Genomic DNA, 55,219 nt, shown 5'->3' with positions numbered 1-55,219 from the left:
CGGCCGGCTCGGCATCAGCGGACATCCGGAAGCCTCGGCGTCAGATTCGTCGGCCACGCCGCTCCGGCCTGGACCTTGACGTAGGCGTTGCCGGTCATGCCGGCTTTGACGTAAGCGCGATAGGTCTCGATGAGCTTCGGATCGATGTGCAGCTTGACGCGGTACATCAGCTTCTCGCGCTCGTTCGCGGTCTCGACATATTTCGGCGTGAACTGCGCTTCCGAGGCAACGAAGGCGACTGTTGCGGGAACGACGTAGCCGGGCGTACCATCCAGCATGATACGGGCATCCGACCCGAGTTCGACGCTGCCGACCTGGCTCGTCGGCAGGAAGATCGTCATGTGGACGTCGGAAAGGTCGAGAAGGGTGAGTACCCGCCCGCCGACAGCTACGACCTCCCCGGCCTGTGCAAGACGATACTCGACGCGACCCGATACCGGCGCTTTCAGCGTCATGTCCGCAATTGCGGCTTCGATCTGGCTGACCTGGGCCTCAGCCGCCTCGACGGCCGCCTTAGCGTCCTCGATGGCGACTTTCGCGCTATCCAGCGAGGCCTTTGAAATATCCCTTTGCGCCGTGCGGCGATCAAGTTCCGCTTGCGTCGCCGTATTCGTGCGCATCAGTTCGACGATGCGCCGGAGCTCGACTTCGGCAAGCTTCAACTCTGCCGAGCGGAGAGCCACATTGGACTCGGCGATGGCCACACCCTGGTGGCTGCGGTGCACGGCAGCTCTGGCTGCCGCGAGTTGCGCAAGAATTTCGGTCGTGTCGATGCGGGCGAGGATGCCATCCTTCTGAACATCGGCGCCCTCGTTGACGCGCACTTCGGCGAGGCGGCCCGCGTACTTGGTAGCGATGTCGACGCGTTCGACTTCGATCCGGCCATTTGCCCGGGCCAGTCCCGCGGGGACGCGGGTCGCCTGTTGCCTCCACCAATAGGCATAGCCGGCAGCCCCGGCGGCCGCGAGGATGACGACGGCAATGATCGGAGCAATACGCACATTCTCATCCATGTTAGGCGAGTAGTCGGCGCCATCGTGGAAACGACTTCAGCCAACCCTGGGGAGAGCGGTTTCTGGATGCGCGATTGACCCCCTTCGGCGTATCGCAGCGATGCAATTCGAAATGCCGCCAAATGAGACAAGCGGAACACTGAGTCTGAAGGGGTCGTCAGCTCCGGGAGCGATGCGCGACCCAAGGATGCCGATCCTTAATCGAGATTAAAGATGGCTGACCGGGCCATCGCCTAAGTTTGAAAATCAGGAAATGAGAGTGCGGGTGCGGCATGGGGCGACAGCGCCCGCAATGGCGCCATCTATCGTCGTGCCCGCAAGCAGGAGTCACCGGAATGAGCACCACGTCTGCCGACCAGACCAAGACGACCTCCGAGCATTCGGTCCCAAATGCCTCTTCCTGCTGCGATGGCCATGCCGGCGCAGAGGCCGCGGAGAAAGCGAATGCTCATGGCTCCTGCGGCAATCACGAAAATGCTGCGGCGCCCGACACGGTCGCGCCCGCTGGCGAACTGGACAAGTCAGTCTCCAGTGCTGGTCATCACCCGAAGAAGACCGGCTCCTGCGGCGGCAGTTGACAGCGCGATCCGTGAAAAAGGCGGGTGGTTCGTGGTGGGCATCCGCTCCGATTTCGACAGGAGACGCCGGTTGTGACGACCACAACAATTGACGTGGAGCAATTCTTCGATGTGCTCGATCCGCTCGTGGTCGAGAAGCGCCTGCGTCGATTGCCCGGTGTCACCTCCGCCGCCGTCAACTTCGCGTCCGGCACGGCTACGGTCGGCTTCGACGAGACACGTACCAGCCTGGAGACCATCCAGGCCGAGGTGATCGCCTGCGGCTTCCATTGCCGCGGCGAGGTGGTTCCGAGGCACCAATGCGTGCCAAACGAGACGACCGTGCCGCCGGCGCATCCGGCGGCGCCGCATCGTCATGGCGCCGGTCACGCGGGCCACGGGGCGCATCCTGCCTCTGGGACGCCGGGTAAGGCGATGCCGATCTCGCACGATGCCATGGCCCATGAGATGGGTCATGGCGCGGGAATGGACATGCAGGGCATGGTCCGGGACATGCGCAACCGGTTCTGGGTCGCGTTGATTTTCTCCGTGCCGATATTTCTGCTGCAGCCGATGGGCATGGATTTCCTGCGCATCGATCCGCCATTCGGCCTCGATCGCGAGATCCTCCTTTTCGTTCTCGCGAGCGCCGCGATCCTCTATCCGAGTTGGCCCTTCGTCGTCGCGGCGATCCGCGCGCTGCGCAACGGCGTGCTCAACATGGCGGTATTGGTGCTGCTCAGTGTCGGCACGGGCTACCTGTTCAGCGTCGGCTCGACCTTTTTCTTCAAAGGCCAGCAGTTCTACGAGGCTGTTGCCGTTCTGTTGGTGTTCATTCTGCTCGGACACTGGCTTGAGATGCGGGCACGAGCTGGCGCGTCGGAGGCAATCCGTCAGCTCATGGACCTCGCGCCGCCCAAGGCCACGGTGCTCAGGAGCGGTGCCGAGATCGAGATCCCGACCGCCGAGGTCCTACTGGGCGATACGGTCATTCTGCGTCCCGGCAACAAAATCCCTGTGGACGGCGAGGTTTTCGAAGGTCGCTCCGACGTCGATGAATCGATGTTGACGGGCGAGTCGATGCCGGTCTCGAAGAAGCCGGGCGACATGGTCATCGGAGCCACCATCAACAAGAGTGGCAGCTTGCGCTACAAGGCGACGAAGGTGGGTGCCGACACGGCCCTCGCCCAAATCGTCAAGCTCGTCCAGGAAGCGCAGAATTCCAAGGCGCCGGCGCAGCTTCTCGCCGATCGGGCCTCGCAATGGCTTGTGCTCGCGGCGATCCTGATCGGTCTCGTCACCTTCGCGGTCTGGTATTTCTGGATCGGTCAGACCCTCCTCTTCGCGCTGACGCTGACCATCACCGTCTTTGTCATCGCCTGTCCCGATGCGCTGGGGCTCGCCACGCCGATGGCGGTGATGGTGGGAACCGGGCTCGGCGCGATGAACGGCATCCTGTTCAAGAACGCGTCCGCGCTGGAGGATGCGACCAAGCTCGACGTCATCGTTTTCGACAAGACCGGCACGCTGACCATGGGTCAGCCGCGCGTGGTCGACGTGATCGCGGCAGGCCAGGCGTCGCCCGATGAGGTGCTGCGCATCGCGGCCGCGGTCGAGCACGGTTCGGATCATCCGCTCGCGCTGGCGATCATCGAACGCGCTGAAGGGCTCACTGTGCCGGACGCGCAGTCCTTCCTCAATCTCGAGGGGAAAGGCGCCCGCGCCGAGATCGAGGGTCAGACGACGTTTCTCGGCAACCGTCGGCTCATGGACGAGGAAAAGATCGGCCTTGACGAACTCGCCGATGCGGCGGAGCAGTTGAAGGGCGCCGGCCGAACCGTGGTTCATGTCGCCCGTGGCGGCCGCCTTCTCGGCATCGTCGCGATCGCCGACGCACCGCGCCCGACCGCCCAGGCGACCGTAGCCAAGCTGCGCGAGCGTGGCGTCCAAGTCGCCATGCTGACCGGCGACAACGCCGGCACGGCGAAGCGAATCGCCGCAACTCTCGGCATTGATATGGTGCTGGCGGATGTACTGCCGGGCCAGAAGGCGGCGAAGATTCAGGAACTGCAGGCACAAGGCCACAAGGTCGGGATGGTCGGCGACGGCGTCAACGACGCTCCGGCACTCACCCAGGCCGATGTGGGGTTCGCCATCGGTGCGGGGACGGACGTCGCCATCGAGAGCGCCGACGTCGTGCTGATGAAGAGCGATCCGTACGACATCGTCGGCGCCATCGAGCTCTCCCGCGCAACCCTGCGCAAGATGCACCAGAACCTGTGGTGGGCCGTGGCCTACAATGTCATCGCCTTCCCGCTCGCAGCGGGCGTGCTCTACCCAATGCTGCTGAGCCCCGAAATCGCCGCTCTCGCCATGTCGGGCAGCTCGGCTCTGGTGGCGATCAACGCCCTGATGCTCAAGCGCACACGGCTGGCCGGCATCACGCGCGGCAGCAGAGTCCAAAGTGGTTCAACGGAAACCGCAGTCGAGGCGGCGGCGTGATCGCGGCAAGTTCTTTCCAACCATTGCGATGGTGGATGATGATCTCATTGCTTCTGGCAATGTTCACGATTACCGTGGGTTACGGGTTCCTTCTGCCGATACTTCCGCTTGCGATTCAACGGATAGCAGGAACGACGGATCCTACTGTCCTATCGCGGCATACCGGCATACTGACCGGAACCTACACCCTCGCGCTGTTTTTGTTCGCACCACTATGGGGCCGCCTTGCGGATCGGCATGGTAGCCGCCCCGTGCTGCTCGCGGGACTGATGGGGTTCTCCTTGACCCTGGCACTGTTTGCGCTCGCCGATGGCCTCCCTCTGCTCTATCTCGGCCGCTTCCTGAACGGGTTGTTCGCGGCTTCCATTGTGCCCGCAGCCTATGCCCTTGTCGGCGACTATGCTCGGACCAAGGAATGGCGCGCGCGCCGCTTTGCTCTGCTCAACATTGCCGGTGCCATCGGCTTCCTGGTCGGGCCGATGCTGGGAAGCTTCACCGTGGTTGTCGCCCGCGAACTCCTTCCAGGCTCGGGCGAGGCTGCAATTTCCCTTTCACCCTATTTAACGACATCGGGCTTTTCGCTTCTGGTGGCGCTGGCAGTATGGTTCTTTGTGCCTGACGCCATGGAGCGCGGCGTAAATCAGGAGGGAGTTGCAAGTGGGCCTGAGGGCCGTGCCGCCCTTCCACGCCTCCTTGTCATTTCGTTCGTAACCGCCGCGGCTGTGGGTGCCTTCGAAGTCGGCCTGTCGCTTCGCGGAATGCAAGTTCTCGACATGAGTACCTACCAGATCGGGCTCATGTTCAGTGTGTGCAGCCTCGTCATGTTGGTCGCTCAAACGATCGTCTTCTCGCCGCTCGTCAAGCCGGAGACCACACGCTGGTTCCTCGCGCCCGCCCTTGTTGTCTTGGCAGTGAGCGTCGCCGCCGTGCCATTCGCCGCAGCGACCGTGCCTACGGCCATCGTCGTAGCCGCGATCGCGGCCAGCGCTGGTATCCTCTCCCCCATCGCGACGTACTGGATTTCGCTCAGTGCGGGGGAAAGGCAAGGAGCGGAATTGGGTCGGCAGACTGCGGCCGCAAGTCTCGGCCAAGCGGCAGGATCGGCCGCTGGCGGTCTGCTGTTTGGGGTTTCCTTCGTGCCAAACGCGCCCTTCACGCTAACGGCCCTCGTGGTGCTGGGAGGCGTCGTCGCAAGTCTTGGTATCCCGGGCCTCCTGGCACGGGTTAACTCTCCCGCCGCTCTTGAAACGGCGCACTGATGGATTTCGGCGCCTTTAGATCGCGATTCAGCGAGAGAATGGGAGTTACGAATTGGCAAGCCGAAGATATCCGACTGAGTAGGATCGGCCCCCGGTGAACGCCTGTCTAGGTTGGCAGGCGGCTGCGCTTTCGTACCGTTGAATTGCAACCGACGATACTTCGGAATGCAACAAACTTCATGACAGGAATTCCAGATGGGCAAGAAAGAAAAACACGAAGCCACCAGACAAGCACTTCACGAACTCCAGGTGGAGCTGGCGGGCCTTCAGAAGCACCTCATCAAATCCAGCAAGAAGGTTCTCGTGATCTTCGAAGGACGGGACGCCTCCGGCAAGGATGGAACGATCAAGCGAATCGTTGAGCATCTCAGCCCGCGCGAGACGCGGGTGGTCGCACTGGGCAAACCGTCCGACCGAGACCAGAAGTCTTGGTATTTCCAACGTTGGGTGCCGCATCTGCCGGCAGGCGGGGAGATCGTGCTGTTCAACCGCAGTTGGTACAATCGCGCCGGGGTCGAGCGGGTAATGGGCTTCTGCAGCAACGAGGAATATGACGAGTTCCTCATGACGGCCCCGCTGTTCGAGCAGCTGCTCGCCCATTGTGGCGTCACCATCCTCAAATACTATTTGGATATCTCGCGAACCGAACAGAAGCGCCGGCTGAAGGATCGCCGCGACGATCCGCTCAAGCAGTGGAAGCTGAGCCCGATCGACGATACAGCGACAAAGCACTGGGACGATTATAGTGTAGCCCGGAACGAGATGCTGGCCCGTACGCACACGCCATTTGCGCCCTGGACCGTCGTGCGCGCGGACGACAAGTCAGAGGCACGGCTTAATGTCATCCGAGATTTCCTGACGCGCTTCGACTTCGACGGTAAGGACCGCGCTCGCGACCTCCCCGACCCCAATCTCGTATTCTTGTACGACAAGGCGGCGGTTACGAACGGCCTTATCTCGGAGTAATTAGTCCAGCATAGAACTTGCCATCTTACGATGAAATCGTCGCACGTTAGGTCGGCATGGGTGCTGAGACATGTCAATTGGTGGTGTTGACACGAGAAGTATCTGGCTTTGCGTGTTGCCGCGACGAGCCTGGACGGAGGGCTCGCCCCTTCGCAGATTCTTGTATCTCAGGTTGTGAATTCACGCAGCAAAAGTGCTAAGGACATTCTAATGATGGACCAACCCTATATGATGATTGGCTATTGGTCGGCTTGGCACTGGATCGCTTTCGTCTTGTTTGTCACGCTGCTGCTTTACCCCGTCGGACGCATTCTCGCTCGAATTGGATTCTCGCCACTTTGGTCGATCGTTGCGCTCGTGCCTCTGGCCAACTTGGTGGGTCTCTGGATTGTTGCGTTGCAGGAATGGCCGCGGGATAGGTCTGGATCGCGCTGACGCGCGACCCCTGTCGCTCAAAAGGCCTTGGGGGCCCGAATGCCGCTTGGCGGGAAGTCGAGTTCGGCACTCCGGCGTTTGCCAGGCAGTCCGGTCCTTCGAGTGACGATGTATTGGTTGAGGTAAGTGTGCCGCTGCGACGGAATTGACTGAGATCAAACGCCAGTCACATCGGTGTCGTAGCATGCAAGCCCTGCCGAGAGATTGGAGAGGACGGATGAAACAGTCGGTTCGGCCCTTCGTGGTTGAGATCAAGCGGAACCGGAAATTCTCCGCGAAAATTGAAGCTGGGCTCCACAACTCTTCGAACGGTAAGGGTGACCACCGATATCAGGGCGAAGATGGTGTCGTGTCACCCCGGGGATCGAAGGGTGAAGAACTGCTTTCCTCCCGAGACATCTTGAGGCTTCCGAATGTTTTAGAAAAGCGCTTGGTTAAGGACCAGTAGTTCGTCGCAGCAGTGTATCGGCAACGAGTGGCGCTTCAGGCGCTACGGAGTAATGGCAACCTTCAACACCCCGTCACGCTGATGGGAGAAGAGGTCATAGGCATTCTCGATGTCGTCGAGCTTGTAGCGGTGGGTGATCAGCGGCGTCAGATCGACCCTTCCGGAAGCGATCACGTCCATGAGCCGCCGCATCCGCTCCTTGCCACCCGGACACAGCGCCGTGACGATCTTGTGATCTCCTAGCCCAGCAACGAAGGCCCCAAGCGGGATCCGAAGGTCGGTCGAGTAGACGCCAAGGCTCGACAGCGTGCCGCCCGGCCGCAGCACGCGCAGCGCAGCCTCGAAGGTTGCCTGCGTCCCGAGGGCCTCGATCGCAACATCAACCCCGCGCCCGTCCGTGATCCTCATGATCTCCTCGACAGGGTCAGCTTTCTTGAAATCGATGATGAAGTCCGCGCCGAGCATGCGCGACACGGCCATTCGTTCGGCGATCGCATCGACGGCGATGATCATCGTGGCGCCTCTCAATTTGGCGCCGGCGGTGGCACAAAGGCCGATCGGCCCTTGAGCGAAAACCACGACGCTATCGCCGATGCGAATGTCTCCGTTCTCCGCGCCGACGAAGCCTGTAGACATGATGTCCGGGCACATCAGAACCTGTTCGTCGGTCAAGCCTTCGGGTACGAGACTCAAATTGACCATGGCATCAGGAACGCACACGAACTCGGCCTGACAGCCATCGATCGTGTTGCCGAATTTCCAACCGCCCGCCGGCTTCCACCCGTGCTTGGTGCCTGCCCCGTCCTGCGAGTGATAGCCGCAAAGACAAGCATTGCTATGACCGCTCGGCGTGATTGCGCCGGCGATGACGCGCTGCCCCTCGTGAAAACCGGAAACGGCGGAGCCGAGCTTCTCGATCACCCCGACCGGCTCGTGACCGATGGTCAGGCCTTTGGCCACCGGATACTCACCTTTGAGAATATGCACGTCGGTTCCACAAATCGTCGTGGTCGTAATCCGGATGAGCGCGTCAAGCGGACCAATGTCTGGAATCGGCTTTTCATCAAGGACGATGCGGCCAGGTTCGACAAAAACGGCTGCTCGCATCAATGCCATTGAAGATCTCCTTGTGTCGATCACGTATCGATAGTCTCTCGGCTCGACCGAAGCGAAACATTGCTCGGGGTTAAAGAGCAGTCGAGCGTTGTGAATGTCGCCTTCCGCTTTTGCTGGAACCCACGGTGCACCCGAGCCGTCGTCGCGGCCGCTCTCATCGGCGATCGATTGAAGCCATCATCGAATACCGATGTTTAACCCCAATCAAAGAATGCGCCCGCTCCGCGGGGTTCATTGGCATTCAACAGCCGTCGTCTGCGTGGGGCCCAAGGATGAGCATCCAATCCGATCCTTCGTCTGCTTCCACCGTTTCTGAGAGGCCCCAACCGATTGATAGCGAAGTGAGTCGATCAAGCCCAATTCGGTCGCTCAAAAACATGAGCACGAATGCGACAATGCTCCTGTTTCGGAGGCTGCTTGGGCAGATCATCCACGACGGCAGATTGACTGTGATCGCGCCGAACGGAGGCGTCCATCACATCGGTAACGGAACACCGTCAATTACGATTCGTATCGTGGATCCAGCTGTGATTCCGCGCCTGCTCCTCAATCCAGATCTTGCCCTCGGCGAGGCCTACATGGATGGCGCATTATTGGTGGACGACGGGGATATCTACGGCTTTCTTGATCTCTGCTTTTCAAACATCGGCTGGAGCACTGGCCAAGGGGTGAGGCGCGCACGTGCAGCCCTGAGTCGCCTCGTCCGACGCTTTGTTGTGGATGACCCTTTCATACCACGCTATCCAACTGAAAAATAAAAGATATTATCATGCCGCCAGGCAGCAAGGGTGCGGTGTTTGGGAGCGGTTTTGTGTGCTCCTGCGTGATGGTCACGCTCACTCACTAGCGTCAATCATGAGTCGCTTTGACACACGACACGTCACCATATTCTTTTGATCCCACGCCTCAAGCTCTTCGACCGGATATAGAACTGCTTTTCCGATTTTGATGTAGGCCGGTCCAATCCTCATGGCGCGCCAATTTCTCAGTGTCCCAGCCGAGATGCTCCCGCGATAGCGGTCCGAGACTTCCTCAGCCGTCAGATACTTCCTGTCATCCATCGATGCCTCCATTCGCTCGTCGGGCGGCAGCGCTGCCGAGGCATCGCAAACCGTTGGCCGCGTGCAGGCTCGAGAACGCTCCCGAACCATTGATCACGCAGTTGCACGGCTATGAGTGAGGTCTGCTCCTGAGAAATGAAAGACGAGGAGGAAGGGCGTAGTAACAACGGACATAGCGGGATAGAAATCGGATTATGTATCAGTCAGGCTGATCTAGCGTTGACGAGCCGTCTTCAACGAGGCGGGGCGGGGCGGGGATGAGTTCGAAGTTTTGTCCGAGATGGCTCGCCGCGCCGACTGGACGCCTGACCGGAGTGATTGGTCAATATCGCTGACGGTCGGTCGGCTGCCGGGAAGCTGACGAGGGGCAGGAGCCATGATGAATGAAATGATGAGCGGAGGGATGATGTGGGGCATGGGCGTCATTGGCATCGCCGTGCTGGTGCTCGCCGTGGCAGCTCTCATCAAATACCTATTCTTTCGGTGAGGGTGTCCACCAGCTCCACTGGCCGGGGTCGTCCCGTTTCGGCGTCCCTAAAGTCGCAATCCGCGTGTTCGGCTTGTTTTCGGCACAGTTTAGGACGATGCTTAAGGCTGTCATGAAGCTTTGGTCGGCCAGAAAGCTCGTTGCTCTATTCCTCGCGGTCTTCGTCACCGTGGGGACGAGCCTGTCCGCCGTTCAGGTCAGCGACATGACCGTGAAGATGGCAATGGCATCCGACATGGGTGGTTCCGGGCACGACGGCTGTCCGGGCTGCCCGGCGGGCGGGGGCGACGATGGCATGAAGGCCATCTCCTGCACGGCCGTCTGCGTAATACCTGTCCTGGCGGTGCTCCCGCATGCCGAGCCGGTGATGTTGGTCCACAAGACCGTCTCATTCATAACGCGATACCGGCTGCTTCACGGCAAAACCTCGCCTCCTGAACCTTACCCTCCCAGACCCGTCGACATCGGTTGACGCTGCGGCTCCCGCTTTAAGCGATTGAGCCCGACGAACGAACGCGTCCGCGCGCCATCTGCCGCGCGTTGAGGCCATCGGGTGTAATCAGCAATCGAAGGCCGATGCGTTCCGTCATCCACGATGAACGGAAGGGTCGAACGTGAGTATCGAATTCAGTTATCCAGTATCGCGCAGAAGCCTGCTCGGGGCCGGCGCCGGTCTTCTATTGACCACAGCATTACGGTCGTTGCCGACAGGAGCAGCCACGCCCAACGAGCATCGCATCGCTGCAAGACCGGCCCGCGCACGCCTTACTGGCGCAAGTCATCCGGAAACGGATGTCTGGACCTATGACGGGACCGTGCCCGGTCCTCTCGTACGGCTGCGGCAGGACGAGCCAGCCCGCATCATTGTCGAAAACCGGCTTGACCAGGACACCACGGTCCACTGGCACGGCATAAGGCTACCGAATGCCATGGACGGCGTGCCCGGCCTGACGCAGCCGCCGATCAAGCCCGGCGACAGCTTCGTCTACGAGTTCACGCCGCCCGATGCCGGGACTTTCTGGTACCACCCGCACGCCAATAGCCTCGAGCAACTCGGCCGGGGGCTTGCGGGCGCCGTCATCGTCGAAGAACGCGAGCCTGTCACGGTCGACCGCGATCTTCTCTGGCTCCTCGCCGACTGGCGGCTGACAGCGGAGGGCCAGATCGCGTCAGCCTTCGGCAATCGGATGGAAGCGGCGATGTCCGGCCGGGTCGGCAACACGGTCACGCTGAACGGCCGGGTTTCAGACGAGGAGCCGGTTCGGGCCGGAGAGCGCATTCGTCTCCGCCTCGTCAATGGCTCGCTTGCCCGCATCATGGCGCTGGGCTTCGAGGGACATCGGCCGATGATTGTGGCGATTGACGGCCAGCCCTGCGATCCGCATGAGCCTGCGGGCGGCCGGATCCTTCTCGGCCCGGCCATGCGTATTGACGTCGCGCTCGACATGCAGGGTGAGCCAGGGCGCCGTTACCGCGTCATCGACGATTTTTACGACGGCCTGTCCTATTGGGTGACGCACCTCGTCTACGACGAGAAGCCGCCCATCCGCGAGCATCCTCTCGACGCGCCGCTTAGCCTGGCGCGCAATCCCTTGCCTGAGCCCGACCTCACCGATCCCGAGCGCCACGAACTGACGCTCCAGGGCGGCATGATGGGCGGCGGCGGTATGGTCGGCATGGGCGGAATGATGGGTGGAGGAATGATGCGCGGAATGATGGGCATGGGCGGCGGTGCTGCCTGGGCCATCAATGGCATGTCGATGACCGGCGACGGCCATGCCGGCATGGAGCCCGCCCTCACATTCCAGCGCGGGCGCAGCATCGTACTGAGGCAGCGCAACGAGACCGCTTGGTGGCATCCGATGCATTTTCACGGCCACAGTTTCCGGGTGTTGAGCCGCAACGGCGCCCCGGTGCAGCATCGGCAATGGCAGGACACGGTCCTGATCGCGCCGAAGGATACCGTCGACGTTGCGTTCGTCGCCGACAATCCCGGCGACTGGATGCTGCATTGCCATGTCATGGACCACCAGATGGCCGGCCTGATGACCGTGCTGCGCGTGGCCTAAATTCGAACCTTATGAAAGGAGACCTCCCATGCAAAGACGAACTTTTCTCCTCGGCAGCGCAGCCGTTCTGCTCCTGCCGTTTCCAGCGATTGCGGACACCGGCATTCGGGCGATGCTCTATAAGAACCCTGAGTGTAGCTGCTGCGAGGGCTACGCGGACTATCTGCGCCAGAACGGCTTTCAGGTCGACGTGAAGCCGACCAACGACCTCGCCGAGATCAGCCGCAAGGCCGGTGTGCCGGCAGAGCTCGAAGGCTGTCACACGATGTTCGTCGACGGCTACGTAGTCGACGGCCATGTGCCGGTGAACATTGTGCGCAGGCTGCTCGCCGAGAAGCCGGCGATCGCCGGCATCACCCTGCCGGGCATGCCGATGGGCTCGCCCGGCATGGTCGGCACGAAGACTGAGCAGTTCGTGATCTATGCCCTCACCAAGGACGGCAAGGCTCCGACCGTCTACGCGACGGAATGACTGGGGAGACTATTTCGATGACCGGAAGCACTACCACGGAGCATGTACCGACAGCGGTGGAGCAGCCGGTCGGAGCTATCACGCGGCGTCGGCTCCTGCTCTACGTGGCGCCGGTCGTTGGTTTCGGCGGCCTCGCCTCCGTATTTGCCTCGCGGCTTGGGAGCGATCCCAGCCAGCTTCCGTCCGCCCTGATCGGCAAACCTGTGCCGGCCTTCAGCCTGCCGCCCGTCCAAGGCCGTACGCTTGGGCTGTCGAGCGGTGACCTCTGCAGCGAGGTCTCACGCGTTAATGTCTTCGCATTTTGGTGCGTCGCCTGCCGGGCTGAGCACCCGCTCTTCCTGCACCTTGCGCAGGACAGGACCGTGCCGATCCACGGCCTCAACTACAAGGACCGCCCCGAAGATGCAGCCGAGTGGCTGGGTAACCTTGGCGACCCTTACACCCGCACCGGGGCCGATCGGGACGGCCGCGTCGCCATCGACTGGGGTGTCTACGGCGTGCCGGAGACCTTCGTGGTCTGCGCCGATGGACGTGTCGCCCACAAGCACATCGGTCCGGTGACTGAGCAGGCATTGACTGAGACGATTCTTCCGCTCGTCGAGCGTTTGCGCCAGCAGGCGAAGGGAGGCACGTCATGAGACGGTTCGTCCTCCCCATAGTCGCGTTGATCGCAATGGCGGGACCGGTGCTCGCCGGTCCGCCGCAGAATTTGGTGCTGCGCGACGCGCCGACGCCCGTGCCGGAGTTCCAGTTCACTGACAGCGACGGCAACGTCCGCACGCTCGCTGACTTCCGCGGTAAGGTGGTGTTGCTGAACGTTTGGGCGACATGGTGCGTGCCGTGCCGCAAGGAGATGCCGACGCTCGACCGGCTGCAGGCCTCGCTGGGCGGTCCCGATTTCGAGGTCGTCACGCTCTCGATTGATCGCGGCGGGTCGGAGGTTGTGAAAAAGTTCTTCGCCGAAATCGGCATTCAGAATCTCGCCATCTGCGTCGATCCGTCAAGCAAAGTTGGCTTCGCCCTCGCTGCCGCTGGTCTGCCAACGACGCTTCTCATCGACCGCCAGGGGGAAGAGCTGGGACGGCTGATCGGTCCTGCCGAATGGGATGCGCCGGAAATGCTCGCGTTCCTCAAGTCAATCATCGCCCAGAGGCAAGGCCGCTTGGCCGCTCCGCAACAGGAGGACGAACCGACATGAGCAGCGTGAACACGTCCGACATGCCTTCTCATCCCGAACCGCGAGTGCTTACCGGCAAGCTCACTCTCTCACTGCAGAGGCGGCGAGGACTGATTGTGCTCGGCGCTTTGGCTCTCAGTCTCAGCGCAGCCTTCAATTGGAGTTGGCTCGTCGCAGCGGGTGTGGCCCCGTTGCTGCTGAGCGCGCTGCCTTGCGTCGCAATGTGCGCGCTCGGTCTCTGCATGAGCCGAATGAATGGCCCTTCGGCGGACAAAGCATCGTCCCTGGTGTCCTCCGACGACCCTATCGCCGATGGTTCGATCAAGCCTGGTGGCTCATGCTGCTCGCCCGCTGCCGATACTCCCCCGAGGTGACCGGCATGCGTATCTTGCAATCCGTAGCGCTCGCCTTCGCCCTAATAGGGGCGGTCGTCACGCCGGTCCTGGCGCATTCACTCGCAGAAGTCGACCGTGATCTTCGCGACAAGGACAAGTATTTCCAGCCGGTCGATAGCGAAGCGCCGGGATTCACCTTGCAGGATGCCAACGGCAGCGTCGCCCGCCTCAGCGATCTGCATGGCAAGGTTGTCGTGCTCAATTTCATCTATACGAACTGCCCAGACGTCTGCCCTCTCCACGCGGAGCGGATCGCTGAACTCCAAGCGATGATCAACCAGACGCCTATGAAGGCGATGGTCGAGTTCGTCACTATCACGACCGATCCGAAACGCGACACAAGCCAAGTCTTGCGTGACTACGGTCAGGCCCACGGCCTCGACCCGATGAATTGGCTGTTCCTGACGGCGGCCCCCGATCAACCCGAAGACAGCACGCGAAAGATCGCCGAAGCCTATGGCCTCAAGTTCACACAAGGCGATGATGGCATGCAGATGCACGGGATCGTCACGCACGTGATTGATCAGGATGGGCGACTGCGCGCCAGGTTCCACGGCCTGCAGTTCGAGCCTGTCAATCTAGTGATCTTCGTCAATGCGCTCACCAACCGAACACAAAAGCCTCACGGACATCCGGGCTCGAGCTTTTGGGACAAGCTGAAGGGATTGTTTTGATGTGCGATGAGGGCCTACTCACGAGAGTCGATCATCGCCTCTATCACGCGGCTAACCGTGAGGCGGCATAAAGCGAACGCATGGCACATTGCGAGCCGACGCCTTGCCTCGTTTACGGGTCGGTGTGGTCGGTAGCGCCGCCAGTAGTAAGTGCGGTCCTTGAGCGTGCGACGGCAGACGCGCCAGTCGCGAAGCAGAAGCCCGTCACCAAAGTCGCGCCGGTCAAGAACTGCGCGAACACGCCTTCCCAGGTTGGATACAATCCGAGATTTCAATTCGCGGTGCAAACGCCAAAGGCCTGATGCTCAGCCAGCCTGCTTCTTGCGGCCCAGCTATGCCTTTGCCGGCGAGCACGACTGCGAGTCCTGCCGTTCACCGTGATGCAAGAAGGTCCCGAGCCGCCGCTACAGCCGCTTCGCCATCAGGGCCGTCCAGATTGCCGGGAGAGTCAGCGAGGACTTCGATAATTCGGCAGGATGCGACTTTTCCGTTGTCGCATTCGCTGATCATCCGGGTGAGCTCGGTCCTAAGCCCAAGGAGGCGGCGGATTCGACTCTCGACGGCTGCGAGCTGGCCGGTAGCGATCCGGCTCACCTGCTCGCATGACGCCTCCGGCACGTCCTGTAGAGCGAGCATTGTCTTGATAGCCGCGATGTCGAAACCGAGGTCCCTAGCATGGCGGATGAAGGTCAGGCGCCGAACGTCCTCGGCTCCGTAGAGCCGTCGTCCACTGTCCGTTCGGGGCGGCGGCGGTATGAGTCTGATCCGCTCGTAATAGCGGATCGTCTCGATATTGACCCCTGTGCGTCGGGACAACGCTCCAATAGCGATCATCGGGGCTTGCTCCTGTAGTGACTACAGGATGTAGGTATATCAGTTGACGGGAAGTGTGTGAACCGAGAACGAAATGACGGAACACGTTGGAAGCCTGATCTGGGACGCTTGGCGTGCTCGAAAGGGCGGCGAAGGCGCAATCGCTCAACGCCAGCGCGCCCGTCTCGCCGACATGGTCGCCTACGCTCGGGCCAACTCGCCCTATTATCGCGAGCTGTATGATGGTCTGCGGAACCGGGTCGAAACTCCCGAGCTGCTACCCGTTACCGACAAGAAGACGTTGATGGCTCGGTTCGATGATTGGTGCGTCGATAGGGAAATAACCCTGAAAGGAGCAAAGGCGTTTGTCGAAGATCCGAACCTGATCGGCGAACGGTTCCTCGGTAAATACACTCTGCTGACGACTTCTGGCACGACAGGGACGCGCGGTGTCTTCGTGCTCGACAATCGGAACATGGCCGTCACCAACGCCATGGCGTTTCGCATGCTGACGGCTTGGCTCAGCGCGGGCGATTTTATTCGAATCTTGTTCGGCGGAGGACGCATGGCAATGGTCATGGCGACGGGCGGCCACTTCGCCTCCGCGGTCGCTGCGGCACGCCTGCAGAAGGGCCAAGGACGACGGCTCGAGGTGCTATCAGTGCACATGCCCTTGCAAGAGCTTGTGGCCCGACTCAACCAATTCCGGCCGGTGCTCCTTGCACCCTACGCGAGTATGGCAGCGCTGCTAGCGAGCGAGCAGGAAGCTGGTCGTCTGAGGATCAATCCAGTGTTGTTAGCGCTCTCCGCCGAAGGGCTGCCGGAGGGCGAGTACGACCGAATTGCGCGAGCATTCGAAGCCAAGGTCGGCAACAGCTACGCGGCAACCGAGTGTCCCTTCTTCAGCTACAGCTGCGAGCACGGGTGGTTGCACGTCAACAGCGACTGGGTCGCATTCGAGCCTGTCGACGCGGACTATCGGCCCGTACCGCCGGGTGAGCCAGCACACACAGTGCTCATCAGTAACCTCGCCAATCGAGTGCAGCCGATTCTACGCTACGATCTGGGCGACAGCGTCTTTCAGCAGGCCGGGCCTTGCCGGTGCGGAAATCCGCTGCCGTCGATCCGTGTGCAAGGGCGATCTGCCGAGGTCCTCACCTTCCGCACCGCTGGCCGCGACCGGGTGACCATTGCACCCTTGGCCTTTGCCACGTTGGCCGACCGAACACCTGGACTCCAGATGTTTCAGATAGTGCAGACCGCGCCGGCGAGCTTGCGCGTGCGCCTGAAGATCCACGGTGCTGATTCGGATCGCGTGTGGGAAGCGGTCCTTGCCGGCATCAAACGTTTGCTCGCAGAGCACGGCCTCGATCAGGTTGCCCTGGAGCGCGCCGAGGACCCGCCGGAGCAGTCTAGGGGTGGCAAGGTTCGGCAAGTTGTTCCGCTCGTGGAAGGCGCGCGGTCATAAGTCTCCCTCGGCGGCGAGATGCACGATCGCCGATGCTGAATGTAGCACCACGGTGCCTCCGCATTTCGTGTGACAAAAGCATGAGACTCACCCCTTGATTCTGTAGTGACTACAGGATGTATGGTTAGCAAGAGAGTGAGGAAGCATCGGCGCCGCGCTCAAAGACAACGGTAAGGAGACAAGAATGACTGATGCCGCGACGATGAGCCCTCCAAGCTCGCTGCGCTTCAAAGTTGACGGTTTAGATTGCCAGAACGAGGTTCGCGCGCTTCGCGCCGCGGTGGGGCCGGTTGTCGGCGGCGGCGACAAGCTGTCCTTCAATACTCAAGCCGGTATCATGGAGGTGATATCCGAGAACGCTTCGGTGATTGAGGTTATCCAGCGGGCGGTCGCCACGACCGGCATGCAAGCGCATCTCCTACGGGAGCCGGTGGAGCAGCGTGCACCGGCACTGCTGTTCCGGGTCGAGGGGCTCGACTGCAAGAATGAAGTCGCGGTGCTCAAGCGTGAGATCGGTCCACTGGTTGGGGGCGAGGCTTGGCTGACGTTCGACACCGCGAAGGGGCTGATGACGGTCGCGCCGCAACGGCAGGCGACCATCGACTATATCATTGGCCGCGTCGTCCCGACCGGCATGCGTGCTTCCCTTGTTGAGGATGGCACGGCAGAGACATTGCTCTTCCGCGTCCATGGTCTCGACTGCAAGAACGAGGTGGCGGCCCTCACGCGGGAACTCGGTCCGCTCGTGGGCGAAGACAAACTCGCCTTCGACACCGCGCAAGGCATGATGACCGTGGCTCCCCAGAATCGGGCGGCGCCCGACGCGATCGAGGAAGCCGTGGCTCGAACAGGTATGCGCGCCGAGCCCTGGTCGCCGTTCGCCGTTTCGCTCCGCGTGCTCGAGCCCGCCGGAGCGATTGAAGGTGCGACCTGCGGCTGTGCCACAGAAGTGCAGGAGGCACTCAGCCCGCCGATCCCAACCCACTTGCCCGGCAAAGTCGTGTTTCGCATTCACGGCATGGACTGTGCCGATGAAATCGCGGCATTAAAGCGTGAGGTTGGGCCGCTGGTCGGCGAAGACAAGCTCGCCTTCGATCTCCTCAACGGTCGCATGTCGATCGACGTACCGTCGGATGCGGCGCTCGAAGCCAGCGTTGAGAAGGCCGTTGCCCGCGCTGGTCTGCGCGCAGAACCCTGGATTGAAGGCGGTACCAGCGAAGCCGCGCAGGCCGAAGAGCGCCGCAAGCGGGTGCAGTCGTGGCTGACGACCGCAAGCGGCGGGCTCACGGCGCTGGGCTTTGCGATCCACGCTTGGCTCGGAGGCGGTGTGATCGCGGCCTTTGAGGCAGGCGAACACGCTTTGGGCTCGACCCCGTTGCCGAGCATGGTCCTTTACGTGGTCGCGGTGCTCTGCGCGGCGCGCTACGTCGCACCCAAGGCTTGGTTCGCGGCCAAGCGGCTGCGTCCTGACATGAATCTGCTGATGATGGTTGCGGTCGCGGGGGCGATTGGTATTGGCGCCTGGTTCGAGGCCGCTACTGTTTCGTTCTTTTTTGCGCTGGCGCTGGCGCTTGAGGCTTGGAGTCTCGGTCGCGCGCGCCGGGCGGTGGCCGCACTCATGGAACTCGCGCCGCCGACAGCACGCGTCAAGCTCGAAGATGGCTCAGAGCGCGACGTTCCGGCGGCTGAGGTTCGGGTCGGCGTGCACATCATCGTCCGGCCAGGAGACAAGGTGCCGCTCGACGGCCGGGTTGCCGCTGGCGAGAGCGAGGTCAATCAAGCGCCGATCACCGGCGAAAGCGTCCCCGTATTCAAGGCAGAAGGCGACGAGGTCTTTGCCGGCACCATCAACGGAGAGGGTGCACTTGATGTCGTGACCACCAAAGCGGCGAATGACACGACGCTCGCTCAGATCATTCGAATGGTCGGCTCAGCGCAGAGCCGACGCGCGCCCAGTGAGCAGTGGGTGGAGAAGTTCGCTCGTGTCTACACGCCCGTCGTGATGGTGCTCGCCGTTGCGATCTTTCTTGCTCCGCCCCTGCTCTTGGGCGGCGCATGGGATGTCTGGTTCTACCGGGCTCTCGTGCTCCTCGTGATTGCTTGCCCCTGCGCCCTCGTGATTTCGACGCCGGTGACGATCGTGGCGGCACTCGCCGGCGCAGCGAAGCAGGGCGTCCTGGTGAAGGGCGGCACCCATCTCGAAACGCCTGCGCACCTCAAAGCCATTGCGATGGACAAGACTGGCACGCTCACCGAAGGGCGCCCGAAGGTCGTCGAGATCGTGCCGCTTGGAGGCCGCAGCGAAACACAGGTTCTCGGCTTGGCCGCAGCCCTGGAGGCACGCAGCGGGCATCCGATCGCTCGCGCCATTCTGGCGAAAGCTGCCGAACTCAAGATGGTCGCCGAGCCTGTCGAGGCTGTCCAAGCCATCACTGGCCGAGGCGTCACCGGTCGCGTGGCCGGCCGCGAGTCGTGGCTCGGCTCGCGCCGCTACATCGAGGAGCGGGGTATCAACTCAGATGCAGTTCTGCAGCGGGCCGATGTACTTTCGAGCGCCGGTCGTACCATCGTCGCGGTCGGCGACGCGCAGGAGGTTTGGGGTCTCATCGCCGTTGCCGATGCCGTCAGGCCGGAAGCGAAGGACATTGTTACTTCGCTTCACCTCGCCGGCATCAAACACGTCGTGATGCTCACGGGGGATAACCGGGCGACGGCAGAGGCGATTGCGAAGCAGACGGGCATCGACGAGGTCCGGGCGGAACTCCTGCCTGGCGACAAGGTGGCGGCCGTCGAAGATTTGGTGCGGCGCTACGGGTCGGTTGCCATGGTCGGGGATGGGGTCAACGATGCTCCTGCAATGGGACGTGCAAATCTCGGCATCGCAATGGGCGCCATGGGCAGCGACGCTGCCATTGAAACAGCCGATGTTGCACTCATGTCGGACGATCTGTCGAAGCTTCCCTGGCTGGTGCGTCACTCGCGCTCGACGCTCACCGTCATCCGACAGAACGTCGCCTTCTCCATTGCCGTGAAGCTCCTGTTCACAGCGCTCACAGTATTTGGTCTCGCATCGCTCTGGGGCGCCATCGCGGCCGACGTCGGCGCGTCGTTGCTGGTCGTTCTTAACGGCCTGCGCCTGCTCAACCGTGGTCAGACGACGGTTCAGCGGGGCGGTCCTTCGGCGGGATCCGGAGTTCCGGCGCGCGCGCATCATGGGCCTGGGGTCATTGCGGCGGACCCTGCGCGCTGATCATGGCCGAATGCGTCGGCCCCGGATGATGGCCAATTGGCGTGCATTATGAGGACGGATCGATTGTGACATATGCGACTTTGATACGGCGAGGCGTGCTGGCCGGCGGTGCATTCGCTGCCGCTCTGGCCGCCGATTTTGTAACGAAATGGCTGATCGTCAACATTGTGATGGTGCCGCCGCGCACCATCGAGATCGTGCCATTCTTCAATCTCACTCTCGGTTTCAACACGGGCGTCAGCTTTGGGATGTTCCGCGATCTTTTCGTGGAGCAGCCACTGATGCTCGCCGGGATAACAGTCGTGATCGCGGCAGGACTCCTCGTCTGGGCTGTGCGAACCACAAAGCGCATCGAGACATTCGCCTTCGGCCTGATTGCCGGCGGTGCTGTAGGCAACGTGGTGGACCGGGTGCGTCACGGTGCTGTGACCGATTTTCTTGATTTTCACGTAGGCGATTGGCACTGGCCCACCTTCAACATGGCGGACGTGACAATCACCATCGGCGTCGTCCTTTTGATCACAGGTTCCCTTTGGCCGGCGCAATCGATGGTCTCGGATCGGAAGCGGCCGAGCCACATGGGGCACTGACGATGGCGATCATCGACGTGTCGTTGCTTGGTTTGGCCACCGCCGCAATGGCTGGAGCCATCTCCTTCCTTTCACCCTGCGTGCTGCCGCTCGTGCCGGGCTATCTGTCCTATGTCGCCGGAGGAGCAGACGCCGGTGGAGGGAAGAGCCGCCAGTTCCATGTTCTCGGACCAGCGCTCCTCTTCGTGCTGGGTTTCACCACCGTCTTTGTTCTGCTTGGGCTCAGTGCGATGGCCCTCGGCGGATTTCTGCAACGCTACCAAATTGAAACGAACCTGATCGGCGGCGCGTTGGTCATTGTCTTCGGTCTCGCCATGACAGGACTGGTACGCTTGCCCGTCGCATTGATGGCTGATCGACGCTGGCATGGGCCTACGCAGATTGGAGGCCCCGTCGGAGCCTTCCTCCTTGGGATTGCCTTTGCCTTTGGGTGGACGCCCTGCATTGGGCCGGTGCTCGCCTCGATCCTCACCGTCACGGCGACCTCGTCCGGCAATGGAGCGGTGCTGCTAGGTGCTTATGGTCTCGGACTGGGCGTCCCGTTTCTCCTCGCAGCGCTGTTCTTTGGCAGTGCGGCCGTGGCTTTGAAACGCATGCGGCGCGCTGGTGCGGCGTTGAATGTGGGCGCGGGGGCGGTGATGGTCGGCGTCGGTATTCTGATGATGACAGGTCGCCTGCAGGAGATCGCCATCTGGATGCTGACGACATTTCCGGTGCTCGGCAGCATCGGTTGAGACGCGGGGCCGCATCGGATCGAGCACCTGTCTCCAACGCGCGGACCGTGCCTGCCTTGTTCGGTTGGCAAGATCCGGGCTCCGCCTTCTCCGCCTCCATGCAGCTCGCAGCGCAGGCTGCCGTCATCAGCTATTTTTGGGGTGACGTGAGCCAGTTGGCCACAAATTCGGTCCGCGCCGTTGCGCATCGGGATTTCCGGGACCGACACTTCCGCTTTTCTCTTTGGATTATCGTTGCGACGATCCCGATCGGCGTGGCGGGCGTATCCTTGTCGGGGGTCCTGAACGCCTGCGGTTCCCCTTTGCGGACCCTCGCAATCATCGGCTGGGCCTGCATCGTCATGGCCATCCTCTTAGCGCTCGCGGAGATTTACGCTCGCCACAGACGAACACTTGAAAACGTATCTCTGATCGATGCAATGATCGTGGGCATTGCTCAGATCGGCGCCCTGATCCCGGGAGTGTCGCGTTCGGGCTCTACCTTGACTGCGGCACTTGCGCTCGGCCTTAAGCGAGAAGAGGCAGCGCGATTTTCCTTCCTTCTCAGTTTGCCGGCAATTGCTCTGGCCGGCTTCAAGGAACTTTGGGAGCTCTACAAAGTCCACCTGTCTCCTGACGGTTGGTCGATTCTTCTCTTGGGACTCGTCGTAGCCTCTGTCTCGGCATTCTTCGCGATCTGGGGGCTGATGCGCGTGCTCGAGCGTTTTTCCGCTTGGCCGTTCGTGATTTATCGAGGAGCCCTCGGTATCGTTCTCCTATCGGCCATTGCGCTGGGCAATATCACTTAAGACCCGAACGTTTTAGGAACTTCGCATGAGCGCGCAACAGCAAAAGGAAGAATCTGAAATCCAGCTTGACGCGAGTGATGCCGCTGAACGCAAGACCCTTATGCGGGTCCTAGCCATCAATTTCTTGCAAGTGATTATGGCCGGGCTCGTGGGCGTGATTGCAGACTCCACCGGTCTCCTGGGTGCCGCTCTGGACAATTTAGCGGACGCTGGCGTCTATGCGGTCAGCATCTATGCCGTTGGGCGGACGGTCGCGGCCAAGACGCGTGTCGCGCGTCTGTCCGGCATCCTTCTGATAGTTTTGGGTTTAGCGCTGCTCATGGAGGTCCTTCGACGTTTTTTCGTGGGCGCTGAGCCGATCGGTTTAGCCATGATTGTTACGGCCATCGCAAACGCCGCGACCAATCTGCTTTGCCTGCGGCTGCTGCGCTCGCATCGGGACCGGGGCGTGCACTTGAAGGCGTCCTGGATCTTTACGACTAACGACATGCTGGCCAACGCTGGCATTGTTGTATCCGGCGCCGCAGTCATGTTCTTCAGATCCCCGCTTCCCGATTTGATCATCGGGCTGGTGGTTGGTGGGATCGTTCTCAAGGGCGGCTGGGATATTCTGAAGGAGGCGCGCGAGGCGCAACGGGAGGGATTGTCGGTTCGCGAATAATGATGAGCGTACGGTCCTTCCGCCGTGCTTGCACCGAACTCGCAGCTTAAGGCAACCAGCCTGACGCAACTGCGCTGTCAAGCCTCGATAACATACCTCCGATCTCGATCATATTCCGCTTGATCCTGTAGCGGCTACAGCATGTAGCCTTCCGCACGGTCTTGCACGGCTCGATGACCAAGAAGCGGATACGCCGACGTAGCAGCCTTCTAGGAGCAAGAGTGGCCCGTGTAATTCAGGAGCTCGGGGACTCCAGGCCACGCGAGGTAGCACCCTGACGATCGAACTGCGTCATCTTCGCTACGTTATTGCGGCCGCTGAGCGCGGAAGCTTTCGACGCGCGGCCAAGGCGCTGGAAGTCCAAGAGTCTGCCATCAGCCGACGTATCCGGGATCTCGAAGACGAGATCGGAGCCGCGCTTTTCATTCGTCACCATGGCGGTGTTCATCTCACCCAGGCGGGCCAGAGATTCCTCATCCGCGCTCGCCAGGCTCTGAGCCAGATTGGGCACGCTGCCATGGATGCGGGTTCGTTCGGTCGTGGTGAGGCGGGCGTGGTCCGCATTGGGATATTTTCTTCGCTCGCTTCTGGCTTTCTGTCCGATCTGCTCCGCGCCTATGTCGGGGCGAATCCCGACGTCCGCCCCGACCTCATCGAAGGGGGCCCGACCGACCACATTGCGTCGGTTCAAAGGCATCGGCTGGATATCGCCTTCCTAACAGGCCAACCAATCGCGGATGGCTGCGATTTGGCCCATCTTTGGAACGAGCGGGTCTATGTGGCATTGTCCAGCGATCATGAACTAGCGCGAAAGCGTAAGATCTCATGGCGGAATCTGCGAGACCGGAACTTCATCGTCAGTGAGACCGATCCCGGGCCGGAGATCCACGACTACCTCGTTAAGCATCTGGCCGATCTCGGGCACCACCCCAGCGTCGAGCGTCACGGTGTCGGCCGAGACAACCTGATGAACCTTGTGGCCATGGGACAAGGTCTGACGCTTACGAGCGAGGCGACGATCGCATCGCGCTTTCCGGGTGTCGTCTATCGTCCGCTGTCTGAGGAGATCCTGCCGTTCTGTGCGATATGGTCGCCGCAGAACGACAACCCGGCCCTGCGGCGGCTGCTCAGTCTTGCCACAACCATGTCGCGGCAATCGAAGACCGGATTGCCCGCCTCGCCAAACGCTATTCCCGCGCCGTCCCACCTGTCGTAGCGGGCTGGCGAACAGCCCGGCCTTCTCGGCGGGCCTTGGCGAAGCCCCGGTCGGTTGCCATGAAGCGCTCGATCATCGGCGAGATCAGCTTGGCTGGCTCGCCGACCGGCCGTCCCGTCTCCTTAGCCAGCACCTCGGCATAGGCCACCAGCTCCCGATGAACTGCCGCCGGCAGTTCGAGCGAGATCTTCACCGGCTTGTCATCGTCAATGACCCCGAGCTTCAGCTTCGCCATTGGTCAACCTCCATAGGGTTCGAGGACGAGGTCACGTGTGACGATGACGCGGACCGGAAAGCCCGGACGAATGGTCAGTGTCGGCGCGACGTTGAGCTGGCGGCGGACAATCTGTTGGCCCGCATCGTTGATGGTGTCTTGTCCGCCGTTTCGAATAGCTTGGATCAAGCGGTCGTCGTCGTTCGTTGCGAGTTCGGCCCCGACGCTCAGCAAGGTGGAGAGACCCGCGGTCTTGGCTAGGTCCCACCAGTGATAGTCAACGCCGTCCTGTAGGCCGGCGTAGCCCTCCGCGTCCGCACCGGGTTGGCGCTCGAGCACGATCGAGCGGCCGTTCGGGAAGATCAGCCTATTCCAGACTAGCAGCACGCGGCTTTGCCCGAATTGAACATTGTTGTCGTACTGGCCGATGATGCGGGTGCCCTGGGGCACGAGGAGGATGCGGCCCGTAGGGCTGTCGTAGATGTTCTCAGTCACTTGCGCCGTGATCTGCCCTGGCAGGTCGGAGCGGATGCCGGTGATCATGGCTGCCGGGATGACGGCGCCCGCCTGAAGGATGTTCGGTGACCCGCACGGTCACCGTGATGGTGTCGCCGAGACCAACTGGGCGATGGAAACGAAGAGTCTGGCCAAAATAGACGGTGCCTGGGCCTGGCAGCTCGGTGCCGAGAATGGTCGAGATAAGGGCACCGCCCCACATGCCGTGTGCTACGATCTTGTGAAACAGATCGCTCTTGGCGAACGCTTCATCGACATGAGTGGGATTGACGTCCCCCGACATGACGGCAAAGAGCTCGACGTCCTTTCGGACGAGCGTATGGACGATGCTGGCGGTGTCACCGATCCGAATCTCGTCGAACGTCCGGTTTTCGATCGTGCCCGTTTGGTTCATTCCGGCCTCTGAGGTTCTCTACCCGTATTGGAACCAAGCCGAACGGTCCGGGACCTCTGCGCCCTAGCAGCCATGTCGGTGGTGCTGGGGATGGTTGTCGTCGCGCTGGTTATCGATCGCTTGGCCCGAAGCAGCCATCCCGGTCAGATACTTTTCGGGATCGGCCTCGAACGCCTCACGGTTTTCGCGGGACTCGAAATAGTAGGCGCGCTCCCGATAGACCGAAGATATCGACGAACTGCCGCTGACAGACTGCCGGCTTACGGGATCAAGAACCGACCGCGGACCGGCTCCAGCGTCGGATGGTGGGCCGTCTTGCCCGCTTCCGTGGCTGTGGCGTGCCGATCGGCCCATTCCGCGGCCGCCCATGCGGGTCATGAAGAAGAATGCGCCAATTGCAAGTGCGATCCAGATCCAGTTCTGGGAGATCCAATCCATGTCTGCCTCCTGTCAACTGAGGCACTGAGGAAAGCTGAAATCGCAGTGAGAGCTTTGCCGCAGGTTAAAGATCGCCACTTGCGCCGTGCGAAGCGCCGAAGGAAATCGCAGCGCGCGCCGTGAGGGATTGCAAGCCCGCGGTCTTGCGTTTGTCTTGGCGCTCCCGATCAGTGATGTAGTCTTGCATCATAGTGAGCCTGTTCGTATGGCCGGCGTCGACCCGTCCAGCGCCATCGGGCCCCGCAATCGGCCATATGCGCTGGCCCTGTACTATTGTGGAGTTGATATTCTTCCGAGTGGAAATGCATCCGTTCCATTTGAACGACTCGCTGCGGTTTCACCTCTCTGACCGGCGTAGTCACAAATGGCAGCGCCTCGTTCATCGACATGACCGACGCGCTCGATCGATCACTTCACAGTCGCTATTACTGATGCCGTTCTTCGAATTCCACCTTGATGTCCTGCGCCCGGTCCCGCAGGCGAATTGTCAGGCTGATCCGAAACGGTCCATTGCCCTGCATTTCAAAGTAGTTGCCGTAGCTTTCGGTGCCCGCGATCTCCATCGGATTGAGGTTCTTCTGGCTCCCAGCAAGTCCGATTTCGGAGACGCGGGCCGAGACGTCGGCGCCGGTGAGACGGCGTCCACTCCTGACGTCGAAGAGTGCAACAACGATATGGAATTGCCCGCGGGCCATCGGCTGCCCGCCATGCATGGAATTCTCCGTGTGGCCTTGCGGATGACCGCGGACTAATTCCGCCGGCAGGATTCCCATATAGATCTGGACCTCGCCGACGACTCTGCTGTCGCCGCTAGGGGCCGCCATTGCTGTGTGGACCAATCCGGAAAGCAGGATCAGACCCAGCGCCACCCCGACTCTCATTGCTCGCATGGTCATTTGCTCTCCCACCGCTGGCCAACGACCTAAGATGGTGCACGACGTGCCGGCGAGAGTTCGGTCCGTTCCGATCCCGCCAGGACATCAGCCCATCGCGGCGAAAAGGCTGATATCCGAGACGGATTCGTAGCGACGACCGGCAACAGAAAGCTTGATCTGCGTTAAAGAACGTGGGCGGTCGCGGCCGTAACGTTAAATCCTGTCTGGTTTTGGCAGAGACGTCTCAATAGGACGTTTCAACCATTGAAAGATCTGGCTAGACGATGACCAACAGGCGTGAGACGAATGCTCAGCATTCGGGCAGTGATCCGGAAGGAGAGGACGCCGCAAAACCAGCGGACGCGGCTGTACGACGAGCGCTTGTCGAGGCACGCGAGGAGTTTCTGGTCTTTTTGCATCATCGGGTGGGCAGCCGGGACGAGGCTGAAGAGTTGTTGCAGCAGTTCTCGCTCCGGGCGATCGAGCGCGCCTGGCAATTGCGGGACGTCCGCACGGTCCGCGGTTGGCTCGGGCGCATACTGGCGACGACACTCGTCGATCACCAGCGACGCGCCATCAGGCGGCGTCGCCGGGAGGTCGACATGGAGCAGTCGGACGTCGAGAACCTGGCGATCGAGCCGGATCGAGAAACCGATGAGGCCGTCTGCAGCTGCCTCCATAAATTGCTGCCGACGCTCAAGCCCGAATATGCCGATGTCGTCTGGCGCTCCGACATTCTTGGCGAGCCGCGGGATCGGATCGCCGCGAGCCTCGGCACCACGCTCAACAACATCGCGGTCCGGCTTCACCGCGGGCGCCAGGCGCTCCGCAAGAGGCTCGAGGAAATGTGCCTGACATGTCCGGTCCACGGCTTCCTCGATTGCCGGTGCGATGAGGCCGAGCGCATTCGCCGGCGAGCTCGGGGCCTCGCTGACGAGACCGAGACGCCGCCTGAGAACGGATAACACAATGAATGCAGATGACCTCACCAAGCGCGTGGCGATCATCACCGGCGGAACGCGAGGGATCGGCGCCGCGATTGCGCGTCGCTTCAAGAATGCGGGATACGCGGTTGCGGCCGTCTACCACGGAAACGCGACAGCGGCCGACGCGTTCTCGGGCGATACCGGTATCCCAGTCTACAAATGGGATGTTGCCGATTTTGACGCCTGCCAGGATGGCGTGGCCAGCGTGGCGAACGACCTCGGCGGACCGGTTGAGATCCTCGTCAACAATGCGGGCATCACCCGCGATGCCATGCTGCACAAGATGACATCTGCCCAGTGGGGCGAGGTCATCGCGACCGACCTCACCTCCTGCTTCAACATGTGCCGAGCAGTCATCGGCGCCATGCGTGATCACGGCTTCGGCCGGATCGTCAATATTTCCTCGATCAACGGTCAGAAGGGGCAGCTTGGTCAGACCAACTATGCAGCCGCGAAGGCTGGCATCCTTGGTTTCACCAAAGCGCTCGCGCTCGAGACGGCGTCGAGGGGCATCACCGTGAACGCGGTCGCGCCCGGCTACATCGCGACGGACATGGTCGGTGCCATGTCTGAAGATGTTCTCGCAAGGATCGAGGGGCAAATCCCTGTCGGGCGGCTGGGCAATGCCGACGAGGTCGCACGCATCGTCCAGTTCCTGGTGAGCGAGGATGCGACGTTCATCACCGGCTCAACGGTCACCGCCAATGGCGGCCAGTACATGGCATAGGGGCACCCCCCGGGAAATCGAAAGGACATCCACATGGCACAGTCGAACGTCGTGCTCTGCACCCCGGTGCGGACAGCCATCGGCACGTATGGCGGAACGCTGAAAGACATAGGCGCCCCCGAGCTCGGGGCCGCCGTGATCAAGGAAATATTGATCCGCGCGAAGATCGCAGACGGTGCGATCGGCGCCGTGGTGATGGGGCAGGTCGTCCAGGCCGGCGCCAAGATGAACCCGGCGCGGCAGGCGGCGATCAAGGCCGGCGTTCCGGCCGGCGTTCCGGCGATGACCATCAACCGGGTGTGTGGTTCGGGTGCGCAGGCGATCGCGACCGCCGCGCAGGAGATCATGCTCGGCCTCGCCGAGAGCGCCATCGCCGGCGGCATGGAGAACATGGACCAATCGCCCTACCTGATGTCGGGCGGACGGTGGGGCTACCGCATGGGCGATGCCCAGATCTACGACAGCATGCTGCGCGATGGCCTCAACGATGCCTTTTCCGATCACCACTCGGGCTTGGTGACCGAGGACCTCGTCAGCAAGTTTCAGGTGACGCGCGAGGCGCAGGACCGCTGGGCGGAGCGGACGCAGCGGCGCTTTGGCGCGGCGCAGGCGGCCGGCAAGTTCAATGCCGAGATCGCGCCGATCGAAATCCCCGGTCGCAAGGGGCCGACGATCTTCGACAAGGATGAGCACAACCGCCCGGACGCAACGCTGGAGTCGCTGGCCAAGCTGAAGCCGGCTTTCCGCAAGGATGGAACCATTACCGCCGGCAATGCACCGGGCCTCAACAGCGGCGCCGCGGGCATGATCGTTGCGGATGCCCGCTGGGCCGAGAAGCACGGCCTGACGCCGATGGCTCGTCTTGTGGCCTTCGGGGTCGGCGCGGTCGAACCCGGCCTGTTCGGTCTCGGGCCGGTTCCCGCGGTTCGGCAGGCCTTGGATCGCGCTGGCTGGACGCTCGGCGACGTCGAGCGCGTGGAAATCAACGAGGCCTTCGCGGCGATCGTCTTGGCGCTCATCGGAGAGCTCGGGCTCCCGGAGGACATCGTCAATGTCGAGGGCGGCGCCATCGCACATGGCCATCCGATCGGTGCGACAGGAGCCGTGCTGACGACCCGCCTCCTTCACGCGATGCACCGGGACGGTCTCCGCCGCGGATTGGTGACACTGTGCATCGGCGGCGGTCAGGGGGTCGCTTTGGCGCTTGAGGCTCTCCACTGACCGCGAGAGCGTAAAAAGCGACCCATCGCAGCAAATCGAATGTCGCGTTCCTGAAACTGCAACCAAACAATCAAGGAGAGAACAATGGCCACGAAGAATGAGGCGCCAGTTGGTTTCGATCGCATGAACGCTGTATTCGCATGGTGGGGACTGTCGGGCGCCGACAGTACCGGCAAGCTCGACGGCCAGTTCAAGCGGTTCCAGGCCTTCACGTCCGATCTGCAGAAGGCCTATGGCGAGACATACAGCGCTCAGATGAGCACTCTCCTTGGCGCCAATGAGCGGATCGGACGCTCGCTTCTGGAATTCGTGCAGTGCCGGCGACCGCAGGATGTGATCGCGGGAGAATCGAGCGTCATGGCGGCCATCCTGGAAGAGACGTCGTTGCAGACGAAGACTTGGCTCGATCTCTCGCAGAAGGTCCAAGACTACTGTGCGACCATGGCACGGGAGACCGCAGGCGAAATCCGTCAGCAGGCAAATGGAACCCCTGACACCGGAAGCAGCGTCAAGGCATCGTAGCCGCATATAGTGTTGACGAGCGTCCCGCGGGGTCTTGCCGAGACCGTGGCGTGCGGCTGGCACGGCAGCCGGATTTCTGGCCGCTGTTCAACTTCCTCGCCCTTAAGATCAGATGATGGAGATGGTGATGCCCGAAGCAAGATCGGATTCCGCGCTGGTTGACCAGCCGAAGGCGTCGCCGGGTCGGCAATTGGCTGCTCGGCGGGATATCGTAGCGGCGGCTACGGTGAAAAGCCTGGAACCGGCCGTCGCGGCGAATCCAGTCGGACTGCCGATCAACATCGGTGATCCCTTGGCCTATCAGAGGGATGTCTTCGAACGGTCGATTCTGTTTTGGGACACGCTGCGCCAGCGTGCCAACAACATGATCGCCCATGAGCGCGCCGGCAAGCCGCCGCTTCTCGACTTCGACTATGAGACGCTGGTCGATGCCCGCCGTTTCGAACGACCTGTCAACTACGCCCTCCTGCGGATCACCCGGATCGGGGACGATTGCATCGAGGATTGTATCGATCCGGCGAAGCCACCCGTCGTCATCCTCGACCCTCGAGCCGGCCATGGGCCCGGCATCGGCGGCTTCAAGCGCGACTCCGAGGTTGGGATCGCCATGCACGAGGGCTATCCGGTCTATTTCGTTTCCTTCTTTCCGGAACCCTGCGTGGGCCAGACCCTGGCGGATGTGCTGCATGCGCTCGGACGCTTCGTCGAGGACGTGGTCAAACGTCACCCCGGCAAGCCTCCGGTGCTCTATGGCAACTGTCAGGCCGGCTGGGCGATCACCCTGCTCTCCGCGGATTGCGAAGGCTTGGTCGGCCCCGCCGTGCTCAACGGCTCTCCGCTCTCCTATTGGGCGGGAGAATCGGGCGTCAATCCGATGCGGATCGCGGGCGGGCTGCTCGGCGGCGTCTGGGCCACCCACCTTCTCGCCGATCTCAACGACGGCCGCCTGGACGGTGCGTGGCTCGCCTTCAATTTCGAAAACCTTCAGCCCGAAGCCGTCTGGGAGAAATATGCCAACCTGTTCACGCATGTCGACACGGAACGGGAGCGCTTCCTCGAGTTCGAGCGGTGGTGGAATGGCTTCTATTTCCTCAGCCGGGAAGAGATCGTCGCCATCGTCGAGAACCTCTTCATCGGCAATCGCCTCGAGGAGGGCAAGATGCGGATCTGCGAGGGTTGCGTCGCCGACCTTCGGCGTATTCGCAATCCGCTGGTGATCTTCGCGTCCTACGGCGACAACATCACCCCGCCGCACCAGGCGCTCGGCTGGATCCCGGTGGTGTACAAGGATACGAGCGATCTCAAGGCCGCCGGTCAGCGCATTGTCTACCTGACGAACCCCCATGCGGGCCATCTCGGCATTTTCGTGTCAGCCAAGGTGGCGCGGTTCGAACATCGCGCGATCCTCGAAAGCCTCGGCGAAATCGAGACCCTCGCCCCCGGCCTCTACGAGATGAAGATCGACAATCCGACCGGCAATCCCGACTGCGATAAGCCGGAATACTCGGTCCGGTTCGAAGAGCGGCGTGTCGAGGATCTTCGGTTCGCGACGCCGCGCGCGGAGTTCGAGCAGGTTCGCCATCTTTCAGAGGTGAACGAGCAATTCTACAAGGCCATGGTCAGCCCCTTCGTTCGCGCGCTCTCCAATCCCTGGACTGCGGCGACGCTCGAATGGCTCCATCCGATGCGCACGAGCCGCTACCTGCTGTCGGAATCCTTCAGTCCGTGGATGCGTGGCGTCGCTGCGCTCGCGCGTCTGATCGAGCAGCGCCGCCAGCCGCTGCCGGAGGACGATGCCAATCTCCGTCGTGAGCGGGAGGCGATTGACCGTGTCTCCGAGGTGATCGAAAACGGCCGCAGGCAGCGCGACGCGACGGAGGAACGGGTCTTCCAGGCGCTTTACGATGTTCCCGCCTCGGCTCGGCCAGCAGCGCCACCGGCCGTATAGGCTTGACACCGTCGTCGTTCGCCATGGCAAGCCGGTGCAATTGAACGTTTCCGCGGGAGGAGACGGCGCTCTGTTCCGAGAAGGTCGCTTTCGCTGACTCAATAAGCGCGCGGACCTGTCGGCCGGACAGACGGTTCGGGTGGAGACCATGCCAGACAAGCCCGGCAAATTCGGCTTCGGCTGCCAGATGGGGATATTCACGGACAGGCTTGTCGTGGAGTGAGATCGCATCTTTGGGCGCAGACGCGACCCGTGACGCCGCAACGCAAAGGGGCCGCTGGTGACGGAAGATCAGCGGTTGTCTTTGCGCAACAATGGAGCCGAAGGAGCATGACGCGGCAGCTCGCAACAAGGCTGGATCGGACATTCCGCCCGCTCCATCCCATATTGTCCCGGTCGATCGTCCATCAGCGGATCCAGGACATCACGAGCTGAGGGTCAAGACCTGCGACGTCGACGAGTTTGTCCGGATCGAGGATCCGGAGCCGTCGATAATGGAATTCCAGGATCCTATCCTTTCGCAGATCCCTTAGCACCCGGTTGACATGAACGAAGGTCAGACCCGTCGCATCTCCGATATCTTCTTGGGTCAGCGGAAGATGCATCTCCTCGATATGACTGCCCGGCCATTGCGCGCGGTAGCGGACGAACAGCTTGAGCAGCAGGTGGGCAACGCGCTCACGGGCTGAATGCCGCCCAATGCTGGTAAGACGGTCATAAGCCAGGGTGCAATCGCGCGCGATCAGCCAGGCAAGCCGCAGACCGAACTCCGGCTGCTGTTTGACGATCGGTGGAAGCGCCTTGCGCGGAATTGTGCTGACGACGATATCCGTCAAGGCTTGCGCGCCAAATGTCATCATCGCGCCGCCGCCGGGATGGAATCCAAGCACGGCGCCCGGCAATGCGAAGTGCAAAATCTGCCGTCGCCCATCTTCCAATAAATTATAGAGAATGACCCAACCTTCAAGGAGATTGTAGATCGAATCGCACGGCTCACCGAGGCTGAAGAGATCCTGGCCGGCCTTGAATTCCCGATCAGCAGATTTGTAACTCGCGATCACACAGGGCGATCCCGGCTGGCAATCGCCGCACAAACCCCGGTTAGCCCGCGCGAAGCAAGCCTCACAGCCCGGGGGTTGCTTCGTCGTGCCATTCCCAGGCATCGGCATACGGGCGTTCCTTTCCGCATCACTGATCGTGTTTGCGGTTCCCCAAGGAACTGGGGACCGGACCACCCCGGGTTGCAGACCGTCGTATCGGCCATGGGCGTGATCCCGCGACGCTCGGATAGTGCTCTCCAAATAAGACGCTTGGCTCGGAGTCATATTACAGTCCTCGATCTGGTCGGTTTCACCTGGAAGGTTGAATCCATCTGACCAGGTCGCCCGGCTCGGCCGGCCGCTTTGGCGGCGCGACGCCAGCGGGAATGGAACAATCAAGCCACGCTCCCGATCCGCGCAGGGCGTGGACCGTTGGCAGCTAGATCGCGCTCCGCTGGGCCGATCGACCCGCTAGGTCGAGCGCCGAGGAACTGGGGGGTCGAGTCCGGGGATGACCGAGCCTGGGTCGGCTTCTTCGGACCCCATCCCTACTGAAGAGCGCTCGAAGGCATGGGCCGCGAGGCTGCTAGGGAGGGGCGCCAAGCTCGTTGAGCAGGTGGCCGGGCAGGAGCAGGTACTCATCGGACAGCAGGGCTTGTCCGAATTTGGACACTCCGGGCAGTCGTCGCATTCGTCACTGTGGGGCCCAAGGCCAGAAGCGCTCACAACCACCATGGTCGCATCAGCAGTGATCGCTACTGTCCCGGCCATACTCCGCCCGCTCAGCGTCATGATGATCGCTGTGGCGAAGATCAGTATGGCGAGGAACCGCAGCATCCGCCTCTTTCCAAGAAGGCCAGAACCGGAGGCTATCACACCGCCCCGCAGCTACCAATTTGCCCGGCGGAAACCTATACGGGGAAAGGCCCGGCGAGATTGATTGAAATCAAATGCCGGGCGGGGCGCATCAACCGCCCGGAAACCTGCGCGCGGGGCAACTCTGCGGCCGCCCGTCGGATGCTCGGCAGATGATGTCATGCCGCGCTGCCCGCGCGAATGTTTGATCGAGTTTAAAGTCCGATATGTTAGCCGGTCCCATAATTGCCCGACTCTGCTGGTGTTCAAACGAGGAACCGATGGCTAGGTCCGCCTGCGTACCACCCCCGCCGGCAAATCGCATTGCGATCATCGTGATGAAATCCGACGCGGGCCCAGCACTCTGCCCCTTCTTCGGCAAGTGCGATGGAATATGGATCGTCGATACCGCCACGGGCGCGACAGAATTCCGCGCCAACCCGCAGCGCACGTCCGCAGCGGTATGCGATCTCATTGTCGCAGCCAGACCAGGTCGCTTGATCTGCGGCTTTATCGGCGAGCCAGAGAAACTGAGACTTTGTGCTGCTGGGATCGACGTGAGGCTCGGCTCGTGCGTGAGGACGATCCAGGAACTCGTGGCCTGCTTTTCCGCTCTCGTTGCAGCATGACGCCGGCTGCCACGGGCCGGGGCAGGCGAGGCATCTGATCGGTCCTGCTGCATCGATCCACACCCGGCGGATGTTTAACCGGGATCAAAGATTCAGAACAGATGGCCGGCCATGGTTCGAGCGCTGTCGTGTCGCTCGGAGGATGGCGTCTGGCCGATGCAAGCCTGCATCGTCTAGCGACCTCTGGACGGTTGCAGGGCGTGCCGGTGCGTCCTGGTCTGACGTGGGTGGAGTTTCCAATGGAACACGGCGGTCATGGTGGTGAGGGTGGCTTCTTTCGCTCCCGCGCAAATTGGGTCCTGATCGGTTTTCTCGCGATCGGCGGCTTCTATCTTCTGACCGAGCATCGCGCGCATCTCATCCCGTATTTGGGGTATTGGCCGTTCCTGCTGATCCTCGCCTGCCCGTTGATGCATGTTTTCATGCATGGCGGCCACGGCGGACGGGGAGGAAGCAACGACAGCGGCAGCGGATCGGCGGATGCCGGCCAGAACCAGCCTCACAAACATTGAGCCGCGATCAACGGTCCGGAGGTCGACCATGCACGACGATGTTCCTGCCTATGGCCTCTGGTCACTGGTGATTATCAATTCGGCGATCTTCATCTTCTTCGCCTTCAGTTTTTTCAAGCCGCAGACAAAGCGCGACTGGCGGTCCTTCGGCGCCTTCAGCGCCTTTCTGGTCGCGCTGTTCACCGAGATGTATGGGTTCCCGCTGACGATCTATCTGCTCTCCGGCTGGCTACAGAGCCGCTTTCCAGGCGTCGATTGGTTCTCCCATGACGCCGGGCATCTTCTCGAGGAGATGTTCGGCTGGAGAGCCAATCCGCATTTCGGGCCATTTCACCTCCTGAGCTTCGTTTTCATCGGTGGCGGCTTTATCCTGATCTCGGCCGGCTGGAAGGTGCTCTACGAAGCACAGCGTCATAGAACGCTCGCCACCACCGGCGTCTACGCTTATGTGCGGCATCCGCAATATGTCGGCTTCGTGCTGGTGATGTTCGGCTTCCTGCTGCAATGGCCGACCTTGCTGACCCTCGCGATGTTCCCGGTGCTGGTGTTCATGTACGTGCGTCTTGCCCGCGCCGAAGAACGCGAGTCTTTGGCGGAATTTGGCTCTGACTATGAACGCTATATGCGAGACGTGCCGGGCTTCATTCCACGGCTCGGCGGCCCGAAAAGTAGCCACGCCGGCCAAGGTTGAACAGCGAGTTTCGGGCCTCGCCGTAGCAGGCTCCGCCCTGTCATGACAACTCACAACGCGAAGGAATCGGCTCCGATGATCAAGATGCCCTCGATCTCCATCCTGCTTTTCAGCGCCATGCTCCTCGCAGGGTCACCCGCCTCGGCTAATGATGAGCACCATCCGGCCGGGGGCGCTGAAGCGCCCGCCACGCCTTTGAACGCGCCCGGATCACAAATTCCCATGGGTGGGATGATGTCGATGATGGGTACTGGCGGCATGCCCATGATGGGCATGATGACCGGGCACATTGAAGGCCGGCTGGCATTCTTGAAAACCGAAATCAAGATCACCGACGTTCAGGAATCCAAATGGAGCGTGTTCGCAGACGCCGTGCGAGCCAACGCGAAGGCGATGATGGGCATGCGTGAGGGCATGATGCAGGCACGTGACGGCGCTCTTCCAGTGCGTCTTGAGCGGATCGAGAAGGCCATGGCTCTGTGCCAGGAAGCGCTCCAAAAGATCAAAGTAGCGGTGGAGCCGCTCTACGCAAGCTTCAGCGAGGAGCAGAAGCGCACCGCCGATCAGTTGATGGTGAGCCCGATGGGCCTATTCTGAACGGACGGCGTCTGCTGAGAAGCAGAGCCATCGCGTCGCTTCAAGCTCGTCTCGGTGAGCGACGCGGGCCGCGCGGACCACGGCTACATATTTCATGGCGCGTCGTCGCCGAACCCGTCCTGCAGCCCGGTAAGGGTTGTCAGCGCTTGCCTGACCCGCTCTTCCTGACCAACTGCCGCGGTGCTGGCAGCCATCGCTTCGAAGTCGCGACGCTGAGCGCTTTCCGACGCGGCCAGTAGATCACTGATGTTGCAGTTCTCCCCAGGCGGAACCAATGGCTGGTCACCAAGCGAGAGCTGCTTGCGGGCCAGTCGTTCGACTGGCTTCACCCTCGTGATCACCAGCGGCGCCGGAAAGAAAGCGGGTTCCGCCGCGGCTTGCCGCTTGGCTGGGGCCTTCTTTCCTGGGGGTTGAGGATTTCGCCTTGGCGCCCGTTGCGCGGCGGCTTGGAGCGGTGGCCGGGCGACCGTGTCGTCTTCGGTGCTCTCGGCGGCCGGCGCCGGATTGATCGCGCCGCCCAATGACTCATCCTTCCATTCGCGCAGGCTCGGCAACGCCGGCGGATTTCCCTTCGCCGCCTCGTAGGGCCGTCGATAGGGCTTGTCGAGATAGTGGCGGATCTTGGTAAGCTCGAACGAGCGCGAGTTCTTCACCATCAGGATCGACACGCGGTCGGACATCTCGCGCAATTCGAGCGGGCTGCGTAGCGGGCGCGGCGTGTAGTGCGGCGCCCAGGCGCGCGGCGCGAAGATCCCCTGCCCTGGCCGCATCACCGGCGTTTTGTAGACCTGCGTCGTCTCGCCGAGCATCTCGGACACGAAATCCGACGTCTCCAGATCGTTGATCTGGATGAACAGCTTGATCTGCGAACCGGACACGGTGGTGATGCGCGTGTTGCGGCCATAGAGCTCATCGAGCTGGGAGATGTCCTGCATCACGATCGCCATGCGGAAGCCATAGCCGGCGCTGATGGTAATCTTGGAAATCAGCGAGTCCATGCGCCCGACATGGTAGAATTCATCGAGCATGAGCAGCACCTGGTGCGGCTCATCCTCGCCCGGGATCCTCACCATCATCAGATCATGGATCTGCTGGAACAGGATGCGGATCAGCGGACGGAAGATGGCGAGCTCGGCGATGGTGCAGCCGATGAAGATGGTCATCGGCTGGCGGCGCAGCTCGCGAATGTCGAAGTCGGACGTCTCGGTCGCCGCCGAGATCAAGCCGTTGTTCCAGAGCGACATGGCCATGTTGACGTTGAACACGGCGCTGTTGCGGGTCTCCGGCTCGAGCGCGATGTACTGGTTGAAATTATCGATCACCCAGGTCGGCAGATGCTGCCGCTCGGTCTTCACGATCGCCCGCAGCACCGACGAGATGTCCCGTCCCGTGGTCGTCATCCGGGCGACCGTGCGCATGTGCTGCGCCCCGGTGATCAGCGGCGACGAGAGCACATAGCCGATCAGGGCGGATAGCAGCAGTCGCCCCGCCCCGGCCCAGGTGTCATCCGCTTTCTCGGGGATCACGAAGGAAGCGACGACCAAGCAGTCCGTCGCCATGCGCTCGTCGCGGCGCACGAAGTCGAGCGGGTTGTAGCGGTGCGTGTCATTGGAGCCCGGCGAGAACATGAAGACCTTGTTGCCCATGGCCTTGCGGTGGTTCGCCAGCGCGTCGAAATTCTCCCGCTTCGGATCGAAGAACACCGCCGAACCTTGCCAGAGATAGCCGTTCGGCAGCACGAACCCGGTCCCCTTGCCCGATCGCGAGGGCCCGACCACGAGGATGTGGGCTGGCTCATCCGAACGCACCGTGACACCACCGATCGTCCCCAGCACGATGCCCTGCTTGCCGGTCAGGCCCTGCTTCGCCGCCTCCATCAACGTACCGAAGCGCGCCGCCCCAAAGGGCATCTGGCGGCGATTGATGAAGGCGAACAGCCATCCTGCCAGACCAAGGGCAATGACCACCCCCGCCGCAATGCCGGCGCGGATCAGCGCCTCGATCTGTGTCGCCGGGTAAAGAAGACGGGCATGGAAATGCTGCCAGGCGACCAGGAAGAAGCCGGCCGAGCGGTCGGCATTCTGCAGCCGCAGCAATCCCCAGCGGCTGGCGCCCTCGCCCGGAAAGCGCGCCGGGGCCCAGCGCAGCCCGACGACGATCTCATAGGCCATGCTCCAGAGCAGCCAGAAGGCAATGGCGAGCAGGATCGCAATGCCGATCCTATAAACGACGACGCGGGCCATGGCCGGCCTTCCTTCCTGTCCCCCCTGCCCTCTCCGCCCGCCACTCCGCCATCCGCGAAAAATACACGGCCGAGGTGCCGCGCCAGCCGCCGACCTTGGTCTGCTGGATGACGATCGGCAGGACGGATTTGATGTAGCCAACGATCTCGTCCCGCCGCAGACCGAGCCCGGCCTGCATCACCATCAGCGCGAGCTGCTCGAACGCGCCGGCCGGACTATCGGCATGGACCGTGGTGATGCTGCCGGGATGGCCGGTGTTGATGGCCCGCAGAAACGAATAGGCCTCCGCACCGCGAATCTCGCCGAGGAAGATACGGTCCGGACGCAGGCGCATCGAAGCCTGCAGCAGCGTCTCGACGGTGACGCGGGCTTCACCCTGATCGCCCTTCGAGGCGACCAGCGGCAGATAGTTCCTCTGGATCGGGTTCACCTCGCGGGTGTCCTCGATGGTGATGATGCGTTCCTCGACTGGGACCTCCTTCAAAATCGCGTTGAGGAATGTCGTCTTGCCGGAGGAGGTGCCACCCGAGAGCAGGATCGAATAGCGGTTCACGACGGCGAGGCGGATGAAGTTCTCGATGCGGCCGGCGTCGAGATGCGCGCAGAGCTGCCGGTCGACATCCGACAATTCGCCCTCAGTGACGGTCGCGACTTTCTCGAACGAGCCGAGCCGGCGATAATCATCGAGCCGCATCTCCTTGATGACCTGCTTGCGGATCGCGAAAGCCCCGCCCGCTGTCGTCGCCGGCGGCATCACGCCTTGAAAGCGTTCGCCCGTCGGCAGCGCCGCCGACAGCAGCGGATGCTCTTCGTTGACGCTCTGGCCGGAATGACCGGCAATGCGTTCGGCGAGGTGTCGGATTGCGAGCTCGGTGAGCTCAGGAACCGGATGACACTCCATCGCGGCCTGACCGAAGCGCTCGACCCAGACCTCACCGGGGCCATTGGCGCAGATCTCGACGACCTGGTCGTCGTCGAGCCAAGGCCGAATGGGCCCGAGCGCCCTATCGAGGAAGACTGTCAGGTTTCGCGCCGGCGCGTTCACGCTTGAGCTCCCTGAGCGCCTCCTTCACCGGATCGGGGTAAAGGGAGGAGAAATCCAGGTCCCGGCGCACGAAGACGATGATCCGCGTGCCCTGGTCGAGATAGATCGTCGGCGGGATGTTGATCGAGTTCTTCAGCGCCTCCTGGGCGATATTGGTTAGCGTCTGCGAGACATTCTGCGCGGCGATCTGGCGGGCCTGGAGCGACTGGCTGTTCTGGTTGGTGCCCGTTTGGGTCGTGGTGACGAGGCCCGTGACCGGATCCGTCGTCGTGATCGTGGTGCCATTATTATTGTTGTCGTACTGGCCATAGCCGCTCAGGAATTGCGAGACGCCGCCGACGACCGACAGCATGATCGCGGAGCCGAAGCGCTCGAGGTAGTGATTGTCGACGAAGCCGGCATTGCCGGCGCGGCCGAGATCGTCGGTGCCGTTCGAGCCGAGCTGGACCGACACCCCATCCGAGCGCAGCAGCCGCGTCCACACCACGAAGACGCGGGTCTGCCCCTGCGAGATTCCGGACTTGTATTCGCCAACGAGCCGGCTTCCTGCCGGGATGAGAATGCGGCGGCCGTCGAATGACCAGACATTCTCAGCCGTGACGGCGCGCACCATGCCCGGCAGGTCGCTCTGAACGGCGGTCTCAAGAATCCCGCGGATCATCGTGCCCTGTGCGACAAGCGCATCGATCCGATCGTTCTTCACCGCCTTCGCGATCTCGACGCCGGCGCTCGTGACCGACGCCAGGAAGCGGCGGTTGGGGTCCTCGTCCTGCCCGGCAGCCGCGCGCGCCGGATCGGCGGGACTGCCAGCTGCATCGCTCGGACTGGCGTTGTCGGCAATCACCTGCGGCGCGCGGAACCGTTCCCACTTCCGCCGCTCCTCTTCCTGGCGCAGCCGCTCGAGTTCGGCCAGCCGGCGCGCTTCATCATCGTTCGGTGCCGACAGGGCGAGCGGTGGCTCGGGTGGCGGCGGCGCCGGCAGTGCCAGGGGCGGCGCGATGGGCGGTGGTGGCAAGACCGGCTCGGGCGGCACAGGCGGCGCTTGCGGGATGAGAATAGTGCCCTGGTCGGTCTGGGTCCGTGGGGTTTGCAGCGATGGCGCCGGAAACTGCGTCGTCGTGAACTCTTCCTTGTCCGGCGCGGTCATGTTCCGTGGACCGCTGCCGAGCGAGGCGTAGATCATCCATCCCGCGATCAAGACGGCGCCGAGCGGCACGCCGAATTTCACCAAATTGCCGAGGGCAGTCGAACCCCGCGCTACCGCCGTCGCAGCGGAGGCTTCCAGTTCGAGCGAGCGATAATCCTGTGGCGAGGGCATGGCGCGTCAGCCTCCTGCGCTGGCTGACGGAAAACCTACGCGCTGCGGCGCATAGGGCTCGAGCCCATTCGGCTCGTGCACATTGGTCGCACGCCGATTGAAGATGCAGGTCGATTCCGTGCCATTGCGCAGCGTCCATTGCGGGCTGACCTTGTCGACGACGACGAACGGTCCCTCGGTCCGGAAATTGACCAGGCTCTCATTGCGCTCGGCATCGACGATGTAGATCGCCGGCGTTTCACCCTCGAAGCGGAACCAGGTCTTCACGCCGTCGTCGAACACGGCGACCGGCTTGTTGGTCGACGAGCCCTTGTAGCCATAGTCGCTGTTGGCGTTGGCGATGTTGAGATCGCGCAGGTTCGGATTGGCGGCGCGCTCCTTGGCGGCCGCGAGCAGCTTCGCGCTCGCCTCGTCGTCGGGAAACCGGAACCGAACCGCGTAGATCTGGTCATTCGGCGCGCGCGTGTTCGACCGCAGCAGGAAGCTGTAGATGCGCTTGTCGGTGACGACGTTGAGGTTCGACTGCGCATTCTTGTCGATCGGCTTGACGAAGATGATGTCGCCCTTGCGATTGGGCTCGACCTTCCAGGCAAGGGAATCGCCGAGCGCCAGCGTCTCGATCTTCTCGTCCGGCTGCAGCTGGATCATCGTCGACGTGCCGTAGGTGGCGTCGATCGCCGTGACGTTGTCGCGGTTATAGACGACGTCGCGGACGCGAGCATCGACCCGTCCCGCGCGCGGGATCGCTTCCGCGAACGCATGGCCGGACGCAAGCAAGACGCAGCCTGCAAGGATCAGGCGCCGCCTCATGATCTTTGCGCTCCGGCCGTGCCGGGAGAGGGAGCCGTCTCCTGGTCGCGTCGATATTCGAGCACCTGGAAGCCGAGCGGATTGTCGAAGCGATACTCGTTGCGCATCGGTGCGGAGGTGTAGCGGAAGCGCACGAGCGAGACCCAGTTGCGCGTCGTAATGCTGGTCGCCGTTTTCTCATCGGTGGAGAACCGCACCAGCGCGGTGCGGTTGTTCGGGAACGTCACCGACTTGACCGAGACCGAGACCTCGGTGTTGGAGCTGTAGATCTTGACGGGATTTTGCGGATTGGCCGGCGAATAGATCTCCGTGAGCTCACGCGCCGCGTCGCCGGTGGCGAGCAACTGTGCCAGGTCGAAATTGTCCTTCAGCGCCCTCGGATCGTAGGTCTCGCGCGCCTTGATGTAGCGAACCACATTGAAGGTGGTGACGGCCTCGTCCTGCGTCAGCGGCCCCTCGGCCATCGGGCGTTTGACCTCGACGAAGCCCGTCGTCCTGTCGACGACCACCATATAGGGCTCGTAGGTTTTCAGCGGCACCAGCAGCGCCAATGTACCGAGTGAGGCGACGGCAACGATGGTCATGACGCCGGCGACGATCCAGGCCAGCGCTCGCGAGTTCCGGTTACGCCGTGCGACGTCATATTCCCAGGTTGCGCCCTCAGCGTAATAGCGGGGGTCGATCTTAGCCGAGACATCGACCGCTCCAGCCTCTGTCACTGGGGTATCGCTCAAGGCCGGTTCCCTCCCCCACCTTGCGCCGGCGGCGAGCCGGGATGCTTGATCTGTTCAGCGAGCCTGCGGAACTCAGGCGATTGCGCCCACGACGCCGCGCGCAGCCCGACACGCGCACGCTGGCGCGCCGCCAGCTCCTCGCGCCGCGACGTTGAGCCCGGGTTCAACGGGTTGCGAAAGGCAAGACGGGCCCTGTTTGCCGCCATGCCGAGCCGATAGCCGCTGACCGTGGCGAGCACCGCACCGATCCGCGAACTCGAGATCGGCACGCCGCCGGCAATGGCCGCGGCCACGTTGTTGATCTGGGCCAGCAGCAGCACGCCGATGATGGCCAGCAGCACGACGGGGCCAATCGTCGCCCAGCTCGCGCTCTTGGTATTTGCGACGCCGTTCAGCGTGTCGATGGTCTGCTGGATCAGCGAGACGTAGAAGGCGAGGAATGCGTAGACGAGCACCTGCACCAGAAAATACTGGATGAGCGTACCGAGCCAGCCGCTGAAGAAGCGCGAGGTGACGCCAAACAGCAGCAGGATGATGAATACCGGCGCCAATGCCAGCAGCAGCCACATGAAGAGCTTCGACAGCACGATCAGGAAGATCGCGAAGCCGATCAGCAGCGCCATCACCACATAGAAGACGGCGGCGAAGATGTAGGGCCCCCAATTGGTGAGGCCCGCATTCTGCAGGAACGCTTCGGTGGCGCTGTTGGTGGTGTCCCACATGTTCTGCAGGGCCGACTGCACGCCGTTGACCGAGGTCAGGTTCTGCGCCGTGCCGGTGTTGTTGGCGGTGGTCACGGCGCTGAGCAGCGCGTTGCCGATCGCCGACGGCCCGTCATTCATGAACCGGTACGCCAGCGTCTGAAAATCGTTCCAACTGGTTGCGAGCGCATAGATCAGGAAGGCGCGAAGCAGCCTGAAGGCGTGGTCGGCCGGGCCGCCGGTTGCCGTGCCCTGCCAGATGCCGACGCCCCAGAAGATCACATAAAGCGTCAGGAGCAGCCCGGCGACGCTCGTCGCTCCGCCCGATGTCAGCGCGTTCGACAGCGCCTGGTAGGCGGTCGAGACGTAGTTCTGGCCGATCTGGTCGACCGATTGCAGCAGCGAGGTGATGCTGAACGTCGCCATCGCGCCCTCAGATCGGTTTCATCGGGCCGCAGGCGTCAAGCGACTCGAACGGCTGAGGTGATGGCGTCGGCGTAGACGCCGCGTAGCCGAGCGGCGCGCCGCCTTCGTCCGGCGAACACGGCGCCTTGAGTGGCTTGTAGGCACAGCCCGCGAGGGCAAGCGCGAGACCGCAAAGGGCGGCGAGTGCTGCCGAGGTGCGGATCATTTCTTCGGCTCGGCGGGCGAGGTGAAGGTCATGGCGCGCGCCAGGCCTTCGGTATCCGGCTTGCTCTCCGTCTGCGCAGCGGGTGCCGGTGGCGCGGGCATGCGGATGATGATCACGCTGGCGGCGACGATGAGGATGATCGCAGCGGCGACGGCGATGGTGATCTTGTTCAAGCGTCCTCCAAAGTCACTGCTGGGTGAATTTCATGGCGCGCGCGACGGCGGACTCCGCCGCGATGCGATCGAGATTCGCCTGGTTGGCAGCCGCCGCCGCATTGTTCACGACGCCGTTGAGCTCATTGATGGTCTGTCCGGTCTGGATCTGCACCTGCGTGTTCTGGTCGACGCTGCCCTTCAGGTCCTGGGCCTGGCCGATCTGCTGGCCGCCCTGGGTAAATGCGGAGGAGCGCTGCTGGACGGCTCCCTGCGTCGAGTCGATCAGGCCGGACAGGGTCGCCGCGACATTGACGGAGTTCTTGTAGGCGGTGTCGACCGGGTGCGTCTGGCCGCCGGTCATCCCGGTGATGGTCTGGACGAGCTGCAGGCCGTTGATCAGCGTCGAGACGATGTTCTGCGATCCCGAGCCCAAGCCTGCGAAGGACAACGAGCCGCCCGAAATCACCGAGCCCAGTGACGGGGCCTGCGCCATGGAGAAACCACCACCCAGGGCCATCTGCGCCAGGCTGCCCTGCGCCTGTGAGGTGCGATCCCCGGTCACCGCGGCAAGCGTCTTCTGCGTGAATTGCAGGATCTGCTGGTCGGCGTCGAGGATCTGCCGGGTGCTGGTCGCGATCTCCTGTGCTTTCGTTAGATTCGCATTGTCGATCACCGGCACCTGCGCGCGCGCTGCGGACGTGGCAATGACCAGGCCCACGGCGAGACCGAGCGCCAGTTTCAGAACAGATCGCATGGCAGCCTCCTATTGGCCGTTGGCTTGAATGCTCTCGATCGCGGCGGCGACGTCAGCGCCGGACAAGGGCGGCTGGGCGGAGGGCGCGGTCGCGGCAGTCCGCGCCTCGTCCTGAGCCGCCGAGAGGTAGAACAGGACGTTGCCGTCGCTATCCATGTGGCGGGCCGCGACGCATCCTGGGTCCACGGGCGATCCCGGCGGCGTGGTCGAGCATGACCCCGCCGTGCGGCAGGGATCGGCCACGGTCCCCGATCCGACCATGCCGACCATGCCGACCGTGCAGGCCGGCATGGTCGGGGTGCCGGACGACGACGTTGTCGCCGAGCGCATCCCAATGGTGGCGCGGCTGATGTCGCTGTTCTGCGCCAGATTGAGCGCGTTCAGGGCCGTCACCCAGATATTCGCCGAGCCCATCACGCCGTTCCAGGCGAGGTTGTTCTGCAGACGCGCGGCACTGTTCATATCGATGGCCGCCATCACCGTCGTCGCGGTGCCAACCTGCGAACCGGCGTTGCGAAACGCAGATTGTGCGGCGCCGAGTGTCGATCGGCTGGCATCGAGGCCGGCGACGACGTCGCCCGTCGACTTGAACAAGGTCTGGCTGTTGAGCGCGGCGCCGTGGGCCTCCGCTGTCGGGACCGCCGGCATTTCCGGTGCATAGACCTGGATGGTGCGGCTGCCGGCGCCCGATTGCGGCTGCACCGTCGGATCGGTGACGCTGGCCTTCTTGCCCGTCGTGACGGCGCATTTCACGCCCTGATTGGCGTTCTGCCGTTGCGTGGAGATCGGTACCAGTTTGATGGTCGCGCCTGCGGTCTCCGAATGCTGCGTTAGCTGCGCGGCGTCGGTGGTCGGGATGGCGGCAAAGGCCGCGCCTGCGCCGATCCACGACCAGGCAATCACCGTCAGCGCGAGCCGCTTCATGCCTCAGCCCTTCCCATGAATATCGGCAGCCAGACGGCTGGATCGTCACCGACGCGGGCCCGCAGCGCGTCGAGCTCGGCCACGGTCTCGGTGCGGCCCGACAGCACCTTGATGATGTCCGGCATGCCGGCGAGATTGAGTTTGGCGATGACGCTGTCGCGGCCGTGCTTGATCAGGAAGGAACGGCTCTCCGGCACCGTGCTGCGGATCCAGGTCACTTCGCGCTCCGAGAGCCGGAAGGCGCGGGTGTAGCTTTCGTCATCCGCCTTCGGATTCGGGAAGAAGACATTGGTCGCGGTCTGCTCGATCAGCGTGCTCGCCGAGTTGGAGCGCACGATGTCGGCGGCCGATTGCGTCCCGAAGCCGATGATGCCGTTCTGCTTGCGGATTGTCTTCAGCTTGTCCTTGATGAAGAAGGCGAAGACCGGGTCGTCGAGCAGCCGCCAACCCTCGTCGAGGAAGATCATCACCGGATCGCCCGTCAACAGCTCCTCGGTGCGGTGGAAGATGTACATCAGCGCCGCGGTGCGGATGACGGGATCGTCCAGCACCCGTGTCATGTCGAACCCGAAGATGCTCGAGACCGAGAACTGATCGGCCTCATTATTGAACAGCCAACCGCGCTGGTCCGGCCGCATCCAGCTCTCCAACCGAGCGAGGAGATCGCCCTCGCCGGCCCGGATGCGCCCGCGCAACAGCGTCGAGAAGGCCTTTAGCGTCCGCCCGTCCGGCCCGGCGCTCAGCGCTGAAGCGATGGCGTTGCGGATGACCTGCTCCTCGGAGGCGCTGAGCTCGCCGCCATGGCCTGGCCGCAACATGAAGCCGAGGAGCTGGAACAGGAATTCGCGGTTCGGCGCTGTGTCGGGCAGGGACAGCGGATTGAACCCCGTCGGCTCGCCTGGGACCAGAACCTCATATTGGCCACCCATGGCGCGGATGAAGATCTCGGCGCCGCGATCCTTGTCGACGAACAGCAGCTTCGGTCGCGGCGTGACGCGCTGCGACTGCGCCGAGATGAAGGACAGGAAGACCGTCTTGCCGCTGCCCGAGGGCCCGACGACGGTGAAGTTGCCGAGGTCGCGAACATGGTGATTGTAGTAATAGGCAGTCTGCGAAGTGGTTTCGAACACCGAGATCGCCGGACCCCAATGGTTCCCGTCCAACCGCCCACTCGGGTAATTATGCAATGACGTGAAGCCGGCGAAGTTCTTTGAGGAGATCACCGACTTGCGCGCGATGTAGGGGAAATTCCCAGGCAGCTGGGCCCAGAAGGCCGGCTCGCAATTGAGATCCTCGCGCGTCCAGATCACCGAGCGATCGGTCAGCGCCGCGCCGACCGCGGTCACGGTGGCGGCAACCTCGGCAACCGTGCGACCGAGGCACATCACCGACATGTGGTGCTCACCGTAGATCGCCTCGGACGCCAGGAGTTCGTCACGCGCTTCGTCAAGATGCTCGGCGATGATGGAGCCGGCCTCGTCCGACATGTCGACCTGCCGGGCGACGCGGTCGATCTGCTTGGCCGCCTCGGGGCGGTCGACGATGGCGAAACTCTGCGTCGCGATGAACTCGTGCGGGACACGCAACAGATTGTCGAAGGAGCCCGGTCCGGTCTGCGCCGGATACTCGCGGATCGACACCATGGCGCCGAAGCGGGTGTCCTCGGGCCCGGCGCCACGGATTTCGATGGCGTTCTTGCCGAAGAAGATCCGCTTCATCGACAGCGCATCGGCGAGCGCCATGCGTGGCAAATGCATTGGGCGGGGGATGCCACCATTGACGAGCTGAACGAGGAATTCCAGCGGTTCCGAGTGCCAGACCCCATCCCGGCGTACGACGCCGAGCTGGCGCGCTCCATAGGCGGCGAGATTCTCGCGCACTGCGGTCGAGGCGTCGTGCAACTCGCTCAAGGCCGTCTGCGACGCCACGGATTCGCCGGCGGCGTCCTTGCGTCCAAGCAGCTTCGTCAGCATCGCGTCGAACGTGCCGGCCTGGCCCTGCAGCGGCCGACGCACGATGGTCAGATAGAGATCATTGACGAACATCCGCCGCTGCGACAGCGCCGCGTCATAGCGCTCGTCGATCTCGCGGCACAGCGCATTGTCGAAGCTCGACGCGATCCGCGGCTGCACCTCGCGGCGGATGATATGGCTGACGAGCGCGAAGCGGGAATTGGCCAGCGTGCGGACGAGGTCGTTGCGCGCCAACAGGCGGGAGTTGATCTCGCTAATGTCGGCGGTCTCGAAGGAATAGCCCTCGCATTTCAGGATCGTCATCACCAGACCGTCGCGGGTCTTGATGACGTGATCGTCGACATGGCGGGTATAGGGGATGTGGCTGGCCACCGGACGCTCGCGGCGCGACACCGCACCGTAGGTCAGTTCATCGAGGAGTGCCTTTGCCACCATCTCCTCGCCTCACGCGCGATAGCTGTCGGCGGCCCAGAAGGCGCGCGAGCGGGGTGGGCATCTTGTCGATTTGACGAACAGGATTTCGAAGATGCGATCATCGCGCAGCGTCAATATGTAGCCGAACAGATGCAGCGGGATTGCGACCAGCAGCAGGAACAAATTGTGGGAGATCAGAAAGCAGACCGACGAGACCACGCCGTTGAACATGAAATACATGTACGGCACGCCCATCAGCGTCGGCGCGCGTGTGAGTGCTTTGACCAGCGGGCTGATATGCGGCTCTTCGAGGTGCTGGCTGTTCATTGACCGACCGCCGACTGGAAGAATTGAACGATCTGCGCCGAACCGAACACCAGCACGATGCCGAAGATCACACTGCCGGCGATGCCCCAGGTCAGCCGGCCCGACCAGGCGAAGAAGCCGCAGGCGATGACGGCAAGCGTCGCCAGCGCGGTGGCGATCGGGCCGGTCAGCGCCTGCACGAGGGTGGTCAGCGTCGACTGCACCGGCTGCAGTGTGCCGCCCGACTGTGCGGCGGCGCCGGCGGTCATCAGAAGCAACATGGCTCCGGTGAGGTAAGGAACGCGTCTCGACGGCTGCTTCATCTACGGTCTCCTCAGTCGACATGCATCACGAAGCCGTCGCTCCATTGTGTCTTGGCGCGTGGCTTCGCAGGCTCCGAGGCTGCCGCTGGTGAAGCGCCGCCGGAGAGAGGTTGGATGATGTCGGCAGCGGCCGACGCGACCCGCGCGGCGCCGACTGTCGCGGCCGCGGCGGGGTCTGGCCATGTATAGAAGTCGTTCATGACGTCGGCGACGAAACGCACGGTCTCGGGATAAGGCGGAACACCGCGGCTTTTTTGCACGGCGGCCTCACCGGCGTTGTAGGCGGCGAGAATGAAGAACGGATTCCGGTAGCGCTCGTGCAGCGCGCGCAGAAAGCGGACGCCGCCGCGTACATTGCCTACCGGGTCGCACAGATCGACATCGAAACGCTGCGCCGTCTCGGGCATCAACTGCATCAGGCCATACGCGCCCTTTTCCGATAGCGCCGTCGACAGATAGCGGCTCTCGATCTTGGCGACCGACAAGACGAAGTCCGGATAGAACTTCTCCTCTGTGGCGATCCTCACGATCAGCGCCCTCGCGGCATCGGATGCGAGGTCCGTGGCAGGCGCACAGGGAGATGCCGCGCCCTTCTGACCCTGGAGTATCTCGACCGGTTGCGCCGGCGCTTCGATCGGGACGACGCGGCCGGAACTGTCGACGGTGGCGAGCGTCGTAGGCGCTCCGCTCTGCGCGCTGGCCCCTGCCATCCCGGTCGTCAGGAGCGTTCCGATCGTCAAGCCGCGAATCCACATGCCCTGCCCTCAAATCAATTCGCCATGGACAATATATTGAATGTTGATACGATGGCAACACGACTGGCGACGAGTTTTCCTAGAGGACCGAAAAGGAGGGCGGATGAAGCGGCCTCAGTGGTTGGCGATGGCGATAATCGTCACCGGCGGCGCGCTTGGGCCCGGCGGAGCCGGGGCGCAGGATGCCTCATTTGGCTGCAAGGTACTCCTTTGCGCCGCTGCCACGGCGCCCAGCTGGTCGGGCATCCCCTATTGCGTGCCGGTCATGCAGCAGCTCTTCCGGTCGCTCGCGCGCGGCGGGTCCTGGCCGACCTGCCCGGAAGGCAATGCCGGGCGCCTTGGCTTTGAGCCCTATTTCGCCTGCCCGACCGGCACGACGCCCATGCAACGAACCGGCGGCGATACCGACGCGCTCGTGCCGGCGCCGAACGGTGATCTTTGCGCCGACACCTCCAAACCGCGGCGCGATTGCCATAGTGGTGACGATGGGTCGTGTGAGACTACCTATCCCACGACACCACGGCAGGCTCGCACCGAGCCCAATTATGTCGACATCTCCACGGCGAACGGCGCGCAGCGCTTTTATTTCTCGCTGAGGGGATACTGAGATGCGCCGCGTCCGCGTCGCGCTCCTCGTGCTGGCGGCCGCGGTATCGCCCGTGGCGGCGCAGTCCGCCGCGCCGGGCTGGTTTGCCGTCCCAGGCAACGCTGTCTACCAGACCGGCGACAGCTGGACGGACGGCGGCGTGATCTATCGCCTTTATGGGGTTCAGTCCTGCCTGCGCGGCACCATCGTCACCAATGCGCATGGCGTGAAGCGTGACTGCGGCGAGGCCTCGCTCGCGATGCTGATCGCGCTGACGCGGGACCTGAAGCCACAATGCTACCAGGCGGCTGCCCTGCCGGAGGCGCGCACGGTCTTCGTGTTCTGCATCGCGCAACCATTGAGCGGAGCAGGCGCCGGCTCACGGATCGATCTCGGCACCGCGCTGATTTCGACCGGCTACGGCTTCGCGGCGCTGACACCCGACGGCAAGCCGGTCCACCCGCCCTACTTCGTCGCGCAGCTCGTGGCGCAACGCGGACACGCCGGGCTGTGGGCCTTCGCCGACCTGCCCGAACCGAACGCCATCATCCTGCGCGCGCTCCGGGCGGATCGATCGGCTACGACGCCGTCGCAGCCAACAGCCTCGAGCGCCCCGGACACGCCAGGGATCGCGCCGCCATGACCAACGCCACCACCAGCCGAGGGAGCCTTGCCCATGAGAACCACCAACCTGTTCATCCTTCGCGGCCATGTCGGACAGGCACCGAAGGCCTTTGGCAAGACCGCCAAGGTCAATGTCGCGACCGATCGCGTCTGGACCGACAGCAAGGGCGAGCGAAAGGAAGAGACCGACTGGGTGACGATCAGCCTGCTGAACGAAAAGGTCGCCCAATGGGCGCTGACCCATGTCGTCAAAGGCGACGCCGTCTACGCGGAGTGCCGCATCGCCGACGGCTCATATAAGGATAAGGCCGGTGAGACAGTCTACACCACCGACGTCATCGCCAATGCCTTCCACAAGCTCGACCTGGGCAACCGTGATGACGCGGGGGCGTAACCGCGGCGCCAGAACGGGGACCATCGTCATGGTCGCCACGCTTGCCGCGACCACATTGGCCGGCGCGCAATCGCCGGAAAGATCCGGCCTTTACTCGCCAGGTAGCGCGCTGCAATCGCCACCGCTGCGCGTCGAGGTTCTCGACGGGACGCGCTTTCGCGATATCGAGACGCAGGCTGTCTATCGGCTCTACGGCATCGACACCTGTGCGCCAGGGCAAGCCGCTCATCTCGGCCGTCAGCCCTGGCCGTGCGGCACCGTGGCGGCGGCTTGGCTGGTCTCGGCAACGCTCAACAAATGGGTTGCCTGCAACATTCTTCGCGATGAGCAGGGCGAGCACCTCGCGCGCTGCGCCTCGGCGGATCACGCCGATATCGGCGCCGACATGATCCGCGACGGCATTGCGATGACCCTGCCGCCAAGCGAGCAGGATCCCGCGATCCGCGCCTATGTGTCGGCCGAGAGGGACGCGCGCAAAGCCTATCGGGGCATCTGGGCCAGCACGTTCCAGATGCCCTGGGAGTACCGGACCAGCGATCGGCGGCGTGCCATCGCGAAGAAAGGCGCCGAGGCCGCGCCATGAACGTCGCGGCCTATCTCGCGCCCGGGCTTCTGGCGCTCGCCCTGGCGGCTTGCGCCGCCCCGACGTCGCCGGTTGTCGAGGCGTTGCCTCTGCCATCGCGCGACACGCTCTACGAGCCAGACCGCGTTCAGCCCGGGCGCCTCGAATACGCTCCCGATCGGACGACGTTCGCCCCGATCCTGACCGAACGCTTCTCCTATCCGACGCAGGCCCAGGCCAACGACGCCTATCGCCGGCTGCTTGGCGACGACCCGATCCCGCCGTCGCGCGCGACCTCTGTCTGGCTCTTCGGCTGCAAGCCCGGAGCGCTCGATGCCCAGACCGCGCGCGTCAGCCGCTACCGGGGACCCGTCGTGCATTGCGCCACAGATTTTCTCGATGCCGGGGGCAGACGTCTCAGGCGCGAGACCGCGAACTTCTATCATTACCGCTCTGTCTGGAACATGCAGCCGGTCGATCCGCCGCGAACCCTTGTCCCCTGGCGCGGCGGTGAGCGCTCGCCGAAAGACGCGTGGCGCTGGGTCCCGGGCCGCGATCGATACGAATAGCGCGGCGGGGGCTTTCCACGGGTGCGACATTGGTTCATTATACTAGATGTTGTTGAAGGAATGCGCACCTGCTTTCCACGGCATATCGCGCGACGAATGCCAGCGATCGCCGCTGCATGGATGTCTCTTGTGATCCCGGCACTCGTTCATGCCCAGGCGCTCACCGCAGATCCAGGAGCGTGGCGTCCGATGTCCTATGCCGATCTCCAGCACGCGACGGCGGACACCGCCACCTATGCCGACATCTGGAAGGACGCCATCGAGGACAACAACCGCGCCTATCTCGCGCGCGGCGACACGCGCTACGCAAGCGCCAACGCCCCGGCGACCGAGGCGCATTTCGTCATTTGGAGCGCCAGGAAGGCGGTCGTGCTCAGCATCCTGAACACGGCGACGGGCTGCACGCTGAAAGAGGTCCAGGCGTCGGCGCGCGCCACGATAAAACTCTGTCCCCTGCGGATCGCCATCTATGAAGGCATTCAGGTTCGCACCCTCGACGGGGGGAGCGCCTGCTTCCTCGAACTCGCGCCGGCCGCGGCGGGCGCACCCGTGGACCTCGCCCGAACCGTCGCCTACGCTGCCTATGATGTCGCGACGAAGACGGTGAAGACCGGCCTCGTCATCGACCATCAGGCCGTCGACGGCTGCTCGAACAACATCCCGCTGGGCGCGCCATGATCAAACGGCTGCGCGCCCGCCATCATCCAATGTCCGCTGACGGCGCGGTCAAGGCGACCCCTTGCGGGGCGCGGCTTGCGCCGCGGCCCGGACCGCCCCTGCGGCCATGCCATGCTGGCCGGCCATCTCAGCATCAGGAGGCTTCGATGCGTTCCTTTCTCGTCATCGCACTTGTCGGGCTTACCACCCTCTCAACGGCCGCCGTTGCGCAGGACCAGGGCTCCGGGGCCTGGCAGCCGATGACGTTCCACAATTTCCAGACGCCATCGAAAACCGACACCCTGCAGACGCTCGTCTGGCCGGACGTGATCCGCGAAGCGAATGCCTACGTCACCACCGAGCTCAAGCGACCGCTCAATGGCAAGAATGCCCTGGTGACGGCCCTGTCCTCGACCTATCGCGACGGGTCCCGCACGATCATTGTCAGCACCGCGCTCTCGCGCGATTGCGACAGCGGCGCGAACGACGCCGGCGCCGAGATCGAGCCATCGACCTGTCCGCTGCGCATCGTCACCATCGAGAACGGCAAGGTTCTCGCCATCAAGACGGCAACGGGCTGCTACGCGGATCACGCCGATCCGGACATCCCGGCGAAGAACCGCAATGACAATTCCTACACGCGCTTCGATCCGGCAGCCGGCACCATCGCCTTCCGGACCAATGTCGGCGGTCGCGACGTGCCCGGCTGCGCGCGGACCTATTCGATCAGGTGATTCCCTGCACCAGGAGGCGACCATGGGTAGACAGCTTGCCAGATTGATCACGACGCTCGCATTCGTTCCGATGTTGCTCGCGGCGGTGACAGGCCATGCGCTGGCGCAGAAAGGCCAATATTGCGAGCGCACCAATTATTCAGCCCAGGAGATCACCGACGCGGTGAGAAACTCCTCCCTGCGCGACGATCTCAAGGGGACGTCATGCTCGCTGGGTGGTCTCGGGCGTTTCGAATCCGGCGGCAACAAGGGCGTCTACAATGGCAGTTGCTGCACCGGAATCTTCCAGCTCAACAACGCCAATGTCCAGAAATATGCCGGCACGGATCGCGCCGGATACGGGTGCATGTCGCTGCAGGATCAGGTCGATGCCTGGGCCAGGCTGACGAATGCGGGCTACAACGCGCCGGCCGTGAAACAGCTGGCCTCGATGTCGACCTTCGACGGCCAGAAGGTGGACGCCAGTTTCATCGCGGCGTGTATCCAGCTTGGCACCGGCAACTGCCAGAAGATGGTAAATTCCGGGTCATGCTCAGGCTTCTCCGACATCAACGGGACGACGATCTGCGGTATGGCAAGCAACGCCCGCGCCATGGCTGATCCCAACTGCAAGGATGGACAGGCTGTCTGCGGACCGTCGGGACCTGGAGACTTCCCGACGTCGACGGGCTTCGCCGCCAACCCACCGACGGCAACCACCGCATCGATCGTCGTCGCGCCGACCGACGTTTGATCGTCCGACTGGCTCAGTTCAGGTCGGGCGGATCCGGCAGAATATTTTTCCGGAATGCCGCGAGCTGCTCTTCAGTCGCGTCACACAGATCACCGCTACGATAGTGTGCGTAAACCAATGCCCAAAACACCACCTCGTCCGCCCTGCCGGCAAAGAGGGCCTTCTGCAACGTCCGTCCGATCAGCGCGACGGCGCGGGGCGGCTCGTAGCGAGAATGCAGTTCACTCGCGATGAGCTTCGTATCGGCGGTTCGGATCACGGCGCACCTCCTGATCTAAGAGAGTTGGGTTATGCCGCCGAAGGCAGTGATCCGGGGTCAGGGAGAACCGAGCCTTCGCAATGCCGCGCCTGCTGGATCGTCGTGAGGGTTTCCCGGTTGAATGACATGCGCAGCGCCACGACCTCGTCGCGGCCGATGCGCTTGGGAAAGCCGAGAGGGCGCACGAAGAACCGCAGCTGCATCGCGATCACCATCAGCCGCCAATCGATTGCCACGGTGACGGTATCCACGCGATGCGCCATGCCCCATTCGACCACGCCTTGCGCCAGCTCGAGGAATGGTCCGTTTGCGCTGGGGCGGAGCTCGCGATGACGGGGTGCCACGCAAAAGCGTGTCCATTCGAAGACGCGTGGCCCCCGCGGCGGCTTGCTCCGGCAAAGATCGGTCAGGACGTCGCTCAGCAAATGCGGGCGTGTCGTCGGAAGCAGTCTTTGGTAACCGACGATCTCATCGTCACGCAGGCAGACCTGATGAATCGCATGCGCGTCGTCGAAGCGGTCCCGTTCGAGCCCGTCCGGTTGGCGCAGGTCGCTCCAGCCTTTCTCTTCGACGAAGATGGCATGCCGGAAGCGGAAGACGCGCTCCATCAGATCGCCATGCTGCGCGATCTCGGAGCCAGGGATGAGCAAAAGCATGAGAAATTCCTCGGCTTGTTGGGTAACGAGCCGAGGAGTTCAT

61 protein-coding genes and 3 pseudogenes (1 of these 64 cut by a window edge) are annotated in these 55,219 nt (G+C 62.8%); 37 read left to right on the top strand and 27 right to left on the bottom strand.

Annotation, left to right across the window (positions count from 1 at the left end; all coding sequences use genetic code 11):
* On the bottom strand, positions 1-25 hold the 5' portion of the coding sequence (rbbA, locus tag V5G24_RS25005; RefSeq protein WP_394085323.1) for a ribosome-associated ATPase/putative transporter RbbA. 2,762 nt of this gene lie to the left of the window's left edge; the window shows 25 of its 2,787 coding nt (coding positions 1-25); the start codon lies at positions 23-25; its stop codon lies off the left edge, out of view.
* Positions 15-1,013 carry an HlyD family secretion protein gene (locus V5G24_RS25000; protein ID WP_394085324.1) on the bottom strand — a complete coding sequence of 333 codons (999 nt, stop codon included), beginning with the start codon at positions 1,011-1,013 and terminating at the stop codon, positions 15-17. Before V5G24_RS25000 ends, rbbA begins: the two co-directional genes overlap by 11 nt.
* A gap of 335 nt (positions 1,014-1,348) precedes the next feature.
* On the opposite strand from V5G24_RS25000, the gene V5G24_RS24995 reads away from it, so the two are divergent.
* From V5G24_RS24995 to V5G24_RS24975, 5 genes are all read left to right on the top strand, one after another.
* Positions 1,349-1,591, top strand: coding sequence for a hypothetical protein (locus tag V5G24_RS24995; RefSeq protein ID WP_394085325.1), 243 nt, complete (start codon positions 1,349-1,351; stop codon positions 1,589-1,591).
* A gap of 72 nt (positions 1,592-1,663) precedes the next feature.
* Positions 1,664-4,072 carry a heavy metal translocating P-type ATPase gene (locus V5G24_RS24990; protein WP_394085326.1) on the top strand — a complete coding sequence of 803 codons (2,409 nt, stop codon included), beginning with the start codon at positions 1,664-1,666 and terminating at the stop codon, positions 4,070-4,072.
* A 35-nt stretch (positions 4,073-4,107) separates the two neighbouring features.
* The gene (locus tag V5G24_RS24985; RefSeq protein ID WP_394085327.1) at positions 4,108-5,331 is read left to right on the top strand and encodes an MFS transporter; all 1,224 of its coding nucleotides are present in this window, start codon (positions 4,108-4,110) and stop codon (positions 5,329-5,331) included.
* Positions 5,332-5,526: 195 nt separating this feature from the next.
* On the top strand, positions 5,527-6,297 hold the full coding sequence (gene ppk2, locus V5G24_RS24980) for a polyphosphate kinase 2 (RefSeq protein WP_394015568.1): 771 nt from the start codon (positions 5,527-5,529) through the stop codon (positions 6,295-6,297).
* A 210-nt stretch (positions 6,298-6,507) separates the two neighbouring features.
* The gene (locus V5G24_RS24975; RefSeq protein WP_213375315.1) at positions 6,508-6,732 is read left to right on the top strand and encodes a hypothetical protein; all 225 of its coding nucleotides are present in this window, start codon (positions 6,508-6,510) and stop codon (positions 6,730-6,732) included.
* Between the two features lie 490 nt (positions 6,733-7,222).
* On the opposite strand, the gene V5G24_RS24970 is transcribed toward V5G24_RS24975, so the two are convergent.
* Positions 7,223-8,296 (bottom strand): NAD(P)-dependent alcohol dehydrogenase, encoded by a 1,074-nt coding sequence (locus tag V5G24_RS24970; protein WP_394015569.1) that lies wholly within the window; start codon positions 8,294-8,296, stop codon positions 7,223-7,225.
* Positions 8,297-8,568: 272 nt separating this feature from the next.
* On the opposite strand from V5G24_RS24970, the gene V5G24_RS24965 reads away from it, so the two are divergent.
* Positions 8,569-9,054 carry a DUF7884 domain-containing protein gene (locus tag V5G24_RS24965; protein ID WP_394085328.1) on the top strand — a complete coding sequence of 162 codons (486 nt, stop codon included), beginning with the start codon at positions 8,569-8,571 and terminating at the stop codon, positions 9,052-9,054.
* Positions 9,055-9,132: 78 nt separating this feature from the next.
* Here the strand turns inward: V5G24_RS24965 and V5G24_RS24960 are convergent, their stop codons facing one another.
* Complete coding sequence (locus tag V5G24_RS24960; protein WP_394085329.1) at positions 9,133-9,357, bottom strand: helix-turn-helix domain-containing protein; 225 nt, start codon at positions 9,355-9,357, stop codon at positions 9,133-9,135.
* A 599-nt stretch (positions 9,358-9,956) separates the two neighbouring features.
* On the opposite strand from V5G24_RS24960, the gene V5G24_RS24955 reads away from it, so the two are divergent.
* From V5G24_RS24955 to V5G24_RS24930, 6 genes are all read left to right on the top strand, one after another.
* Entirely contained in the window at positions 9,957-10,316 is a 360-nt protein-coding gene (locus V5G24_RS24955) for a hypothetical protein (protein WP_394085330.1), read from the top strand.
* Positions 10,317-10,458: 142 nt separating this feature from the next.
* Complete coding sequence (locus V5G24_RS24950) at positions 10,459-11,913, top strand: multicopper oxidase family protein (RefSeq protein WP_394085331.1); 1,455 nt, start codon at positions 10,459-10,461, stop codon at positions 11,911-11,913.
* Between the two features lie 28 nt (positions 11,914-11,941).
* Positions 11,942-12,385 carry a DUF411 domain-containing protein gene (locus V5G24_RS24945; protein ID WP_394085333.1) on the top strand — a complete coding sequence of 148 codons (444 nt, stop codon included), beginning with the start codon at positions 11,942-11,944 and terminating at the stop codon, positions 12,383-12,385.
* Between the two features lie 17 nt (positions 12,386-12,402).
* Positions 12,403-13,023, top strand: a complete 621-nt coding sequence (locus V5G24_RS24940; protein ID WP_394085334.1) for a DsbE family thiol:disulfide interchange protein — start codon at positions 12,403-12,405, stop codon at positions 13,021-13,023.
* Positions 13,020-13,583, top strand: coding sequence for a TlpA family protein disulfide reductase (locus V5G24_RS24935; RefSeq protein ID WP_394085335.1), 564 nt, complete (start codon positions 13,020-13,022; stop codon positions 13,581-13,583). Before V5G24_RS24940 ends, V5G24_RS24935 begins: the two co-directional genes overlap by 4 nt.
* 358 nt (positions 13,584-13,941) lie before the next feature.
* Entirely contained in the window at positions 13,942-14,631 is a 690-nt protein-coding gene (locus V5G24_RS24930) for an SCO family protein (RefSeq protein ID WP_394085336.1), read from the top strand.
* 372 nt (positions 14,632-15,003) lie between these two features.
* Here the strand turns inward: V5G24_RS24930 and V5G24_RS24925 are convergent, their stop codons facing one another.
* Positions 15,004-15,465: a MerR family transcriptional regulator gene (locus tag V5G24_RS24925; protein ID WP_394085338.1), complete on the bottom strand. Its 462-nt coding sequence runs from the start codon at positions 15,463-15,465 to the stop codon at positions 15,004-15,006.
* A gap of 73 nt (positions 15,466-15,538) precedes the next feature.
* On the opposite strand from V5G24_RS24925, the gene V5G24_RS24920 reads away from it, so the two are divergent.
* From V5G24_RS24920 to V5G24_RS24885, 8 genes and pseudogenes are all read left to right on the top strand, one after another.
* On the top strand, positions 15,539-16,912 hold the full coding sequence (locus V5G24_RS24920; protein WP_394085339.1) for a phenylacetate--CoA ligase family protein: 1,374 nt from the start codon (positions 15,539-15,541) through the stop codon (positions 16,910-16,912).
* Positions 16,913-17,096: 184 nt separating this feature from the next.
* Positions 17,097-20,162 (top strand): heavy metal translocating P-type ATPase, encoded by a 3,066-nt coding sequence (locus V5G24_RS24915; protein WP_394085341.1) that lies wholly within the window; start codon positions 17,097-17,099, stop codon positions 20,160-20,162.
* 65 nt (positions 20,163-20,227) lie between these two features.
* Positions 20,228-20,752 carry a signal peptidase II gene (gene lspA / locus V5G24_RS24910; RefSeq protein WP_394085343.1) on the top strand — a complete coding sequence of 175 codons (525 nt, stop codon included), beginning with the start codon at positions 20,228-20,230 and terminating at the stop codon, positions 20,750-20,752.
* A gap of 2 nt (positions 20,753-20,754) precedes the next feature.
* Positions 20,755-21,486 (top strand): cytochrome c biogenesis CcdA family protein, encoded by a 732-nt coding sequence (locus V5G24_RS24905; protein ID WP_394085344.1) that lies wholly within the window; start codon positions 20,755-20,757, stop codon positions 21,484-21,486.
* Complete coding sequence (locus V5G24_RS24900) at positions 21,459-22,274, top strand: undecaprenyl-diphosphate phosphatase (protein WP_394085380.1); 816 nt, start codon at positions 21,459-21,461, stop codon at positions 22,272-22,274. The genes V5G24_RS24905 and V5G24_RS24900 overlap by 28 nt, the downstream gene beginning before the upstream one ends.
* 25 nt (positions 22,275-22,299) lie before the next feature.
* Positions 22,300-22,935, top strand: a complete 636-nt coding sequence (locus V5G24_RS24895; protein WP_394085345.1) for a cation efflux transmembrane domain-containing protein — start codon at positions 22,300-22,302, stop codon at positions 22,933-22,935.
* A 274-nt stretch (positions 22,936-23,209) separates the two neighbouring features.
* Positions 23,210-23,341, top strand: a pseudogene (locus V5G24_RS24890) (helix-turn-helix domain-containing protein); the annotation flags it as partial.
* Positions 23,342-23,452: 111 nt separating this feature from the next.
* Entirely contained in the window at positions 23,453-24,151 is a 699-nt protein-coding gene (locus tag V5G24_RS24885; RefSeq protein ID WP_394085346.1) for a LysR family substrate-binding domain-containing protein, read from the top strand.
* Here the strand turns inward: V5G24_RS24885 and V5G24_RS24880 are convergent.
* From V5G24_RS24880 to V5G24_RS24860, 5 genes and pseudogenes are all read right to left on the bottom strand, one after another.
* Positions 24,123-24,386 (bottom strand): DUF2274 domain-containing protein, encoded by a 264-nt coding sequence (locus V5G24_RS24880; protein WP_394085347.1) that lies wholly within the window; start codon positions 24,384-24,386, stop codon positions 24,123-24,125. The two genes, V5G24_RS24885 and V5G24_RS24880, sit on opposite strands and share 29 nt — an antisense overlap.
* Before the next feature lie 3 nt (positions 24,387-24,389).
* Positions 24,390-24,950: pseudogene (locus V5G24_RS24875) on the bottom strand (TraB/TrbI/VirB10 family type IV secretion system protein); the annotation flags it as partial.
* Positions 24,922-25,275 (bottom strand): annotated as a pseudogene (locus tag V5G24_RS24870) (MaoC/PaaZ C-terminal domain-containing protein); the annotation flags it as partial. The pseudogenes V5G24_RS24870 and V5G24_RS24875, both read right to left, overlap by 29 nt.
* A 63-nt stretch (positions 25,276-25,338) precedes the next feature.
* On the bottom strand, positions 25,339-25,713 hold the full coding sequence (locus V5G24_RS24865; protein WP_394040780.1) for a hypothetical protein: 375 nt from the start codon (positions 25,711-25,713) through the stop codon (positions 25,339-25,341).
* 425 nt (positions 25,714-26,138) lie between these two features.
* A complete protein-coding gene (locus V5G24_RS24860) occupies positions 26,139-26,609 on the bottom strand; it encodes a hypothetical protein (RefSeq protein WP_394040778.1) in 471 nt (156 codons plus the stop codon).
* Positions 26,610-26,872: 263 nt separating this feature from the next.
* On the opposite strand from V5G24_RS24860, the gene V5G24_RS24855 reads away from it, so the two are divergent.
* The 5 genes from V5G24_RS24855 (at position 26,873) to V5G24_RS24835 (ending at position 31,992) form a co-directional block, all read left to right on the top strand.
* The gene (locus V5G24_RS24855; RefSeq protein WP_394015607.1) at positions 26,873-27,553 is read left to right on the top strand and encodes an RNA polymerase sigma factor; all 681 of its coding nucleotides are present in this window, start codon (positions 26,873-26,875) and stop codon (positions 27,551-27,553) included.
* 4 nt (positions 27,554-27,557) lie between these two features.
* On the top strand, positions 27,558-28,301 hold the full coding sequence (gene phbB, locus V5G24_RS24850) for an acetoacetyl-CoA reductase (RefSeq protein ID WP_394040775.1): 744 nt from the start codon (positions 27,558-27,560) through the stop codon (positions 28,299-28,301).
* A 33-nt stretch (positions 28,302-28,334) separates the two neighbouring features.
* Entirely contained in the window at positions 28,335-29,522 is a 1,188-nt protein-coding gene (locus tag V5G24_RS24845) for a thiolase family protein (protein WP_394015609.1), read from the top strand.
* Positions 29,523-29,606: 84 nt separating this feature from the next.
* Positions 29,607-30,044, top strand: coding sequence for a hypothetical protein (locus V5G24_RS24840; protein WP_394085349.1), 438 nt, complete (start codon positions 29,607-29,609; stop codon positions 30,042-30,044).
* A 112-nt stretch (positions 30,045-30,156) separates the two neighbouring features.
* Positions 30,157-31,992: a DUF3141 domain-containing protein gene (locus tag V5G24_RS24835; RefSeq protein ID WP_394085350.1), complete on the top strand. Its 1,836-nt coding sequence runs from the start codon at positions 30,157-30,159 to the stop codon at positions 31,990-31,992.
* Positions 31,993-32,399: 407 nt separating this feature from the next.
* Here the strand turns inward: V5G24_RS24835 and V5G24_RS24830 are convergent, their stop codons facing one another.
* Positions 32,400-33,053 carry a Crp/Fnr family transcriptional regulator gene (locus V5G24_RS24830; protein ID WP_271188570.1) on the bottom strand — a complete coding sequence of 218 codons (654 nt, stop codon included), beginning with the start codon at positions 33,051-33,053 and terminating at the stop codon, positions 32,400-32,402.
* A 1,172-nt stretch (positions 33,054-34,225) separates the two neighbouring features.
* Between V5G24_RS24830 and V5G24_RS24825 the strand changes: the two genes are divergently transcribed.
* From V5G24_RS24825 to V5G24_RS24810, 4 genes are all read left to right on the top strand, one after another.
* The gene (locus V5G24_RS24825; protein ID WP_394085351.1) at positions 34,226-34,516 is read left to right on the top strand and encodes a NifB/NifX family molybdenum-iron cluster-binding protein; all 291 of its coding nucleotides are present in this window, start codon (positions 34,226-34,228) and stop codon (positions 34,514-34,516) included.
* 239 nt (positions 34,517-34,755) lie between these two features.
* Positions 34,756-35,028, top strand: coding sequence for a DUF2933 domain-containing protein (locus V5G24_RS24820; protein ID WP_394015612.1), 273 nt, complete (start codon positions 34,756-34,758; stop codon positions 35,026-35,028).
* A gap of 28 nt (positions 35,029-35,056) precedes the next feature.
* On the top strand, positions 35,057-35,719 hold the full coding sequence (locus V5G24_RS24815; RefSeq protein WP_394085354.1) for a methyltransferase family protein: 663 nt from the start codon (positions 35,057-35,059) through the stop codon (positions 35,717-35,719).
* A 75-nt stretch (positions 35,720-35,794) separates the two neighbouring features.
* Positions 35,795-36,316: a Spy/CpxP family protein refolding chaperone gene (locus tag V5G24_RS24810; protein WP_394085355.1), complete on the top strand. Its 522-nt coding sequence runs from the start codon at positions 35,795-35,797 to the stop codon at positions 36,314-36,316.
* Positions 36,317-36,408: 92 nt separating this feature from the next.
* Here V5G24_RS24810 and V5G24_RS24805 read toward each other — a convergent pair whose 3' ends face one another.
* Genes V5G24_RS24805 through V5G24_RS24740 form a run of 14 tightly spaced genes read right to left on the bottom strand, consistent with a single transcriptional unit; the run spans position 36,409 to position 49,387 of the window.
* Positions 36,409-38,559 carry a type IV secretory system conjugative DNA transfer family protein gene (locus V5G24_RS24805; protein WP_394085356.1) on the bottom strand — a complete coding sequence of 717 codons (2,151 nt, stop codon included), beginning with the start codon at positions 38,557-38,559 and terminating at the stop codon, positions 36,409-36,411.
* Complete coding sequence (gene virB11, locus V5G24_RS24800) at positions 38,537-39,604, bottom strand: P-type DNA transfer ATPase VirB11 (protein WP_394039622.1); 1,068 nt, start codon at positions 39,602-39,604, stop codon at positions 38,537-38,539. The genes V5G24_RS24805 and virB11 overlap by 23 nt, the downstream gene beginning before the upstream one ends.
* Complete coding sequence (gene virB10, locus V5G24_RS24795) at positions 39,564-40,922, bottom strand: type IV secretion system protein VirB10 (RefSeq protein WP_394015616.1); 1,359 nt, start codon at positions 40,920-40,922, stop codon at positions 39,564-39,566. Before virB10 ends, virB11 begins: the two co-directional genes overlap by 41 nt.
* 6 nt (positions 40,923-40,928) lie before the next feature.
* Positions 40,929-41,732 (bottom strand): P-type conjugative transfer protein VirB9, encoded by an 804-nt coding sequence (gene virB9, locus V5G24_RS24790; RefSeq protein ID WP_394015617.1) that lies wholly within the window; start codon positions 41,730-41,732, stop codon positions 40,929-40,931.
* Positions 41,729-42,466: a VirB8 family type IV secretion system protein gene (locus V5G24_RS24785; protein WP_394085357.1), complete on the bottom strand. Its 738-nt coding sequence runs from the start codon at positions 42,464-42,466 to the stop codon at positions 41,729-41,731. Before V5G24_RS24785 ends, virB9 begins: the two co-directional genes overlap by 4 nt.
* Positions 42,463-43,593, bottom strand: a complete 1,131-nt coding sequence (locus tag V5G24_RS24780) for a TrbL/VirB6 family protein (protein WP_394039615.1) — start codon at positions 43,591-43,593, stop codon at positions 42,463-42,465. The genes V5G24_RS24785 and V5G24_RS24780 overlap by 4 nt, the downstream gene beginning before the upstream one ends.
* A gap of 7 nt (positions 43,594-43,600) precedes the next feature.
* Positions 43,601-43,798, bottom strand: coding sequence for a hypothetical protein (locus V5G24_RS24775; protein WP_394015620.1), 198 nt, complete (start codon positions 43,796-43,798; stop codon positions 43,601-43,603).
* Positions 43,795-43,971, bottom strand: coding sequence for a hypothetical protein (locus V5G24_RS24770; RefSeq protein WP_394015621.1), 177 nt, complete (start codon positions 43,969-43,971; stop codon positions 43,795-43,797). The genes V5G24_RS24775 and V5G24_RS24770 overlap by 4 nt, the downstream gene beginning before the upstream one ends.
* A gap of 13 nt (positions 43,972-43,984) precedes the next feature.
* Positions 43,985-44,707: a type IV secretion system protein gene (locus V5G24_RS24765; RefSeq protein ID WP_394015622.1), complete on the bottom strand. Its 723-nt coding sequence runs from the start codon at positions 44,705-44,707 to the stop codon at positions 43,985-43,987.
* 9 nt (positions 44,708-44,716) lie between these two features.
* A complete protein-coding gene (locus V5G24_RS24760; RefSeq protein WP_394085358.1) occupies positions 44,717-45,631 on the bottom strand; it encodes a hypothetical protein in 915 nt (304 codons plus the stop codon).
* The gene (locus V5G24_RS24755; protein ID WP_394015624.1) at positions 45,628-48,039 is read right to left on the bottom strand and encodes a VirB4 family type IV secretion/conjugal transfer ATPase; all 2,412 of its coding nucleotides are present in this window, start codon (positions 48,037-48,039) and stop codon (positions 45,628-45,630) included. Before V5G24_RS24755 ends, V5G24_RS24760 begins: the two co-directional genes overlap by 4 nt.
* A gap of 9 nt (positions 48,040-48,048) precedes the next feature.
* Positions 48,049-48,345 (bottom strand): VirB3 family type IV secretion system protein, encoded by a 297-nt coding sequence (locus V5G24_RS24750; protein ID WP_213375252.1) that lies wholly within the window; start codon positions 48,343-48,345, stop codon positions 48,049-48,051.
* Positions 48,342-48,647: a TrbC/VirB2 family type IV secretion system protein gene (locus V5G24_RS24745; RefSeq protein ID WP_213375250.1), complete on the bottom strand. Its 306-nt coding sequence runs from the start codon at positions 48,645-48,647 to the stop codon at positions 48,342-48,344. Before V5G24_RS24745 ends, V5G24_RS24750 begins: the two co-directional genes overlap by 4 nt.
* Before the next feature lie 11 nt (positions 48,648-48,658).
* On the bottom strand, positions 48,659-49,387 hold the full coding sequence (locus tag V5G24_RS24740; protein ID WP_394015625.1) for a lytic transglycosylase domain-containing protein: 729 nt from the start codon (positions 49,385-49,387) through the stop codon (positions 48,659-48,661).
* A 118-nt stretch (positions 49,388-49,505) separates the two neighbouring features.
* On the opposite strand from V5G24_RS24740, the gene V5G24_RS24735 reads away from it, so the two are divergent.
* From V5G24_RS24735 to V5G24_RS24700, 8 genes are all read left to right on the top strand, one after another.
* Positions 49,506-50,009, top strand: coding sequence for a hypothetical protein (locus V5G24_RS24735; RefSeq protein WP_394015626.1), 504 nt, complete (start codon positions 49,506-49,508; stop codon positions 50,007-50,009).
* A 1-nt stretch (position 50,010) separates the two neighbouring features.
* On the top strand, positions 50,011-50,631 hold the full coding sequence (locus V5G24_RS24730; protein ID WP_246544815.1) for a thermonuclease family protein: 621 nt from the start codon (positions 50,011-50,013) through the stop codon (positions 50,629-50,631).
* Positions 50,632-50,664: 33 nt separating this feature from the next.
* Positions 50,665-51,006 (top strand): single-stranded DNA-binding protein, encoded by a 342-nt coding sequence (locus tag V5G24_RS24725; RefSeq protein WP_213375244.1) that lies wholly within the window; start codon positions 50,665-50,667, stop codon positions 51,004-51,006.
* A 28-nt stretch (positions 51,007-51,034) separates the two neighbouring features.
* The gene (locus tag V5G24_RS24720) at positions 51,035-51,589 is read left to right on the top strand and encodes a thermonuclease family protein (RefSeq protein ID WP_394085360.1); all 555 of its coding nucleotides are present in this window, start codon (positions 51,035-51,037) and stop codon (positions 51,587-51,589) included.
* On the top strand, positions 51,586-52,137 hold the full coding sequence (locus V5G24_RS24715; protein WP_394085361.1) for a hypothetical protein: 552 nt from the start codon (positions 51,586-51,588) through the stop codon (positions 52,135-52,137). Before V5G24_RS24720 ends, V5G24_RS24715 begins: the two co-directional genes overlap by 4 nt.
* A 96-nt stretch (positions 52,138-52,233) precedes the next feature.
* Positions 52,234-52,815, top strand: coding sequence for a hypothetical protein (locus V5G24_RS24710; RefSeq protein WP_394085362.1), 582 nt, complete (start codon positions 52,234-52,236; stop codon positions 52,813-52,815).
* Positions 52,812-53,528, top strand: a complete 717-nt coding sequence (locus tag V5G24_RS24705; RefSeq protein WP_509292335.1) for a hypothetical protein — start codon at positions 52,812-52,814, stop codon at positions 53,526-53,528. Before V5G24_RS24710 ends, V5G24_RS24705 begins: the two co-directional genes overlap by 4 nt.
* A 22-nt stretch (positions 53,529-53,550) precedes the next feature.
* Positions 53,551-54,261, top strand: coding sequence for a hypothetical protein (locus V5G24_RS24700; protein WP_394085363.1), 711 nt, complete (start codon positions 53,551-53,553; stop codon positions 54,259-54,261).
* A gap of 13 nt (positions 54,262-54,274) precedes the next feature.
* Here the strand turns inward: V5G24_RS24700 and V5G24_RS24695 are convergent, their stop codons facing one another.
* Both V5G24_RS24695 and V5G24_RS24690 read right to left on the bottom strand, forming a co-directional pair.
* A complete protein-coding gene (locus V5G24_RS24695) occupies positions 54,275-54,520 on the bottom strand; it encodes a hypothetical protein (protein WP_394085365.1) in 246 nt (81 codons plus the stop codon).
* Between the two features lie 29 nt (positions 54,521-54,549).
* On the bottom strand, positions 54,550-55,176 hold the full coding sequence (locus tag V5G24_RS24690; RefSeq protein ID WP_394015633.1) for an acyl-homoserine-lactone synthase: 627 nt from the start codon (positions 55,174-55,176) through the stop codon (positions 54,550-54,552).
* Positions 55,177-55,219: the final 43 nt, after the last annotated feature.

It is taken from the genome of Roseixanthobacter finlandensis, from assembly GCF_043195105.2.
GTDB lineage: Bacteria > Pseudomonadota > Alphaproteobacteria > Rhizobiales > Xanthobacteraceae > NCEH01.
The sequence above is the reverse complement of the archived record's forward strand: the minus strand, read 5'-3'. Positions and strand labels throughout refer to the sequence as shown.

Bases quoted from the DNA above. Each gene is read 5' to 3' on its own strand.
- V5G24_RS25000 (WP_394085324.1), bottom strand. From the start codon at position 1,013: ATGGATGAGAATGTGCGTATTGCTCCGATCATTGCCGTCGTCATCCTC.
- V5G24_RS24995 (WP_394085325.1), top strand. From the start codon at position 1,349: ATGAGCACCACGTCTGCCGACCAGACCAAGACGACCTCCGAGCATTCG.
- V5G24_RS24985 (WP_394085327.1), top strand. From the start codon at position 4,108: ATGATGATCTCATTGCTTCTGGCAATGTTCACGATTACCGTGGGTTAC.
- ppk2 (WP_394015568.1), top strand. From the start codon at position 5,527: ATGGGCAAGAAAGAAAAACACGAAGCCACCAGACAAGCACTTCACGAA.
- V5G24_RS24975 (WP_213375315.1), top strand. From the start codon at position 6,508: ATGATGGACCAACCCTATATGATGATTGGCTATTGGTCGGCTTGGCAC.
- V5G24_RS24970 (WP_394015569.1), bottom strand. From the start codon at position 8,296: ATGGCATTGATGCGAGCAGCCGTTTTTGTCGAACCTGGCCGCATCGTC.
- V5G24_RS24965 (WP_394085328.1), top strand. From the start codon at position 8,569: ATGAGCATCCAATCCGATCCTTCGTCTGCTTCCACCGTTTCTGAGAGG.
- V5G24_RS24960 (WP_394085329.1), bottom strand. From the start codon at position 9,357: ATGGATGACAGGAAGTATCTGACGGCTGAGGAAGTCTCGGACCGCTAT.
- V5G24_RS24955 (WP_394085330.1), top strand. From the start codon at position 9,957: ATGAAGCTTTGGTCGGCCAGAAAGCTCGTTGCTCTATTCCTCGCGGTC.
- V5G24_RS24945 (WP_394085333.1), top strand. From the start codon at position 11,942: ATGCAAAGACGAACTTTTCTCCTCGGCAGCGCAGCCGTTCTGCTCCTG.
- V5G24_RS24940 (WP_394085334.1), top strand. From the start codon at position 12,403: ATGACCGGAAGCACTACCACGGAGCATGTACCGACAGCGGTGGAGCAG.
- V5G24_RS24935 (WP_394085335.1), top strand. From the start codon at position 13,020: ATGAGACGGTTCGTCCTCCCCATAGTCGCGTTGATCGCAATGGCGGGA.
- V5G24_RS24930 (WP_394085336.1), top strand. From the start codon at position 13,942: ATGCGTATCTTGCAATCCGTAGCGCTCGCCTTCGCCCTAATAGGGGCG.
- V5G24_RS24925 (WP_394085338.1), bottom strand. From the start codon at position 15,465: ATGATCGCTATTGGAGCGTTGTCCCGACGCACAGGGGTCAATATCGAG.
- V5G24_RS24920 (WP_394085339.1), top strand. From the start codon at position 15,539: ATGACGGAACACGTTGGAAGCCTGATCTGGGACGCTTGGCGTGCTCGA.
- V5G24_RS24915 (WP_394085341.1), top strand. From the start codon at position 17,097: ATGACTGATGCCGCGACGATGAGCCCTCCAAGCTCGCTGCGCTTCAAA.
- V5G24_RS24905 (WP_394085344.1), top strand. From the start codon at position 20,755: ATGGCGATCATCGACGTGTCGTTGCTTGGTTTGGCCACCGCCGCAATG.
- V5G24_RS24895 (WP_394085345.1), top strand. From the start codon at position 22,300: ATGAGCGCGCAACAGCAAAAGGAAGAATCTGAAATCCAGCTTGACGCG.
- V5G24_RS24885 (WP_394085346.1), top strand. From the start codon at position 23,453: ATGGATGCGGGTTCGTTCGGTCGTGGTGAGGCGGGCGTGGTCCGCATT.
- V5G24_RS24880 (WP_394085347.1), bottom strand. From the start codon at position 24,386: ATGGCGAAGCTGAAGCTCGGGGTCATTGACGATGACAAGCCGGTGAAG.
- V5G24_RS24865 (WP_394040780.1), bottom strand. From the start codon at position 25,713: ATGGATTGGATCTCCCAGAACTGGATCTGGATCGCACTTGCAATTGGC.
- V5G24_RS24860 (WP_394040778.1), bottom strand. From the start codon at position 26,609: ATGACCATGCGAGCAATGAGAGTCGGGGTGGCGCTGGGTCTGATCCTG.
- V5G24_RS24855 (WP_394015607.1), top strand. From the start codon at position 26,873: ATGACCAACAGGCGTGAGACGAATGCTCAGCATTCGGGCAGTGATCCG.
- phbB (WP_394040775.1), top strand. From the start codon at position 27,558: ATGAATGCAGATGACCTCACCAAGCGCGTGGCGATCATCACCGGCGGA.
- V5G24_RS24845 (WP_394015609.1), top strand. From the start codon at position 28,335: ATGGCACAGTCGAACGTCGTGCTCTGCACCCCGGTGCGGACAGCCATC.
- V5G24_RS24840 (WP_394085349.1), top strand. From the start codon at position 29,607: ATGGCCACGAAGAATGAGGCGCCAGTTGGTTTCGATCGCATGAACGCT.
- V5G24_RS24835 (WP_394085350.1), top strand. From the start codon at position 30,157: ATGATGGAGATGGTGATGCCCGAAGCAAGATCGGATTCCGCGCTGGTT.
- V5G24_RS24825 (WP_394085351.1), top strand. From the start codon at position 34,226: ATGAAATCCGACGCGGGCCCAGCACTCTGCCCCTTCTTCGGCAAGTGC.
- V5G24_RS24820 (WP_394015612.1), top strand. From the start codon at position 34,756: ATGGAACACGGCGGTCATGGTGGTGAGGGTGGCTTCTTTCGCTCCCGC.
- V5G24_RS24815 (WP_394085354.1), top strand. From the start codon at position 35,057: ATGCACGACGATGTTCCTGCCTATGGCCTCTGGTCACTGGTGATTATC.
- V5G24_RS24810 (WP_394085355.1), top strand. From the start codon at position 35,795: ATGATCAAGATGCCCTCGATCTCCATCCTGCTTTTCAGCGCCATGCTC.
- V5G24_RS24805 (WP_394085356.1), bottom strand. From the start codon at position 38,559: ATGGCCCGCGTCGTCGTTTATAGGATCGGCATTGCGATCCTGCTCGCC.
- virB10 (WP_394015616.1), bottom strand. From the start codon at position 40,922: ATGCCCTCGCCACAGGATTATCGCTCGCTCGAACTGGAAGCCTCCGCT.
- virB9 (WP_394015617.1), bottom strand. From the start codon at position 41,732: ATGAGGCGGCGCCTGATCCTTGCAGGCTGCGTCTTGCTTGCGTCCGGC.
- V5G24_RS24780 (WP_394039615.1), bottom strand. From the start codon at position 43,593: ATGGCGACGTTCAGCATCACCTCGCTGCTGCAATCGGTCGACCAGATC.
- V5G24_RS24775 (WP_394015620.1), bottom strand. From the start codon at position 43,798: ATGATCCGCACCTCGGCAGCACTCGCCGCCCTTTGCGGTCTCGCGCTT.
- V5G24_RS24765 (WP_394015622.1), bottom strand. From the start codon at position 44,707: ATGCGATCTGTTCTGAAACTGGCGCTCGGTCTCGCCGTGGGCCTGGTC.
- V5G24_RS24760 (WP_394085358.1), bottom strand. From the start codon at position 45,631: ATGAAGCGGCTCGCGCTGACGGTGATTGCCTGGTCGTGGATCGGCGCA.
- V5G24_RS24755 (WP_394015624.1), bottom strand. From the start codon at position 48,039: ATGGTGGCAAAGGCACTCCTCGATGAACTGACCTACGGTGCGGTGTCG.
- V5G24_RS24750 (WP_213375252.1), bottom strand. From the start codon at position 48,345: ATGAACAGCCAGCACCTCGAAGAGCCGCATATCAGCCCGCTGGTCAAA.
- V5G24_RS24745 (WP_213375250.1), bottom strand. From the start codon at position 48,647: ATGAAGCAGCCGTCGAGACGCGTTCCTTACCTCACCGGAGCCATGTTG.
- V5G24_RS24735 (WP_394015626.1), top strand. From the start codon at position 49,506: ATGAAGCGGCCTCAGTGGTTGGCGATGGCGATAATCGTCACCGGCGGC.
- V5G24_RS24730 (WP_246544815.1), top strand. From the start codon at position 50,011: ATGCGCCGCGTCCGCGTCGCGCTCCTCGTGCTGGCGGCCGCGGTATCG.
- V5G24_RS24725 (WP_213375244.1), top strand. From the start codon at position 50,665: ATGAGAACCACCAACCTGTTCATCCTTCGCGGCCATGTCGGACAGGCA.
- V5G24_RS24720 (WP_394085360.1), top strand. From the start codon at position 51,035: ATGGTCGCCACGCTTGCCGCGACCACATTGGCCGGCGCGCAATCGCCG.
- V5G24_RS24715 (WP_394085361.1), top strand. From the start codon at position 51,586: ATGAACGTCGCGGCCTATCTCGCGCCCGGGCTTCTGGCGCTCGCCCTG.
- V5G24_RS24710 (WP_394085362.1), top strand. From the start codon at position 52,234: ATGCCAGCGATCGCCGCTGCATGGATGTCTCTTGTGATCCCGGCACTC.
- V5G24_RS24705 (WP_509292335.1), top strand. From the start codon at position 52,812: ATGATCAAACGGCTGCGCGCCCGCCATCATCCAATGTCCGCTGACGGC.
- V5G24_RS24700 (WP_394085363.1), top strand. From the start codon at position 53,551: ATGGGTAGACAGCTTGCCAGATTGATCACGACGCTCGCATTCGTTCCG.
- V5G24_RS24690 (WP_394015633.1), bottom strand. From the start codon at position 55,176: ATGCTTTTGCTCATCCCTGGCTCCGAGATCGCGCAGCATGGCGATCTG.